At 55.8% G+C, this 56958-nt stretch carries 55 protein-coding genes and 1 pseudogene (1 of these 56 only partly in view); 18 read left to right on the top strand and 38 right to left on the bottom strand.

From position 1 onward, the window contains the following. The 12 genes from hypF to hycA form a co-directional block, all read right to left on the bottom strand. Positions 1-1375, bottom strand: the 5' portion of a protein-coding gene (gene hypF / locus CNE01S_RS02760; RefSeq protein ID WP_061273223.1) for a carbamoyltransferase HypF. The gene continues 884 nt to the left of window position 1, outside the view; the window shows 1375 of its 2259 coding nt (coding positions 1-1375); its start codon is at positions 1373-1375; its stop codon lies off the left edge, out of view. Between the two features lie 137 nt (positions 1376-1512). After that, positions 1513-3663, bottom strand: a complete 2151-nt coding sequence (gene fdhF / locus CNE01S_RS02755; protein WP_061273220.1) for a formate dehydrogenase subunit alpha — start codon at positions 3661-3663, stop codon at positions 1513-1515. A gap of 37 nt (positions 3664-3700) precedes the next feature. Beyond that, on the bottom strand, positions 3701-4246 hold the full coding sequence (gene hydN, locus CNE01S_RS02750; RefSeq protein WP_061273217.1) for an electron transport protein HydN: 546 nt from the start codon (positions 4244-4246) through the stop codon (positions 3701-3703). A 145-nt stretch (positions 4247-4391) separates the two neighbouring features. Beyond that, entirely contained in the window at positions 4392-4871 is a 480-nt protein-coding gene (hycI, locus tag CNE01S_RS02745) for a hydrogenase maturation peptidase HycI (RefSeq protein ID WP_061273213.1), read from the bottom strand. After that, the gene (locus CNE01S_RS02740) at positions 4864-5274 is read right to left on the bottom strand and encodes a formate hydrogenlyase maturation HycH family protein (RefSeq protein ID WP_061273210.1); all 411 of its coding nucleotides are present in this window, start codon (positions 5272-5274) and stop codon (positions 4864-4866) included. The genes hycI and CNE01S_RS02740 overlap by 8 nt, the downstream gene beginning before the upstream one ends. After that, positions 5274-6038 (bottom strand): NADH-quinone oxidoreductase subunit B family protein, encoded by a 765-nt coding sequence (locus CNE01S_RS02735; protein WP_061273207.1) that lies wholly within the window; start codon positions 6036-6038, stop codon positions 5274-5276. The genes CNE01S_RS02740 and CNE01S_RS02735 overlap by 1 nt, the downstream gene beginning before the upstream one ends. Further along, positions 6038-6580: a formate hydrogenlyase complex iron-sulfur subunit gene (locus CNE01S_RS02730; RefSeq protein WP_038477388.1), complete on the bottom strand. Its 543-nt coding sequence runs from the start codon at positions 6578-6580 to the stop codon at positions 6038-6040. Before CNE01S_RS02730 ends, CNE01S_RS02735 begins: the two co-directional genes overlap by 1 nt. A gap of 104 nt (positions 6581-6684) precedes the next feature. Further along, positions 6685-8394 (bottom strand): hydrogenase large subunit, encoded by a 1710-nt coding sequence (locus tag CNE01S_RS02725; protein ID WP_061273204.1) that lies wholly within the window; start codon positions 8392-8394, stop codon positions 6685-6687. A gap of 17 nt (positions 8395-8411) precedes the next feature. After that, complete coding sequence (locus CNE01S_RS02720) at positions 8412-9338, bottom strand: respiratory chain complex I subunit 1 family protein (protein ID WP_061273201.1); 927 nt, start codon at positions 9336-9338, stop codon at positions 8412-8414. Positions 9339-9347: 9 nt separating this feature from the next. Then, the gene (gene hycC, locus CNE01S_RS02715; protein WP_061273198.1) at positions 9348-11156 is read right to left on the bottom strand and encodes a formate hydrogenlyase subunit 3; all 1809 of its coding nucleotides are present in this window, start codon (positions 11154-11156) and stop codon (positions 9348-9350) included. Beyond that, the gene (locus CNE01S_RS02710) at positions 11153-11758 is read right to left on the bottom strand and encodes a 4Fe-4S dicluster domain-containing protein (RefSeq protein WP_061273197.1); all 606 of its coding nucleotides are present in this window, start codon (positions 11756-11758) and stop codon (positions 11153-11155) included. Before CNE01S_RS02710 ends, hycC begins: the two co-directional genes overlap by 4 nt. An 88-nt stretch (positions 11759-11846) precedes the next feature. Beyond that, entirely contained in the window at positions 11847-12302 is a 456-nt protein-coding gene (hycA, locus tag CNE01S_RS02705; RefSeq protein WP_061273194.1) for a formate hydrogenlyase regulator HycA, read from the bottom strand. Positions 12303-12640: 338 nt separating this feature from the next. Between hycA and hypA the strand changes: the two genes are divergently transcribed. The 8 genes from hypA (at position 12641) to CNE01S_RS02665 (ending at position 19943) form a co-directional block, all read left to right on the top strand. Continuing rightward, positions 12641-13003, top strand: coding sequence for a hydrogenase maturation nickel metallochaperone HypA (hypA, locus tag CNE01S_RS02700; protein WP_061273191.1), 363 nt, complete (start codon positions 12641-12643; stop codon positions 13001-13003). Further along, positions 12996-13859: a hydrogenase nickel incorporation protein HypB gene (gene hypB, locus CNE01S_RS02695; protein ID WP_061273188.1), complete on the top strand. Its 864-nt coding sequence runs from the start codon at positions 12996-12998 to the stop codon at positions 13857-13859. Before hypA ends, hypB begins: the two co-directional genes overlap by 8 nt. Beyond that, positions 13850-14110, top strand: a complete 261-nt coding sequence (locus tag CNE01S_RS02690) for a HypC/HybG/HupF family hydrogenase formation chaperone (protein ID WP_038477365.1) — start codon at positions 13850-13852, stop codon at positions 14108-14110. The genes hypB and CNE01S_RS02690 overlap by 10 nt, the downstream gene beginning before the upstream one ends. Further along, entirely contained in the window at positions 14110-15231 is a 1122-nt protein-coding gene (gene hypD, locus CNE01S_RS02685) for a hydrogenase formation protein HypD (RefSeq protein ID WP_061273185.1), read from the top strand. Before CNE01S_RS02690 ends, hypD begins: the two co-directional genes overlap by 1 nt. Next, complete coding sequence (hypE, locus tag CNE01S_RS02680) at positions 15228-16238, top strand: hydrogenase expression/formation protein HypE (RefSeq protein ID WP_061273182.1); 1011 nt, start codon at positions 15228-15230, stop codon at positions 16236-16238. The genes hypD and hypE overlap by 4 nt, the downstream gene beginning before the upstream one ends. A 109-nt stretch (positions 16239-16347) precedes the next feature. Beyond that, complete coding sequence (flhA, locus tag CNE01S_RS02675; RefSeq protein WP_061273179.1) at positions 16348-18432, top strand: formate hydrogenlyase transcriptional activator FlhA; 2085 nt, start codon at positions 16348-16350, stop codon at positions 18430-18432. Positions 18433-18478: 46 nt separating this feature from the next. Further along, a complete protein-coding gene (yajD, locus tag CNE01S_RS02670) occupies positions 18479-18826 on the top strand; it encodes an HNH nuclease YajD (protein WP_061273176.1) in 348 nt (115 codons plus the stop codon). A 148-nt stretch (positions 18827-18974) separates the two neighbouring features. Then, positions 18975-19943, top strand: a complete 969-nt coding sequence (locus CNE01S_RS02665; RefSeq protein WP_061273172.1) for a chemotaxis protein — start codon at positions 18975-18977, stop codon at positions 19941-19943. A gap of 29 nt (positions 19944-19972) precedes the next feature. On the opposite strand, the gene rhaM is transcribed toward CNE01S_RS02665, so the two are convergent. Together rhaM and CNE01S_RS02655 are read right to left on the bottom strand one after the other, a co-directional pair. Next, positions 19973-20287 carry an L-rhamnose mutarotase gene (gene rhaM, locus CNE01S_RS02660; protein WP_061273169.1) on the bottom strand — a complete coding sequence of 105 codons (315 nt, stop codon included), beginning with the start codon at positions 20285-20287 and terminating at the stop codon, positions 19973-19975. Next, positions 20284-20538: pseudogene (locus tag CNE01S_RS02655) on the bottom strand (L-threonine dehydrogenase); the annotation flags it as partial. The pseudogene CNE01S_RS02655 and the gene rhaM, both read right to left, overlap by 4 nt. Positions 20539-20823: 285 nt before the next feature. On the opposite strand from CNE01S_RS02655, the gene sodA reads away from it, so the two are divergent. Continuing rightward, positions 20824-21444 carry a superoxide dismutase [Mn] gene (gene sodA, locus CNE01S_RS02650; RefSeq protein ID WP_038477349.1) on the top strand — a complete coding sequence of 207 codons (621 nt, stop codon included), beginning with the start codon at positions 20824-20826 and terminating at the stop codon, positions 21442-21444. A 73-nt stretch (positions 21445-21517) separates the two neighbouring features. Next, entirely contained in the window at positions 21518-22195 is a 678-nt protein-coding gene (yiiM, locus tag CNE01S_RS02645; protein ID WP_061273163.1) for a 6-hydroxyaminopurine reductase, read from the top strand. 98 nt (positions 22196-22293) lie between these two features. Here the strand turns inward: yiiM and phoU are convergent, their stop codons facing one another. From phoU to asnC, 20 genes are all read right to left on the bottom strand, one after another. Then, positions 22294-23019 (bottom strand): phosphate signaling complex protein PhoU, encoded by a 726-nt coding sequence (gene phoU, locus CNE01S_RS02640; protein WP_008457720.1) that lies wholly within the window; start codon positions 23017-23019, stop codon positions 22294-22296. Between the two features lie 12 nt (positions 23020-23031). Beyond that, positions 23032-23805: a phosphate ABC transporter ATP-binding protein PstB gene (gene pstB / locus CNE01S_RS02635; protein WP_008457722.1), complete on the bottom strand. Its 774-nt coding sequence runs from the start codon at positions 23803-23805 to the stop codon at positions 23032-23034. A gap of 47 nt (positions 23806-23852) precedes the next feature. Continuing rightward, positions 23853-24743, bottom strand: coding sequence for a phosphate ABC transporter permease PstA (gene pstA, locus CNE01S_RS02630; RefSeq protein WP_038477343.1), 891 nt, complete (start codon positions 24741-24743; stop codon positions 23853-23855). Continuing rightward, the gene (gene pstC / locus CNE01S_RS02625; protein ID WP_061273161.1) at positions 24740-25702 is read right to left on the bottom strand and encodes a phosphate ABC transporter permease PstC; all 963 of its coding nucleotides are present in this window, start codon (positions 25700-25702) and stop codon (positions 24740-24742) included. The genes pstA and pstC overlap by 4 nt, the downstream gene beginning before the upstream one ends. A gap of 64 nt (positions 25703-25766) precedes the next feature. Further along, positions 25767-26807 (bottom strand): phosphate ABC transporter substrate-binding protein PstS, encoded by a 1041-nt coding sequence (gene pstS / locus CNE01S_RS02620; protein ID WP_061273157.1) that lies wholly within the window; start codon positions 26805-26807, stop codon positions 25767-25769. Positions 26808-27046: 239 nt separating this feature from the next. Further along, the gene (glmS, locus tag CNE01S_RS02615; protein ID WP_061273154.1) at positions 27047-28876 is read right to left on the bottom strand and encodes a glutamine--fructose-6-phosphate transaminase (isomerizing); all 1830 of its coding nucleotides are present in this window, start codon (positions 28874-28876) and stop codon (positions 27047-27049) included. 370 nt (positions 28877-29246) lie between these two features. After that, the gene (glmU, locus tag CNE01S_RS02610; protein WP_061273151.1) at positions 29247-30617 is read right to left on the bottom strand and encodes a bifunctional UDP-N-acetylglucosamine diphosphorylase/glucosamine-1-phosphate N-acetyltransferase GlmU; all 1371 of its coding nucleotides are present in this window, start codon (positions 30615-30617) and stop codon (positions 29247-29249) included. Between the two features lie 296 nt (positions 30618-30913). Further along, positions 30914-31333 (bottom strand): F0F1 ATP synthase subunit epsilon, encoded by a 420-nt coding sequence (locus CNE01S_RS02605; protein ID WP_008457739.1) that lies wholly within the window; start codon positions 31331-31333, stop codon positions 30914-30916. 19 nt (positions 31334-31352) lie between these two features. Beyond that, positions 31353-32735, bottom strand: coding sequence for a F0F1 ATP synthase subunit beta (gene atpD, locus CNE01S_RS02600; RefSeq protein ID WP_061273148.1), 1383 nt, complete (start codon positions 32733-32735; stop codon positions 31353-31355). A 157-nt stretch (positions 32736-32892) separates the two neighbouring features. After that, positions 32893-33756, bottom strand: coding sequence for a F0F1 ATP synthase subunit gamma (gene atpG / locus CNE01S_RS02595; protein ID WP_045784450.1), 864 nt, complete (start codon positions 33754-33756; stop codon positions 32893-32895). Positions 33757-33807: 51 nt separating this feature from the next. Further along, positions 33808-35349 carry a F0F1 ATP synthase subunit alpha gene (gene atpA / locus CNE01S_RS02590; RefSeq protein ID WP_008457747.1) on the bottom strand — a complete coding sequence of 514 codons (1542 nt, stop codon included), beginning with the start codon at positions 35347-35349 and terminating at the stop codon, positions 33808-33810. Between the two features lie 12 nt (positions 35350-35361). Then, on the bottom strand, positions 35362-35895 hold the full coding sequence (atpH, locus tag CNE01S_RS02585; protein ID WP_061273145.1) for a F0F1 ATP synthase subunit delta: 534 nt from the start codon (positions 35893-35895) through the stop codon (positions 35362-35364). Positions 35896-35909: 14 nt separating this feature from the next. Then, on the bottom strand, positions 35910-36380 hold the full coding sequence (atpF, locus tag CNE01S_RS02580; protein ID WP_061273142.1) for a F0F1 ATP synthase subunit B: 471 nt from the start codon (positions 36378-36380) through the stop codon (positions 35910-35912). 61 nt (positions 36381-36441) lie between these two features. Next, positions 36442-36681, bottom strand: a complete 240-nt coding sequence (gene atpE, locus CNE01S_RS02575) for a F0F1 ATP synthase subunit C (protein ID WP_000429386.1) — start codon at positions 36679-36681, stop codon at positions 36442-36444. Positions 36682-36728: 47 nt separating this feature from the next. After that, on the bottom strand, positions 36729-37547 hold the full coding sequence (gene atpB, locus CNE01S_RS02570) for a F0F1 ATP synthase subunit A (RefSeq protein WP_039299003.1): 819 nt from the start codon (positions 37545-37547) through the stop codon (positions 36729-36731). A gap of 8 nt (positions 37548-37555) precedes the next feature. Beyond that, positions 37556-37936 carry a F0F1 ATP synthase subunit I gene (gene atpI, locus CNE01S_RS02565; protein WP_045784452.1) on the bottom strand — a complete coding sequence of 127 codons (381 nt, stop codon included), beginning with the start codon at positions 37934-37936 and terminating at the stop codon, positions 37556-37558. A gap of 619 nt (positions 37937-38555) precedes the next feature. Beyond that, complete coding sequence (gene rsmG / locus CNE01S_RS02560; protein ID WP_061273132.1) at positions 38556-39179, bottom strand: 16S rRNA (guanine(527)-N(7))-methyltransferase RsmG; 624 nt, start codon at positions 39177-39179, stop codon at positions 38556-38558. A 59-nt stretch (positions 39180-39238) separates the two neighbouring features. Then, a complete protein-coding gene (gene mnmG / locus CNE01S_RS02555; RefSeq protein ID WP_061273129.1) occupies positions 39239-41128 on the bottom strand; it encodes a tRNA uridine-5-carboxymethylaminomethyl(34) synthesis enzyme MnmG in 1890 nt (629 codons plus the stop codon). Between the two features lie 370 nt (positions 41129-41498). Further along, positions 41499-41948, bottom strand: coding sequence for an FMN-binding protein MioC (gene mioC, locus CNE01S_RS02550; RefSeq protein WP_061273126.1), 450 nt, complete (start codon positions 41946-41948; stop codon positions 41499-41501). An 89-nt stretch (positions 41949-42037) separates the two neighbouring features. Next, positions 42038-42496, bottom strand: coding sequence for a transcriptional regulator AsnC (gene asnC, locus CNE01S_RS02545; RefSeq protein ID WP_008457765.1), 459 nt, complete (start codon positions 42494-42496; stop codon positions 42038-42040). Positions 42497-42651: 155 nt separating this feature from the next. Between asnC and asnA the strand changes: the two genes are divergently transcribed. Next, a complete protein-coding gene (asnA, locus tag CNE01S_RS02540) occupies positions 42652-43644 on the top strand; it encodes an aspartate--ammonia ligase (protein WP_061273123.1) in 993 nt (330 codons plus the stop codon). A 3-nt stretch (positions 43645-43647) separates the two neighbouring features. Here asnA and viaA read toward each other — a convergent pair whose 3' ends face one another. Both viaA and ravA read right to left on the bottom strand, forming a co-directional pair. Further along, positions 43648-45099, bottom strand: coding sequence for an ATPase RavA stimulator ViaA (gene viaA / locus CNE01S_RS02535; protein WP_061273120.1), 1452 nt, complete (start codon positions 45097-45099; stop codon positions 43648-43650). Further along, the gene (gene ravA / locus CNE01S_RS02530) at positions 45096-46589 is read right to left on the bottom strand and encodes an ATPase RavA (protein WP_061273118.1); all 1494 of its coding nucleotides are present in this window, start codon (positions 46587-46589) and stop codon (positions 45096-45098) included. Before ravA ends, viaA begins: the two co-directional genes overlap by 4 nt. Positions 46590-46813: 224 nt before the next feature. On the opposite strand from ravA, the gene kup reads away from it, so the two are divergent. The 7 genes from kup to rbsR all read left to right on the top strand — a co-directional run bounded on the left by kup (position 46814) and on the right by rbsR (position 54699). Beyond that, entirely contained in the window at positions 46814-48682 is a 1869-nt protein-coding gene (kup, locus tag CNE01S_RS02525) for a low affinity potassium transporter Kup (RefSeq protein ID WP_061273116.1), read from the top strand. A gap of 201 nt (positions 48683-48883) precedes the next feature. Continuing rightward, positions 48884-49303 (top strand): D-ribose pyranase, encoded by a 420-nt coding sequence (gene rbsD / locus CNE01S_RS02520; protein ID WP_061273114.1) that lies wholly within the window; start codon positions 48884-48886, stop codon positions 49301-49303. A 10-nt stretch (positions 49304-49313) separates the two neighbouring features. After that, on the top strand, positions 49314-50828 hold the full coding sequence (gene rbsA, locus CNE01S_RS02515) for a ribose ABC transporter ATP-binding protein RbsA (RefSeq protein WP_061273112.1): 1515 nt from the start codon (positions 49314-49316) through the stop codon (positions 50826-50828). Beyond that, on the top strand, positions 50825-51790 hold the full coding sequence (rbsC, locus tag CNE01S_RS02510) for a ribose ABC transporter permease (protein WP_061273109.1): 966 nt from the start codon (positions 50825-50827) through the stop codon (positions 51788-51790). Before rbsA ends, rbsC begins: the two co-directional genes overlap by 4 nt. A 27-nt stretch (positions 51791-51817) precedes the next feature. Beyond that, the gene (rbsB, locus tag CNE01S_RS02505; RefSeq protein ID WP_061273107.1) at positions 51818-52705 is read left to right on the top strand and encodes a ribose ABC transporter substrate-binding protein RbsB; all 888 of its coding nucleotides are present in this window, start codon (positions 51818-51820) and stop codon (positions 52703-52705) included. A gap of 68 nt (positions 52706-52773) precedes the next feature. Continuing rightward, complete coding sequence (gene rbsK, locus CNE01S_RS02500; RefSeq protein ID WP_061273101.1) at positions 52774-53703, top strand: ribokinase; 930 nt, start codon at positions 52774-52776, stop codon at positions 53701-53703. A 3-nt stretch (positions 53704-53706) separates the two neighbouring features. Next, positions 53707-54699: a ribose operon transcriptional repressor RbsR gene (gene rbsR, locus CNE01S_RS02495; RefSeq protein WP_061273099.1), complete on the top strand. Its 993-nt coding sequence runs from the start codon at positions 53707-53709 to the stop codon at positions 54697-54699. Here the strand turns inward: rbsR and mdtD are convergent. Continuing rightward, positions 54696-56090 carry a multidrug transporter subunit MdtD gene (mdtD, locus tag CNE01S_RS02490; RefSeq protein ID WP_061273097.1) on the bottom strand — a complete coding sequence of 465 codons (1395 nt, stop codon included), beginning with the start codon at positions 56088-56090 and terminating at the stop codon, positions 54696-54698. The two genes, rbsR and mdtD, sit on opposite strands and share 4 nt — an antisense overlap. Before the next feature lie 30 nt (positions 56091-56120). After that, on the bottom strand, positions 56121-56819 hold the full coding sequence (locus CNE01S_RS02485) for a FadR/GntR family transcriptional regulator (RefSeq protein WP_061273094.1): 699 nt from the start codon (positions 56817-56819) through the stop codon (positions 56121-56123). Between the last annotated feature and the right edge of the window lie 139 nt (positions 56820-56958).

Raw genomic sequence — 56958 nt, 5'->3', positions numbered from 1 at the left:
GGCCCACCTGCGCGCTGCGGTAGCAAGGATGGGCATCGAGCGCGACATGTTCCGCGTCAAAGCCGTAGATCCTGCTCATCAGCGCCAGCGAGCTTCGCCATTGGGCCTCCACGCCCTCCTGAGCCAAATCGCCAAAGTGCTGGCTGAGCACGGCCTGCCCATCGCGAACCAGGCAGAAGGTATTTTTGAGATCGCCCCCCAGCGCCAAAATCGGCGGCAAACCTTTAAAGCCAGCAGGCAAAGGCAGCGCATCCGGTACAAAACCTCGCGCACGGCGCAGCATTTCGCCGCTGGCTCGCATAACCGAGTCGTCCATGCGCTGAAGAATGTCGCGGTTATGCAGCAGAAAACCGTCGGCAATGCCTTCTAAATCCTGAATTGCCTGAGCGTTGTCGATGGCCGGAGGCCTGCCGTTCAGATTCCCGGAGGTCATCACCAGTGGGCCGCCGAAGTCCTGCACCAGCAGGTGCTGAAGGGGATTGGCGGGCAGCAGCACGCCGATTTCATTGCGCCCCGGCGCCACGGCAGCGCTCAGCCCCTGCAGGCAATCACTTCTCACCAGCACCACCGGCGCTGCAGGCGTTGAAAGCAGCGCCCCGGCTTCCTCGGGCAGCCCTTCGATCGTGGCAATCATCACCGCCAGCGGTTTGGCTGGCCGCTGCTTACGCGCCCGGAGGCGTTCAACGGCGGCATCGTTACGGGCATCAACGGCAAGGTGAAAACCGCCGAGGCCTTTCACCGCAACGATTTTGCCCTCGTGCAGCTCGGCAACGGCCTGCGCAAGCGCCTGCTCACCCTCAAGCCGTTGCTCTCCCTGCTGCCAGAAAATTTGCGGCCCGCAGTCCGGGCAGGCTACCGGCTGAGCGTGAAAACGCCTGTCCATCGGGTTGCGATATTCTTCATCGCAAACCTTACAAAGCGGAAACGCCGCCATCACCGTGGACGGGCGGTCATAAGGCATCGCGCGGATGATGGTGAAGCGCGGCCCACAGTGGGTGCAGTTGATAAACGGATAGCGATATCTGCGGTCGGCGGGGTCCTTAAGCTCGCGCAGGCATTCCGGGCAAGTGGCGGCATCCGGCACGATTTGGGTGTCCATCGCGCCGCTGCCGCTGTGGCGAATGCTGAAGTCCGCAGGCAAAACGTCCCAGGTCATGGGCTGCAGCCCCACGCTGTCGATGCGAGCCAGCGGCGGGCAATGTGCGTAAAGCTCGCCCAGAAACGCTTCCGGGCTGGCCGCCAGGCGAACCACAACGCCTTCTCCGTCGTTACAGACGTCACCCACCAGCTTAAAGCGCTGTGCGATTTGCCAGACAAACGGACGGAAGCCAACGCCCTGCACTTTGCCGCGAATGCGGAGTTCAGTTCCCCTCACCCTAACCCTCTCCCCAGAGGGGCGAGGGGACAGATCGAGTTCAACCACAGCTTCTCCCACTTCTGAACGAGGAGAGACATCAGACTCAGATCTTCCCCCTCTCCCTTCCAGGGAGAGGACCGGGGTGAGGGTAAAAATCACGCTTCCACCGCCTCGCGCAGCCGCGCTTTCATGCTGTTGTAGGTCGTTTGCGCATAGTTCTCCGCCCACGCCTGATCCTCAATCGCGCTAACCTTCACCGCGCAATACTTGGTTTCCGGCGTTTTGGAGATCGGGTCGAGATTATCCTGCGTCAGCTCGTTACAGGCGCCAATCCACCACTGATAGGTCATGTAGACGGAGCCTTTGTTGATGCGCTCGCTCACGTCCGCGCGGCTGATAACCTTGCCGCGACGCGAACTTACCCAAACCAGCTGCCGGTCTTTAATACCTAACGCATCCGCATCCAGCGGGTTGATTTGCACAAAGCCGGGTTCATCGGCGAGGGTTTGCAGCGCGGCACAGTTACCGGTCATCGAGCGGCAGGAGTAATGCCCGACTTCACGCACGGTGCAAAGCACCAGCGGGTAGCTGTCGTCGGGAACTTCGGCTGGCGCGCGCCATGCGGCGGCAAACAGCTGGCCTTTGCCGCTCGGCGTGTCAAATTTGCTCCCCTTGTAGAGATACGGCGTGCCGGGATGCTCGAGCGTCGGGCAAGGCCACTGCACGTGCCCCATATCGCCCATTTTTTCGTAGGTCACGCCGTAAAACAGCGGGCACAGTTCGCGCAGCTCATCCCAGATTTGCTGGTTGTTTTCGTAGTGCATCGGATAGCCCATCGCCGTCGAAAGCAGGCTGATGATTTCCCAGTCGCGCTTCACGTTGTACTTCGGCTCAATCGCTTTTTCAAAGCGCTGGAAGCCTCGATCGGCGCAGGTAAAGACGCCGCCGTGCTCGCCCCAGGAGGTCGCCGGCAGCAGCACATCCGCCACTTCGGCGGTTTTGGTCATGAAGATGTCCTGCACCACGACGAAGTCGAGTGCCTCAAACCCTTTGCGCACCAGGCCCAGGTCTGCTTCGGTCTGGAGCGGATCTTCGCCCATGATGTAATAGGCTTTAACCTTGCCCTCGATCGCCAGATGCGGCACTTCGGTAATGCGCACGCCAACTTTGTCATCCATCACCGCAGGGTCGATGCCCCAGGCTTTGGCAAACTTCGCGCGAACCTCGGGATCAACCACATCCTGGTAGCCGGGGAACTGGTTAGGCAGCACGCCCATATCACAGGCGCCCTGCACGTTGTTCTGCCCACGCACCGGCCCAACGCCGACGTTTTCACGGCCCAGGTTACCGGTGAGCAGCGCCAGGCTGGACAGCCCTTTAACCACGTCTACGGCCTGGCCAAACTGGGTCACGCCCATGCCCCACATGATGGTCGCTGAAGGTGCCGCAGCGAAAGTGCGCATCGCCTGGCGAACCTGCTGCGCGGGAATACCGGTCAGGTGCTCGACGTCCTCTGGCGCATAGTCCTTCACGGTTTCACGGTAGGCATCCAGCCCTTCGGCATATTTGGCGACGTACTCTTTGTCGTACAGCTGCTCTTCCAGCAGCACGTAGCCAAAGGCGTTCACCAGCGCCATGTTGCAGCCGTTTTTGATTTGCAGATGCTGGTCGGCAATGCGGGCGGTTTCGATGCGGCGCGGGTCGCAAACGATAATTTTGGCGCCGTTGCTTTTGGCCTTAATCACCCGGCGCGCCACGATAGGATGCGAGTCAGCGCAGTTGTAACCCACCACCAGCAGGCATTTGGAGTTTTCGATATCGCCGATGGAGTTGCTCATCGCCCCGTTACCCAGCGTCGCCTGCAGCCCGGCAACAGATGGGCCGTGGCACACGCGGGCGCAGCAGTCGACGTTGTTGGTGTTCAGCACCGCGCGGGCGAATTTCTGCATCACGAAGTTGGTTTCGTTCCCCGTTCCGCGCGAGGAACCGGTAGTCATAATGGCGCGTGGGCCAAACTGCTCTTTAATCGCCTTCAGGCGCGCAGCGGTGTAGCTAATCGCCTCTTCCCAGCTGACCGGCTGCAGCTTGCCGCCCTTCTCGTAGCGGATCATCGGCTGCGTCAGGCGAGGGGTCAGCAGCTTGGTATCGTTAAGAAAATCCCAGCCGTAGTAGCCTTTCAGGCAGAGTTCGTTTTGGTTAGTCACGCCCCCGGCCGCTTCGGCACGAATGATTTTGTTGTTCTCAACGACCAGTTTCAGTTTGCAGCCTGCGCCACAGTAAGGGCAGACGCTGGTAATTTTTTTCATCAGTAACAGACCTGTTAAAAGTTGAAATGCATAGGGATTAGAAGGTCAGGGCCGCAGGGGCATCTAACGCGGCACGGCGGCGTTTTTCCGCGCTCATTTGTTCCAGCCGGTTGCGGTCAACGCACAGAATGGCGTTGGTCGGGCAGGCTTCCAGGCAGGCCGGGCCAGCCTCGCGGTGGTAGCAAAGGTCACATTTGTTGGCCTCGGCTTTTTCCGCCATCACGTTCAGCCCGGCACCGCTGTTGCGGATCACCGGCCGCACGACGACTTCCATCGCGCCATAAGGGCAGGCGACGACGCAGGTTTTGCAGCCGATGCAGCGTTCCTGCATCACGTGCACAAAGCCCTGGTCCCGGCTGATGGCGCCGTTAGGGCAGACGTTCGCGCAGGGCGCGTCCTCGCACTGGCGGCACATGGTGGCGGTAGAAACATTCACACCTTTGATGACGTGAATGCGTGGCAAGAAGGTTTTTGGGGTCAGCGCCGAGCAGTCCTGGTTCTCCTGGTGGGAGACGACGCAGGCCACCTCACAAGTGCGGCAGCCGATGCATTTGCTCGAATCGGCAATGATGAAGCGGTTCATCATAAACTCCTGCAATAAGTGTGTTATCGCAGGGGCTTATTCACAAACCGTGCCAAAAATTAAAAACCAATAATTTCAATAAATTGAATTAAAATGAGCAATGAAAGAAGATGACATCGACACTAATGACGATGTCATTAGTGACTTACAGGCCTTCTGTTTCTTCCGCCGCCAGCAGCTCATACCCACCAAAACCAGTCCACGTCGCCAGCCGCTGGTAAACCTGCTCCACCGCTGCTTTCACCGCCTCCGTCATTGGATAGTAAAAACCGACGATATCCGGCTGAATACCGAGGAACACCACTTCGCCGACATCCTCTTTAAGCTGATCGACCAGATAATTAAGCGGCATGTTGTGGGTGGTCATCATAAACATCTCGGCGATGTCGTCCGGATCGATAACGCGAATCTCGCCGGGGTTGAGCATCATGTCGGTGGCATCCACAATCAACAGCAGTTCCGGGCGCAGTTCGCGGATGGCGACCACGTCGTTTTCCGGCGCGCTGCCGCCGTCGATCACCACCCAGTCGCCCTGCGGAGAAGCCTGACACTTCTCGGCCAACAGCGGGCCTGCGCCGTCGTCACCCATCATGCTGTTGCCTACGCAAAGCAGTACCTTAGTCATAGCGTCTCCTTACCATCAGGTAGATGGCGGGTTCTTGTTGAATGGCCTGCAGCATGTCGAGGAGCGCCTGGCTCCAGCCCTGCTGTTCTGCCGTTTGCGTTGGCTTAGCCGCATCCAACGCCCGGGCCAGCATCACCACGTGGCTCTGGTCGATAACGATTTCACCGTAGCGCGGCACGCCGTTCATTTTGCGTCGGGCCTCGCCGTCGACCTCCAGCGTGGCTATCCAAGCCTGATAGGCTTCAAGCGGGCAAACCAGGCTCTCTTTCAGGCAGTCGATCACCCCCAAATGGTGGCCAATCGCCAGGCTGTAGTAGACCACCTGCTGGGCGTCAGCCGGGGTGTTGTCGTTCTCGTCGACAAACTTGCGGCTGAGCTGACAGAACACCACCGACTCGCTCATTACACGCGCTCCTGATGAACCAGTTGCTCAAGGTTAGTGACGATTTCCGTCAGGCGTGGGTCGTTTTCCGCGCTCAGCCACTGCTGAACGGCGCCGCCCCCGGTCGTCAGGTTAGTCATGTAGCTGTCGGCAATCTGGCGACCATAGCGGTAGCCCGCCAGGCGGCGAGCAGCGCGGTCAATGCGCACGCGCAGCGGCTGAACCATATCCGGATGGAGGATTTTTGCAGGCTCAACGTCCAGCTCGCTTGCCGGGCGTGCGTGGATTTTCTGTTCCAGCAGGCCAAGCGCCATCGCGAAGCCGTACAGCGTGGCGGCAGGCGTGGGTGGGCAGCCAGGGATGTACACATCGACCGGCACGATTTTATCGGTCCCGCCCCAGACGCAGTAAAGGTCGTGGAAGATCCCGCCGCTGTTTCCGCAGGCGCCGTAGGAGATGCAAATTTTAGGATCGGGCGCCGACTCCCAGGCACGCAGCGCCGGGGAACGCATCGCGCGAGTTACCGCCCCGGTAAACAGCAGAATATCGGCATGACGCGGGGAAGGAACCACTTTGATCCCAAAGCGTTCTGCATCGAACAGCGGCGAAAGCGTAGCAAAAATCTCGATTTCGCAGCCGTTACAGCCACCGCAGTCCACGCGGTAAACGTAGGCAGAGCGTTTGATGTTTTTCAGCAACGACGCCTTCATGCTGGCGATAGATTCGTCCACCGTCATCGGCACCGGAATGCCGTTGTGGTCGCGCGGCCCCAGTAGGTTACTCATTAGCTGGCCTCTCTCATCTGACGGCTAAAGTCGATCCGGTCGGACGACACCAGGCTTTGCTGGCGCTTGCAGTCCGGGCAGGTTTCAAATGCCCCACGGCGGCTTTCCGCGCGGGAATCGCCGTTGTGCTCAAGCAGCGCAATGGCGTAGTCGATCTCTTTTTGCACGGCGAACGGGCGGCCGCACTCGCGGCAGTTGCACAGCGGGAAGCTGGCCTGCTGCAGGAAGTCGGCTTTATTCCATACCGCCAGCTCGTACTGCTGCGAAAGCTTGATGGCGGCAGTCGGGCAAACCTCTTCGCAGCGCCCGCAAAAGATGCAGCGCCCGAGGTTGAAGCTCCACTGCAGTTGCCCGGCGGCCAGGTCAGTCTCAACGCTCAGCGCATTGGACGGGCAGGCGTTAACGCAGGCGGCACAGCCGATGCATTGCTGAGGGTTGTGCTCGGGCTTGCCGCGAAAGTTAGGGTCCACGGCGATGGGCTGGAGCGGATAAGACTCGGTTGCCACGCCGCCCTTGATGGCTTTTTTGATGAAGTTAAACATGCGTTTTCCTTGTTTGCCTGGTCTTGGAACAACCCCTCACCCTAACCCTCTCCCCTAAGGGGAGAGGGCCGGGGTGAGGGTCAGTCACCGAACAGGCATCAAAATCATTTCAGCGGCGAATTGGTGCGCTCAATGCTGTAGCGCTCCAGCTCTTTGTACGGCACCACCTGGCTTTTCTTCTTACGTACGTCCACCACCGTCATGCGGTCGGTGCAGGAGTAGCAAGGGTCAAGGCTGCCGATAATCAGCGGGGCGTCCGACACCGTGTTGCCGCGCAGCATGTAGCGCAGCGTTGGCCAGTTGGCGTAGGTCGCCGCCCGGCAGCGCCAGCGGTAAAGCTTCTGGTTGTCGCCGGTCATGCTCCAGTGGATATCGTCCCCGCGCGGCGCTTCCGAAAAGCCCAGCGCAAAGCGGTTTGGAATGTAGGTAAAACCGTCCACGGCGAGCGGGCCGCCCGGCAGGTTATCCAGCCCGAAATCAATCATGTTTAGCGCGGTGAAGACTTCGTTGATGCGCACTTTCAGGCGGGAAAGCACGTCGCAGCCGTCGAGGCTATGCACTTCCATCGGCAGCAGGCCGTAGCCCACAAACGGATGGTCGGCGCGGGTATCGCGGGCGTGGCCGCTGGCACGCACCATTGGGCCGACGTTGCTGAAGTCACGGGCTATTTGCGGGTCGAGGCGGCCAATGCCCACGGTGCGCTGCTCGATGTTCGGCGTGCTCAGCAGAATATCCACCAGGTCTTTCACCTCCCGGCGCATCTGCTGGGCGAGCTGGCGGGTCTGGATCATGTCGTCTTTCAGCAGGTCACGACGGATGCCGCCGATCAGGTTCAGGCCGTAGGTTTTACGCGCCCCGGTCAGGATCTCCGCCATTTTCATCGACATTTCGCGCACGCGGAAGAACTGCATAAAGCCGGAGTCGAAGCCCACAAAGTGACAGGCCAGGCCGAGGTTCAGCAGGTGGCTGTGAAGGCGCTCAACCTCCAGCAGGATGGCGCGAATCATCTGCGCGCGTTCCGGGACCACAATCCCCATCGCGTTTTCCACTGAGGTGGTATAGGCGGTGCTGTGGGCGAAGCCGCAAATGCCGCACACGCGGTCGGACAGGAAAGTGACTTCGTTATAGCCCATGCGGGTTTCCGCCAGCTTCTCCATGCCGCGGTGGACGTAGAACAGGCGATAATCGGCGTCGATAATGTTTTCGCCATCGACGAACAGGCGGAAGTGGCCCGGTTCGTCAGAAGTGACGTGCAGCGGGCCAATCGGCACCACGTTGTTCTTTTTCGTGCCCAGTTCGTTGATGAACTCGTAGGTCTCTTTGTCGGTGGTCGGCGCCGGGCGCTGGCGGTAATCCATGCTGTCTTTACGCAGTGGATAAAGATCGTCCGGCCAGTCGTCCGGCAGCACCAGGCGGCGTTCATCGGGCAGGCCAACCGGCTGCAGGCCGTACATATCGCGGACTTCGCGTTCGCCCCAAACGGCGGCAGGCACACGAGGCGTGACGGACGGGAACTCCGGTTTGTCGGCATCCACTTCCACACGCACGGTGATCCAGCACTTCACGCCGCTTTCCATCGACAGGACGTAATACACCGCATAGCTGCCGCACAGCTGGCGTTCATCGTTCCCAAACAGCACCGAAAGCCAGCCGCCCTGCTGGTAGTAAAGCCATTCCACCACTTCCGGCAGCATGTTGAGCTTCACGGTGACGGTGATTTGATCTTTCGTCTGCCAGGCTTCGTCGAGCACCGCATTCGGGAATTTCTGATGCAGCGCGGCGAGATACTGTTGACCAATTTTTTCTTCAGACATCGATAAATTCTCTTAAATCACGCCGCCAGCAAGGAGACGAAGGCTAAAAAGGCAAAGCCAAAACCGGCCCAGGTAATGCGCGAGGTTTCCAGCATCCGCAGGCGCGCCATGCTGTTTTCAAACAGCGCGATAATCAGTACGCCCGCCACCAGCTTGACGACGGCCAGCACTACGGCGAGAACAAGTCCGCCCCAGCTAAAGGCGCTCATCTGCCCCCACGGCAGGAACACGCCGACAAACATTTGCAGCACAACCAGCTGCTTGAGGGAAATGCCCCACTTCAGCACCGCAAAACCCGCGCCGCTGTATTCGGACAAAGGCCCTTCCTGCAGCTCCTGTTCGGCTTCGGCGAGGTCAAACGGCAGCTTGCCCATTTCAATGAAGGTCGCGAAAGCGCAGGCGGCGAAGGCCAGCATCAGCGTCAGGGTTTGCGCCACTGGCCAGGCGTGAATAGCCCCGGCGATATTGCTGATGTGGGTGCTGCCTGCAACCTGAGCGGCCACCCACAGGCCCAGCAGCAGAATCGGCTCGACCAGCACGCCGAGCATCGCTTCGCGGCTCGCGCCAATCCCGGTGAACGGGCTGCCGGTGTCTAATCCGGCGATGGCGAAGAAGAAGCGGGCGATGGCGAACAGGTAAATTAAGGTGATCAGGTCACCTAATGACGGCAGCGGCGAGGCAATCGTCACCACCGGCAGCGCGGTGGCGATGGTCAGCATCACGCCCACCATCACGAACGGCATCAGGCGGAAAACCCAGCCGGACGCGGCGGGCGCCACGCTCTGGCGGCCCAGCAGCTTGAACAGATCCCGGTATTCCTGCAGCAAGCCGGGGCCACGGCGGTTATGCAGCCGGGCGCGCGTCACGCGGGTAATGCCGGACAGCAGCGGCGCGGCAAAAAACAGCGCCAGCGCCTGGATCAGGGCAAATAAAAACGTAGTCATATCAGTTCCTCAGGCAACCATCGCCACCAGTAAGACCGCCAGCTCAACCATCGCCAGGCGGCGGAACGTGCCGGACAGGCACTCGCCCTGCCAGCCGGGCATCCATTTCCCAGGGTTCAGGGTGTGGCGCAGCTTAAGCAAAGGCGCAAACGCCGCTTTTACCGGCTGGGCAAAGCCCGTCGCGGTGATCACCATCGCCTGTTCATGGTCGTAGCCGCAGACCCAGGCCGAGCCGCGGGAGCGGTTTGGCAGGCGGTCGCCACGGAAAACGATCATCAAAATAAACGGCAGCAGCGGAGAGGCGACCAGCAGCAGCGTCATCATCGGCTGAGACACGGCGGTATGCGCCGTTTGCAGCGGCAGCGGAACGGCATGCTGAAGCAGCGGCAGCAGCCACGGTGAAGCCACACCGGCCACAACGCAGCACGCGGCCAGTAACGCTACGCTTACGTTCATCAGCCACGGTGCGGAGGTCGCATTTTCTGCTTCTTTGGTTCGCGGCGCGCCCAGGAAGGTGACGCCATACACTTTCGCCATACACATCACCGCCAGCGCGCCGGTAATCGCCAGCCCAACGGCCAGCAGCGGCCCGATAAAGCGGCCGACAAACAGCGGCAGGCTGCCGAGACGGAAGAACGACTGATAGATAACCCATTCCCCGGCAAAGCCGTTCAGCGGCGGCAGCGCGGCCATCGCCATCAGCCCGACCAGCATAGCCAGCGAGATAACCGGCATGCGTTTACCGATCCCGCCCAGCTTCTCGATGTCGCGATGCCCGGTACGGAACCAAACCGCGCCAGCGCCGAGGAACAGCGTGGTTTTAAACAGGCTGTGGTTGAAGAGGTGATAAAGCCCGCCGGTCATGCCCAGCGCCACCAGCACCGGCTCATTCAGCGCGATGCCGATCAGGCCGCAGCCCAGACCCAGCAAAATAATGCCGATGTTTTCAAGGGAGTGATAAGCCAGCAGGCGGTTGATGTTGTGCTCCATCAGCGCGTAAAGCCCGCCGATAAACGCCGTGATCATGCCGACCACCACCACCAGCACACCCCACCACAGCGGCAAAACGTGGCTGATAAGCGAGAAGCACATGATGCCGTACAGGCCAATCTTCAACACCACGGCGGAGAACAGCGCGGCTGCCGGAGCAGAGGCATTCGCATGCGCCTGCGGCACCCAGCCGTGCAGCGGAATAATCCCGGCCAGCAGCCCAAAGCCGAGCAGCGCGAGGATCAGTACTGGGGCTGGCAGCGGCGTGCCGTTGAGTAAATGACGCAGATCGCCATAACCCAGGGTGCCGTAGCGCTGCCACATCAGCCAGCAGGCGATAACCAACAGCACGGTGCCGAGGCGGCCCAGCGCAAACCACAGCTGCCCGGACTTCTGGCAGCCGGTCAGGAAGTAGCCTGCCAGAGAGATGATTTCCGCCATCGCCACCAGCGTGACGAAATTATCGGCCACCAGCGCCGCCACGCTTGCCGCCAGGATTAGGTTAATCAGCAGGCCGTTGGCTTTTATTTCAGCGTGGCGGTGCCAGGCGCAGTTAAACAGGGAGATGAACAGGCCGCTTAGCGCCACGGTGACCAGCCAGACGCCGTTAAAGGCGTTGAGCTGAAGGTGCCAGTGCCAGATTTGCGCGTCGCCGCTGAAGCCCAGCAGCGCCTGAACGCCCGCGACAAGCAAAAGCACGGAGCTGATTGCGCCGCCAACGCCGGCGAAAAAGCCGCTCAGCGGCTTAGAAAATGCCAGAACTCCGGCTAACACGGCGCTAACGACAAACCCCAAAAGCGCCCAGTGAATCAGTAGAAAAGCATTCATTTTCTCGCCTCTGGCTGGGTAAACAGGGTCAGGTCGCCGAGCGACGCACCAAGCGTCAGCTCACGCTTACGTTTGCTGGCCTGGGCGATGTCTTTGTTGTCGATAAGGCGCAGCGCCTTGGTCGGACAGGTGCGAACGCAGGCCGGGCCGCTTTCATCGAAGCTGCACAGGTCACATTTGACCGCGATAGCACGAACGCCAGGCACCCAGTCGAGCAGCGGGCTAACGCGAGCCGGGGCCGGAGGCGCAGGTGGCGCTTTCGGGCTGTTAACGTTGGCGGGAACATGCAGCGGGCGGCTGCCGGAAAATTCAATGGCGCCGAACGGGCAGGCAATGCCGCAAAGTTTGCAGCTTACGCACAGGCTTTCATTCAGTTGCACAGCGCCGTCCACGCGGGTTATCGCGTTGACCGGGCAAACCCCGGCGCAGGGTGCGTCTTCGCAGTGGTGGCACATCTGCGGCGCAGATTCATTCAGGTTGCGCATGACTTTCAGGCGCGGCAGGGACTGCAGGCCGTGCAGGCGGTGCGTCTCGGCGCAGGCCGCTTCGCAGGTATGGCAGCCCATACACAATTTTGAGTCAGCGATTACAAAACGGTTCACCAGTTCTTCCTCAGGTGACAATCGTCATTTTTGACGAAAATATGCCGAAAAGCTGCCGGTTCGACAGTTCTCGACACCCCAGATCTCTTCATGCCACGTCGGACTGCTGAAGCAGCGTCATGGACAGCGGGGTGTTTTGCTGCACGGCCAGATAAAGGCTGTCGTACACCGGGCGGATGAGTTCCAGGTAGTGGTCCAGTACTTTCTCGCGATCGCGATTGCTGACGGTGTTATCAATAAGTCCGTTATCGTCGATAGTCGCCTTGGCAATCAGCACGTTATCGCTGCCGTCGCGCAGTTCAATGCTGTACTCGATGGTGTGGCTGTTAAAGCCTTCGGCGAGATTGATTTGAATGACAAAATGGTCAAACAGGAAGAAGCGCAGGCTTTCGTCCGGGTTGCAGCCCACGGCGTGATGCAGCTTCGCTTTTGATAAGGTGATCCCCTGAATCAGGGTGTTGCCGTACAGATGCCACTGCGAAAGCAGGCGTTGGTGCTTGTCGGCGATGTACTCGGCTTTTTCGCTCAGTTCCCAAATGTTCATGTTTTGTTCACTCTGTTAGTGCTTGTCCCTCCCTAAGGCACGTTTCGTGCCATGTTTTTAATTTATTGTTTTTAAATAATTTTTAGTTAAATCCGTGCTGGGATAATGACGGGTGACGTGTCATTTCGTCATCTTTGACTTTGGGTGACGGGACTTTTTACCCTCACCCTGGCCCTCTCCCTGGAAGGGAGAGGGGATAAAAACAACAAGGCTGGCTAACCCTTCTATTTTTTAAAGAATTCCCCCTCGCCCCTTTGGGGAGAGGGCCGGGGTGAGGGGCAAATAAAAGGCCTGGCACCGTCCTTGCATTACCTGCCCCAGTTAACCCCGGAGGCCCCATGCACGAAATCACCCTTTGCCAGCGCGCAGTCGAACTTATCGAAAGCCACGCCCGCCAGAACAACGCCCGCCGCGTCACCGGCGTCTGGCTGGAAGTCGGCGCCTTCTCGTGCGTGGAAACCAGCGCCCTGGAGTTTTGCTTTGATCTGGTCTGCCGAGGCACGCTGGCGGAAGGCTGCGAGCTTCATGTCCACCAGCAGGAAGCCGAATGCTGGTGCCATGACTGCCAGCAGTTCGTTACGTTGCTGACCCAGCGCGTGAAGTGCTGCCCCAACTGTAACGGCAGCAACCTGCGCATTATGGCGGATGACGGCATGCAGATTAAGCGTCTGGAAATCGATCAGGAGATAGCTCATGTGTAGCACTTGCGGTTGCGGTGAAGGCAACCTGTACATTGAAGGGGACGAGCGTAATCCTCACTCTGGCTTTCGCAGCGCCCCGTTTGCCCCGGCGGCACGCCCGCTGCAGCAGATAACCGGCGTCAAATTTGCCCCAACGGCCGACGAACAGGGTGACCTGCATTACGGCCACGGCGCGGCAGGTACCCACGCGCCGGGCATGACCCAGCGCAAAATGCTGGAGATCGAACTGAATGTGCTCGACAAAAATAACCAGCTCGCCGCCCATAACCGCGACCGCTTTGCCAGCCAGGATCAGCTGGTGCTGAACCTGGTGTCCAGCCCCGGCTCAGGCAAAACCACCCTGCTCACCGAAACGTTAAAACGCCTGAACACTAAAGTGCCGTGCGCGGTTATCGAAGGCGATCAGCAAACGGTAAACGACGCGGCACGCATCCGCGAAACCGGCACGCCAGCCATTCAGGTGAACACCGGTAAGGGCTGCCATCTTGATGCCCAAATGATCCGTGATGCCATGCTGCGCCTGCCGCTCGAGCAGGACGGCGTGCTGTTTATCGAAAACGTCGGCAACCTGGTGTGCCCGGCCAGCTTTGATTTAGGCGAGCGCCACAAGGTTGCGGTGCTGTCGGTCACGGAAGGTGAAGACAAGCCGCTCAAATACCCGCATATGTTCGCCGCCGCCTCATTGATGCTGCTGAACAAAATCGATCTGCTGCCGTACCTGCAGTTCGACGTCAACAAATGCCTGGCCTTTGCCCGCGAGGTCAATCCGGACATCAAAATTATTCTGGTTTCCGCGACTAGTGGCGAAGGAATGGACGAGTGGCTTAGCTGGCTGGAGGCGGAACGATGTGCATAGGCATTCCCGGCCAGATTGTCGAGCGGCTGGCCGACGGCAGCGCGAAAGTGGACGTCTGCGGCGTGCAGCGCGATGTGAATTTAACCCTGGTGGGTGACGCCGCCGTGGGGCAATGGGTGCTGGTTCACGTCGGTTTCGCCATGAGCATTATTGATGAAGCCGAAGCGCGCGACACGCTTGATGCCCTGCAAAATATGTTCGAAGTTGAGCCGGACGTCGGCGCCCTGCTCTACGGCGAGGAGCATCGCTGATGCGCTACGTCGACGAATATCGAGACCCGGAACGCGTGATGCAGCTGATTGAGACGCTGAAAGCACGCGCCCCGCTGCTGGACTACACGGCAGCCCGCCCGCTGCGCATCATGGAGGTTTGCGGCGGCCATACCCACGCTATTTTTAAATTCGGCCTCGACCAACTGCTGCCGGATAACATCGAGTTTATCCACGGCCCAGGCTGCCCAGTTTGCGTGCTGCCGATGGGCAGAATCGACAGCTGCATTGAGATAGCCAGCCGCCCGGAAGTGATTTTCTGCACCTTTGGCGATGCGATGCGCGTGCCGGGGAAAAATGGCTCACTGATGCAGGCCAAGTCGCATGGCGCGGACGTCAGGGTGATTTACTCGCCAATGGACGCGCTGACCCTGGCGCGCCAGAACCCGGATCGCAAAGTGGTGTTCTTCGGCCTCGGCTTTGAAACCACCATGCCCGCTACGGCGATCACCCTGCAGCAGGCAAAATCGCAGGGCATTGATAACTTCTATTTCTTCTGCCAGCACATCACGCTGATCCCGACGCTGCGCAGCCTGCTTTCCCAGCCCGATAACGGCATCGGCGCTTTCCTGGCGCCGGGGCACGTCAGCATGGTGATTGGCACCGAAGCCTATGACTTTATCGCCTCTGAGCACCAGCGGCCGCTGGTCGTCGCCGGTTTTGAGCCGCTCGACCTGCTGCAGGGCGTGCTGATGCTGATGGAGCAAAAAATTCAGCAGCACAGCGTGGTAGAAAACCAGTACCGCCGCGTGGTGCCGGAAGAAGGCAACAGGCTTGCGCAAAAAGCGATAAGCGAAGTGTTTACCGTACGCGGCGAAGCCGAATGGCGTGGCCTGGGCGTTATCAGCGATTCCGGCGTACAACTCACCGAAGCCTACCGCCGGTTTGACGCCGAAGACCATTTCCAGCCCAAACCCCAGCAGGTTTACGACGACCCAAAAGCCCGCTGCGGCGACGTGCTCACCGGCCGCTGCAAGCCGCAGCAATGCCCGCTGTTCGGCAGCGGCTGCAACCCGCAAAACGCCTTCGGCGCGCTGATGGTTTCCTCCGAAGGAGCCTGCGCGGCGTGGTATCAGTACCGTTCTCAGGAGTGTGAAGTATGAAAACCGTTGAGCTTGCCCACGGCAACGGCGGCCAGGCGATGCAGCAGCTGATCGCCAGCCTGTTTATGCAGGCCTTCGATAACCCGTGGCTGGCGGAGCAGGAAGATCAGGCCCGGCTTTCGCTGGCAGAGCTTACCGCCAGCGGCGACCGGCTGGCATTTTCCACCGACAGCTACGTTATTGACCCACTATTTTTCCCCGGCGGCGATATCGGCAAGCTGGCCGTGTGCGGTACGGCGAACGACGTCGCGGTGAGCGGCGCTTCGCCTCGCTGGCTGTCTTGCGGATTTATTCTCGAAGAAGGCTTGCCGTTTGAAACGCTTGAGCGCGTGGTCACCAGCATGGCAAAGGCCGCCCGTGCAGCAAATATCGCCATCGTGACCGGTGACACCAAAGTCGTGCCTCGCGGCGCGGCGGACAAGCTTTTTATCAATACCGCCGGGATCGGCGCTATTCCTGCTGGTATTAACTGGGGCGCGGCTCAGATTACAGCCGGAGATTTGCTTATCGTCAGCGGCACGCTCGGCGATCACGGCGCAACTATTCTCAACCTGCGCGAGAAGCTTGGCCTGGACGGCGACCTACAGAGCGACTGCGCGGTGCTGGCGCCAATGATTGCCCCGCTGCTGCAAATCTCCGGCGTAAAAGCCTTGCGGGATGCCACGCGCGGCGGCGTAAACGCCGTTCTGCATGAGTTTGCAAACGCCAGCGGCTGCGGGATGGAAATCAGCGAAAACAAGCTACCGCTGAACCCGGCGGTGCGCGGCGTTTGCGAGCTGCTTGGGCTGGATGCGTTAAATTTTGCTAATGAAGGCAAGCTGGTTATCGCCGCTTCCCCCGAGTCAGCTCCTGCGGTTCTACACGCTTTGCAGCAGCATCCTTGCGGCGAAAAGGCCGCAGTCATAGGTGAGGTTGTGGAGCGAAAAGGCGTGCGTGTAACGGGGCTTTATGGCGTAAAACGCACGCTCGACCTGCCGCATTTTGAACCCTTACCGCGCATTTGTTGACCTGCACCAGTATGCATTCACGCAACGCTGACTAAACTTAAACAATATTTATATTAATTATATTTTTTAGCCCTGCGCCCGCCGCGGGGCATTTCAATGGAAAGCAAAAATGTCATACACGCCGATGAGCGATCTCGGGCAGCAGGGGTTATTTGATATCACCCGCACGCTGCTCCAGCAGCCCGATCTCAACGAACTCGCCAGCAGCCTGACGCAGCTGGTGAAACAGGGCGCGCTGGCCGATCGCGTTAACATCCTGCTTTACCATCCCCTGCATCAGCGGGTGAGCTTTTATGGCAAGGATAAACACGGCAAGGAACTGCACTACGAAGATGAAATGGCGCTGGCCAACGGCCCGGTGCGCCGCATGCTGTCGCGCCCTGAGGCGCTGATTTGCAGCCAGCAGGAGTTTGATGAAACCTGGCCGCAGATGGCGAGCCTTGATTTGTACGCCCCGTTTGGCCGCTATTGCCTTCTGCCGCTGGCCTCTGAAGGCAAGATTTTCGGCGGCTGCGAGTTTATTCGCGACAGGGCGGATGCCTGGACCGAAAAAGAACTTAACCGACTTTACACCCTGGCGCAGATCGTAGGCCTGGTGACCGAGCAGATCCAAACCCGGCTCAATTCGAGCCACGATCATCAGCTACTGTGCCGCGAACGCGACGACTTTCGCATTCTGGTGGCCGTCACCAACGCGGTGCTGTCGAAGCTGGACCTGGACGAACTGATCAGCGAGATTGCCCGGGAAATTCACTATCACTTCACCATTGATTCCATCAGCATTGTGCTGAAAAGCAGCCGCAAGTCGCGGCTCACGCTCTATTCCACCCACTTTGTTGATGAAGCCTCGCCGATTCACGATCAAAGCGACGTGCTTGAAGAAGGCACTCTTTCAGAACGCGTCTTCAAAAGCGGTGAAATGCTGCTGCTCAACCTTTGTCCTGGCGACAAGCTGGCGCCTTATGAGCGGATGCTGCTGGAGATGTGGGACAACAAACCGCAGACGCTTTGCCTGCTGCCGCTGAAGTTTGGCAATAATATGCTGGGCGTGCTGAAGCTGGCCAAGTGCAGCGAACAGGGCTTTACGCCAGCCAACCTCAAGCTGCTGCGCCAGATTGCCGAACGTATCGCCATCGCGGTGGATAACGCCCTCGCCTACCAGGAAATCAACCGGCTGAAAGAAAACCTGGTGGATGAAAACCTCTACCTCACCGAGCAAATTAATAACGTCGACAGCGATTTTGGCGAAATTATCGGGCGCGGCGAGGCGATGTCTATCGTGCTTAAGCAGGTTGAGATGGTGGCAGGCAGCGACAGCACCGTGCTGATCCTCGGCGAGACCGGCACCGGTAAAGAACTAATTGCCCGGGCGATCCATAACCTGAGCGAGCGTAACAGCCGCCGGATGGTAAAAATCAACTGTGCCGCGATGCCCGCCGGGCTGTTGGAGAGCGACCTGTTCGGCCACGAGCGCGGGGCGTTTACCGGGGCGAATAATCAGCGCATTGGCCGCTTTGAGCTGGCGGACAAAAGCTCGCTGTTCCTCGACGAAGTGGGCGATATGCCGCTAGAGCTACAGCCTAAGCTGCTGCGCGTGCTGCAGGAGCAGGAATTCGAGCGCCTTGGCAGCAATAAGGTTCAGGAAGTGGATGTGCGTCTGATCGCCGCCACCAACCGCAACCTGAAAGAGATGGTGGCCGACCGGGAGTTCCGCAGCGACCTTTACTATCGGCTGAATGTTTTCCCTATCACCCTGCCGCCGCTGCGCGAGCGCCCGGAGGATATCCCGCTGCTGGTGAAATCCTTCACCTTTAAAATCGCCCGCCGCCTGAACCGCAACATCGACAGCATTCCAGCGGAAACGCTGCGCGCCCTGAGCCGCATGGAGTGGCCGGGCAACGTGCGTGAGCTGGAAAACGTGATTGAGCGGGCGGTGCTACTCACCCGGGGCAGCGTGCTGCATCTTTCCCTGCCGGAAATGGATTATCGCCCGCCTGTAGAACGCCATATTTCGCCGTCGGTGGAAGCAGAGAGACATGACGACGAGGATGAATACCAGCGCATCCTGCGCGTGCTGAAAGAGGCTAACGGCGTGGTTGCCGGGCCCCGAGGCGCAGCCCAGCGTTTAGGGCTGAAGCGCACCACGTTACTTTCGCGGATGAAGCGTCTGGGGATTGATAAAGACGCGCTTTAGCCGGAAACTGGGCATAACCCTACATTTTTTGTCTGGAACCTGAATCATGGCGATTATTCCCAAGAACTATACGCGGCTGGAAAGCGGCTACCGCGAAAAGGCACTGAAGCTTTTCCCGTGGGTCTGCGGGCGCTGCTCGCGCGAGTTTGTCTATTCCAATCTGCGCGAGCTGACCGTTCATCATATGGATCACGATCACACCAATAACCCGGAAGATGGCAGCAACTGGGAGCTTTTATGCCTGTATTGCCACGATCATGAACATTCGAAATACACCGAAGCTGACCAGTACGGCTCCAGGGTGATTGCCGGCGAGGATGCGCAAAAAGACGTGGGCGAAGCAACCTATAATCCATTTGCCGATCTAAAAGCGATGCTGAACAAGAAAAAGTAAGCGTCATCCGCTTAGAGGGATATCACGTCCCTCTAAGCGAAATCATTTCGCCTTTTCCCTTCATTTTTTCCAGACGCTGCCGATAACTTAGACAAGCATTCACTCCGTACGGTTGGGTTCTGAGGCCGGGTTATCACTTGAGGTTAAAATGGATAGTTTTCAGAAAGATATCGATGAAAGGGCCAACCTGGCGTTATCCAACAAGTTCGAGCTGCTGCTGTTCCGCTTAGGCACGGGCCAGCATGACAGCAAGTCCGAGCTGTACGGCATCAACGTCTTTAAGCTGCGTGAAATTGTACCCATGCCGAAAATTAACCGCGCCGCAGGCATGGAATCGCCGCTGCTGGGGATGGCCAATATTCGCGACCAGATTATCCCTGTTATCGACCTTCCCGCCGTCACTGGCTGCACGCCGACCACCGGCCTGAATTTATTACTGATCACCGAATATGCCCGCAGCACCCAGGCGTTTGCCGTGGAGTCGGTGGAGAATATTATTCGCCTCGACTGGAGCCAGGTGCACGCCGCCGAAGCCGGGGTCAGCAGCCGCAATATCACCAGCATCGCCAATATTGACGACCCACTGACCGGCAAAGACCTGGCGCTGGTGCTGGACGTAGAGCAGATCCTTTATGACATCATCCCGTCCGGGAGAGATGTGAACATTGCAGCAATTGAAGAGAAAACCTATACCCTGAAACCGGGCGCGGTGGCTATCGTCGCCGAGGACTCCAAAGTTGCGCGTTCAATGCTGGAGCAGGGACTGAAGGGGATGGGTATTCCGGCCATCATGCACGCCACCGGCCTGGAGGCCTGGGAAAAAATCAAAGCTATTGCCGCCGATGCCAAAGCCTCCGGCACGCCGATCACCGATAAAATCGGCCTGGTGCTGACCGATATCGAGATGCCGGAAATGGACGGTTTTACCCTGACCCGCAACATCAAAACCGAGCCTACGCTCAAGCATATCCCGGTGGTGATTCACTCCTCGCTTTCCGGTAGCGCCAACGAAGATCACGTGCGAAAAGTCGGCGCCAACGGCTATGTCGCTAAGTTCGACGTGGCGGAGCTGTCTTCGGTTATCCACAAGGCGCTGGAAGACGCCGCCACCCGCTAAAAAATAAGGCCCGGAAGCGGGCCTTTTCTCTACCTGAGCCAGAACACTTCTTTTAGCGCCTGGCTAACCGGGCTGCCGTCCGGGTTGCCGGGCATAATGTCGCTCATATGCCGCCACCAGCGCCGACAAACTTCGGTGTCAGCAACCGCATTCCAACGCGCTTCGGACTCGATCTCCACCGTGGCAAAAAGCAGGTGACGCTGCTCATCCAGATGGATTGCATAATGATGGGCTCCGTGCTGCTTAAGGACTTCTTCCAGCTCCGGCCAGATGGGCGAGTGGCGGAGCTGATACTCTTCGTGGGCGTCAGGATTAACCTGCATGACAAAGGCTTTCCTGATCATAATGCCTCCAGGTAAAGCTCGCGGATTGCTTTGCGCGAGGCGGTTCTTGGATTACACGGCGCGCACGGGTCGGCCAGCGCCTTGTCCAGCCAGCCTTCAATATCGGCAGGCTCCACGCCAAGCTCACGGAATCCTGATGGAATGCCCACTCTGGCCGACAGCGCACGAATCGCTTCGATGGCCTTGAAACTTGCCTGCTCTTCGCTGATTCCTTGAGTATTTATTCCCATCGCCTGCGCTACGCTGGCAAAATCCAGCGAGAGCCGCCGATGGCGATCACAATTTGCACTCCTCTTGGGCTCTTCTCATGCCGTTACGTCACGACCGGGTAACAATTCGCCGTTACTCTGAAAAAAGGGCTTTTTACCCGCGGCGTTATAGCCGTAAGCCGTGGTTTCATGAAGAAAAGTTATAACCACACGCTAAGTACGGCATTGATAAACATTTTCAATATCATTTAATTAACTATAATGAACCGACTGATTACGCGGCGTTAACAGCACTACAGCCGCTCTACGTTAATGGAGACGATGAATATGAGCTATACACTGCCATCCCTGCCTTACGCTTACGACGCGCTGGAACCGCATTTCGATAAAGAAACCATGGAAATCCACCACAGCAAACACCACCAGGCCTACGTTAACAACGCGAACGCCGCGCTGGAATCCCTGCCTGAGTTTGCCAGCCTGTCTGCTGAAGAGCTGATTACCAAACTGGATCAGCTGCCTGCTGATAAGAAAACCGCGCTGCGTAACAACGCCGGCGGCCACGCTAACCACAGCTTCTTCTGGAAAGGCCTGAAAAAAGGCACCGAGCTGAAAGGTGACCTGAAAGCCGCTATCGAGCGCGATTTCGGCAGCGTTGACGCGTTCAAAGCTGAGTTCGAAAAAGCTGCAGCTACCCGTTTCGGCTCCGGCTGGGCGTGGCTGGTGCTGAAAGGCGACAAACTGGCTGTAGTGTCTACTGCAAACCAGGACAGCCCGCTGATGGGCGAAGCTATCTCCGGCGCTTCCGGCTTCCCGATTGTGGGCCTGGACGTTTGGGAACACGCTTACTACCTGAAATTCCAGAACCGTCGCCCGGACTACGCGAAAGAGTTCTGGAACGTAGTTAACTGGGACGAAGCAGCAGCTCGTTTCGCCGCTAAAAAATAAGGTTGCAATACGACCTTAGAGAAGCGAGCCTGATGGCTCGCTTTTTTTATGTCTATTTCGCAGGGAGTCGCTTATGCATCGCTATCCGCTTCAGGTTTACGTTGGTCAGATCAGTGCTTACGAAGGGAGTCGGCCCAGCGCCATCGCCAAGGTGCAGGTGGACGGCGAACTTCTCCTGACCGAACTTGGGCTGGAGGGAGACGAGCAGGCGGAAAAGGTGATTCACGGCGGGCCGGACAGGGCGCTGTGCCACTATCCGCGCGAGCATTATCAGCACTGGGCGCAAATCTTCCCGGATAAGACGGAGCTGTTTAATGCCCCGGCCTTCGGCGAAAACCTGTCTACGGAAGGGATGACGGAAGAGAACGTCTATATGGGCGATATTTACCGCTGGGGTGAGGCGCTGATTCAGGTAACCCAGCCTCGTTCGCCGTGCTTTAAGCTTAACTACCATTTTGGCGTAGAGGATATGGCGACCCGGATGCAGGAAGCAGGCTACTGCGGCTGGCTTTATCGCGTGGTTTTGGCGGGGAATGTTTCTGCCGATGCGCCGCTGGAGCTGGTATCACGCGTTAGCGACGTGACGGTGGCAGAAGCTATCGCCATTGCCTGGCATATGCCGTTTGATGATTCGCAATATCACCGGCTTTTGTCGGCTGCTGGGCTGTCGGTAAGCTGGAGTAGAACGATGCAGAAGCGTAGGATTTCAGGGAAGATCGAGGATAATTCGCGGCGTTTGTTCGGGAAGTAATTGCCCCTCACCCCAGCCCTCTCCCCAAAGGGGCGAGGGAGAAAAAAATGTGCCGGCCCTCTCCACAAAGGGGAGAGGGCGACAGAGAAGAAGTGCACTTACTCTTTCGGATCTTTACCCGCCAGCAGCTTGTCCAGCTCATCGCCGCCCACGTGACGGAAGTCCTGCCCCTTCACGAAGTAGAAGATGTATTCGCAGATGTTCTGACAACGATCACCGATACGCTCGATAGAGCGGGCGCAGAACAGCGCGGTCAGCACACTTGGAATGGTGCGGGAGTCTTCCATCATGTAGGTCATCAGCTGACGCACGATGCCTTCATATTCCTGGTCAACTTTCTTGTCTTCGCGGTAGATACGTACCGCTTCATCCAGATCCATACGCGCAAAAGCGTCCAGCACGTCGTGCAGCATTTGCACGGTGTGGCGACCCAGCGACTCGAGGCTGACCAGCAGCGGCTGGTGCTGCTGGGAGAATTTCTCCAGCGCGGTGCGGCAGATTTTATCCGCTACGTCACCAATACGTTCCAGCTCGGCGATGGTTTTGATGATGGCCATCACCAGGCGCAGGTCGCTGGCGGTTGGCTGGCGTTTGGCGATGATGCGCACGCAGGCTTCATCGATCGCCACTTCCATCATGTTGACCTTCTGGTCACCGGCGATAACGCGCTTCGCCAGCTCGCTGTCCTGGTTGTGCATCGCAGTAATCGCGTCGGAGAGCTGTTGTTCCACCAGCCCGCCCATCGTCATCACCTGAGTACGGATGTACTCCAGCTCGGCGTTGAACTGGCCAGAAATGTGTTTGTTTAAGTTGAGGTTATCCATCGCGCTCTCCAATCAACCGTAGCGGCCAGTAATGTAATCTTCGGTTTGTTTCTTCGCTGGCGTAGTAAACAGCGTATCGGTTTCGCTGAATTCGATCAGCTCGCCGAGGTACATAAACGCCGTGTGGTCAGAACAACGCGCCGCCTGCTGCATGTTGTGGGTCACGATCACTACGGTATAGTCTTCTTTCAGCTCGGTGATCAGCTCTTCAATACGCCCGGTTGAAATCGGGTCAAGCGCCGAACACGGCTCGTCCAGCAGCAACACTTCCGGGCGAATCGCGATCCCGCGAGCAATGCACAGACGCTGCTGCTGACCACCGGAGAGGCTGTAGCCGCTCTGGTGCAGTTTATCTTTAGTTTCGTTCCACAGTGCGGCTTTGGTCAATGCCCACTGCACGCGCTCATCCATGTCGCTGCGGGACAGCTTTTCAAACAGACGCACGCCAAAAGCGATGTTGTCATAGATGGACATCGGGAACGGCGTCGGCTTCTGGAAGACCATGCCGACTTTGGCACGCAGCAGGGCGATGTCCTGGCTCTGGGTGAGAATATTTTCCCCATCCAGCAGAATTTCGCCTTCTGCACGCTGCTCAGGATAGAGCGAGTACATTTTGTTAAAGGTGCGCAGCAGGGTGGATTTACCACAGCCTGACGGCCCAATGAAGGCGGTAACCTGGTTCTTCGCGATATCCAGATTGATGTTCTTCAGCGCGTGGAACTTACCGTAGTAGAAGTTCAGATCGCGAACCTGGATTTTGCCTGGGGCTAAATCAACCTTACTCATCTGTGTCTTAATCTCCGTCCGGCGCCGCGAGAGCCGCGCCGTAAAATTTAACCGTGTTTACTCTTCGAGAAAATCACGCGCGCCAGAATATTCAGCAGCAGCACGCAGAGGGTAATGATCAGCACCCCTGCCCAGGCCAGCTGTTGCCACTCGGCAAACGGGCTCATAGCAAATTTGAAAATGGTCACCGGCAGGTTGGCGATAGGCTGCATCATGTCCGTGCTCCAAAACTGGTTGGAGAGGGAGGTGAAGAGCAGCGGTGCGGTTTCACCCGCGATACGGGCAATCGCCAGCAGCACGCCGGTGATAATCCCGGAGACGGACGCTTTCAGCGTAATCGCGGAGATCATCTTCCATTTTGGTGTTCCCAGCGCGTAGGCCGCTTCGCGCAGGCTGTCCGGCACCAGTTTCAGCATATTTTCAGTGGTACGAATGACGATAGGTACCTGCAGCAGCGCCAGCGCAATCACGCCCGCCCAGCCGGAGAAGTGTTCCATTTTCGCCACCACGATGGTGTAAACGAACAGGCCGACCACAATCGACGGAGCGGACAGAAGAATGTCGTTAATAAAACGAATCACTTCGGCCAGCGCAGATTTACGGCCGTATTCGGCCAGATAAATCCCGGCCATGATGCCGAGCGGCGTGCCGATAACCGTCGCCCACAGGATAAGCAGGCCGCTGCCCGCCAGGGCATTCGCCAGACCGCCGCCCGCGGTATTTGGCGGAGGCGTCATTTCGGTAAACAGCGCCAGCGACATGCCGTCGATGCCACGGGTCACCGTGGAAAACAGGATCCACACCAGCCAGAACAGACCGAACGCCATTGTCGCCATAGAGAGCGTCAGGGCGATGCGGTTTTTCATGCGGCGACGAGCCTGCATTTTACGGCGCGATTCAGCCAGCGCCGCGCTGCTTTGCATTTCCATCGTGGTCATGAGCGAGCCCCTTCGTTTTTCGCCAGGCGCATAATCATGAACTTAGAGATAGCCAGTACGATAAAGGTAATCACAAACAGGATTAAGCCAAGCTCCATCAGCGCGGCGGTATGCAGGCCGGATTCCGCTTCGGCGAATTCGTTAGCCAGCGCTGAGGTGATGCTGTTGCCTGGCATATACAGCGAAGCGCTGTCGAGCTGGTAGGTGTTACCGATAATAAAGGTCACCGCCATGGTTTCACCTAGCGCGCGGCCAAGGCCAAGCATCACGCCGCCGATCACGCCGTTTTTGGTGAACGGTAGAACGATGCGCCAGATAACTTCCCAGGTGGTGCAGCCGATGCCGTAGGCCGATTCTTTCATCATTACCGGCGTTTGCTCGAAAACATCACGCATTACGGAGGCGATGTACGGGATGATCATAATGGCGAGGATCACACCGGCAGCAAGAATACCGATACCAAACGCAGGGCCAGAGAACAGCGCACCAACGATAGGCACGGCAGAGAGCACGTTGCCTACGGGTTCCTGGAAGTAAGTCGCGAACAGGGGAGCAAAGATAAACAGGCCCCACATGCCGTACACGATACTTGGAATGGCCGCCAGCAGTTCAATGGCGATACCCAGCGGGCGCTTAAGCCAGCCGGGCGCAAGTTCTGTCAGGAACAGGGCGATACCAAAGCTCACCGGCACCGCAATCAGCAGCGCGATAAACGAGGTTACGAGGGTTCCGTAAATCGGCACCAGCGCGCCGAAGATTTCATTAGGGGCATCCCACTCTTTGGACCAGAGGAAGGAGAAGCCAAACTTCTCAATGCTCGGCAGCGAGGAGATAAACAGCGAGATGATAATCCCACCCAGCAGAAATAGCACAATCAGCGCAGCCAGTCTTACTAGCGCACTGAAAATTACATCGCCTTGTTTGCCGGGGGCTTTAAACGTCGGCTTAGTCACAGCCATAGCGTACTCTTCGTGGTTGCTGAATAAACCGGGGTAACATACCTGTTACCCCAGATTTTTGCACTTAGTACAGCGCCTTACCGGAGCTGTCTTTTACATTGGTCTTCCATGCAGCGCGAACTTGCTCAACCACAGAGGCCGGCAGCGTTGCGTAATCCAGGCCGTTAGCTTCTTTCGCGCCAGATTTGTATGCCCAGTCAAAGAACTTCAGCACTTCTGCGCCCTGCTCAGGGTTTTTCTGCTCTTTGTGGACCAGGATGAAGGTGGTGGAGGTGATTGGCCACGCTTCGTCACCTTTCTGGTTGGTCAGATCCTGTGCGAAAGATTTGCTCCAGTCAGCGCCTTTAGCCGCGTTAGCAAAGTTTGCTTCGGTCGGGCTAACCGGCTTACCGTCAGCGGACAGCAGCTTGGTGTAAGTCAGGTTGTTTTGCTTAGCGTAAGCGTATTCAACGTAGCCGATAGAACCTGGCAGACGCTGTACGAAGGCCGCGATGCCGTCGTTACCTTTACCGCCCAGACCGGTTGGCCAGTTAACGGTAGAGCCTGCGCCAATTTTAGATTTCCATTCTTCGTTCACTTTAGACAGGTAGCTGGTGAACACGAAGGAAGTACCGGAGCCGTCAGCACGACGAACAACCGCGATGTTCTGATCCGGCAGTTTGTGGCCAGGGTTCAGTTTAGCAATCGCCGGGTCGTTCCATTTTTTGATGGTGCCCAGGTAGATGTCGCCCAGGGTTTTGCCGTCCAGAACCAGCTCGCCAGACTTGAAGCCAGGCAGGTTAACCGCCAGCACCACGCCGCCGATCACGGTAGGGAACTGGAACAGGCCTTCTTGCTGTAATTTGTCATCCGCCAGAGGGGCGTCAGAAGCGCCGAAGTCAACGGTGTTAGCAATGATTTGCTTTACGCCGCCGGAGGAACCGATACCCTGGTAGTTCACCTTGTTACCAGTTTCTTTCTGGTAGGTATCTGCCCACTTGGCATACACCGGCGCAGGGAAAGTTGCACCAGCGCCAGTCAGGCTTGCAGCTGCAAACGCAGTAGAAGCGCTCAGAGATAAGGTCGCGGCGACAACAGTTGCGACAGTGGTACGCATAACGTTCATAATGTCTCCTGCCAGATGTTCGTAAATTGTTGTTTAATTAAATACAGGGTAGAAAATAGGACAGTTTGGTGACAGTTAAATGTACGAATTATGACGGTTTTATGACAATGCAGACCTGCGATAACACCTAAGCCAAACCCACTCATTATCCAAATAAAAATCAAATAGTTATATTCAACAGGCGTGCAATAAAAAAGCTGCCCGTAGGCAGCTTATTCTTCAACATTTATGACAACAGCTTATTCCACTGTTACCGATTTCGCCAGGTTACGCGGCTGGTCCACGTCGGTGCCTTTGATCAGCGCCACGTGGTAAGACAGCAACTGTAGCGGCACGGTGTAGAAGATAGGCGCAATCACCTCTTCCACATGCGGCATCTCGATGATGTGCATGTTGTCGCTGCTGGTAAAGCCTGCGTCGCGGTCGGCGAAGACATACAGCTGGCCGCCGCGGGCACGAACTTCTTCGATGTTGGATTTCAGTTTTTCCAACAGCTCGTTGTTCGGAGCCACAACGATGACCGGCATGTCCGCGTCGATCAGCGCCAGCGGGCCATGCTTCAGCTCACCGGCCGCATAGGCTTCAGCGTGAATGTAGGAGATCTCTTTCAGCTTCAGCGCGCCTTCCATAGCGATCGGATACTGATCGCCACGGCCAAGGAACAGCGCGTGATGCTTGTCGGAGAAATCTTCCGCCAGCTGCTCAATGCGCTTGTCCTGGGACAGCATCTGCTCGATACGGCTTGGCAGCGCCTGCAGACCATGCACGATATCGTGCTCGATCTGTGCATCGGCACCTTTCAGGCGGCTCAGCTTCGCCACCAGCATCAGCAAAACGGTGAGCTGAGTGGTGAACGCTTTGGTTGAAGCTACGCCGATTTCGGTTCCGGCATTGGTCATCAGCGCCAGGTCGGATTCGCGCACCAGAGAAGAGCCAGCCACGTTACAAATCGCCAGTGAACCAAGATAGCCCAGCTCTTTGGAGAGGCGCAGCGCCGCCAGGGTGTCCGCCGTTTCGCCAGACTGGGAAAGGGTGATCATCAGGCTGTTGCGACGAACAGCAGATTTGCGGTAGCGGAATTCAGAGGCGATTTCGACATCGCAAGGCACGCCGGCCAGCGATTCAAACCAGTAACGGGAAACCATACCTGAGTTATAGGAGGTGCCGCAGGCTACGATTTGAATATGCTCGACCTGAGAGAGCATTTCATTGGCTTTTGGCCCCAGCTCCGTCAGATCCACTTCGCCGTGGCTGATACGCCCGGCAAGGGTGTTTTTGATGGCGTTCGGCTGCTCGTAGATCTCTTTCTGCATGTAGTGACGATAAATGCCTTTGTCACCAGCGTCATACTGCAGATTAGATTCGATGTCCGGGCGCTTAACCTGCTCGCCTTTGGTATCAAAAACAGTGACCGCGCGGCGAGTCACTTCGGCGATATCGCCCTCTTCAAGGAAGATGAAGCGACGGGTTACCGGCAGCAATGCCAGCTGGTCAGAAGCGATGAAGTTTTCACCCATGCCCAGACCGATAACCATCGGGCTACCGGAACGTGCGGCCAGCAGAACATCCGGGTTACGGATGTCCATAATAACGGTGCCGTAAGCGCCGCGAAGCTGTGGGATAGCACGAAGTACCGCTTCACGCAGCGTGCCACCTTGCTCAAGCTCCCAGTGCACCAGGTGAGCAATAACTTCGGTGTCCGTCTGGGAGACAAACGTGTAGCCACGAGACTGCAGCGCTTCACGCAGCGGCTCGTGGTTTTCGATGATACCGTTGTGTACGACCACAATGTGGTCGGAGACATGTGGGTGAGCATTAATTTCTGAAGGTTCGCCGTGCGTTGCCCAGCGAGTGTGAGCGATACCGGTGCCACCATGCAGAGCGGTTTCTTGCGCCGCTTCTGCCAGCTTCTGTACTTTACCCAGACGACGCAAGCGGGTCATCTGACCTTTGTCGTCCACAACCGCCAGACCCGCAGAGTCGTACCCGCGGTATTCCAGACGACGTAGTCCTTCAAGAAGGATTTCAGCGATATCACGTTGCGCTACTGCGCCAACAATTCCACACATAATTTTTAAGTCCTGATAATGGCGTTAGCCATGTGTTGTCGCTGACCTGTGTATTACCCGTCGTCTTTCGCACTGTAGATGCGTTGTCTGCGCTTGCGCACCCCGGTCACTTACTTGATGTAAGCTCCCGGGGATTAACAAGCTTGCTGCCTTTCCACAGCACGAAATCCATAGGGTATTAATCCGGTATTTCCGGAGCCCCGAGCCTTGTAGAGAGTGGGGTTATTTTTATGGTTACTGCCTTTGGGGGGAGGATTATGTTATCCCCTCACCCCGGCCCTCTCCCCAAAGGGGCGAGGGAGAAAAACACCGCACCGAATGATCCTCTCTCCCCTGTGGGGAGAGGGTTAAGGTGAGGGGTATAAATCCGTTATTTTTTCTTCACCGGGCGCTGCCAGCCCTGAATGTGTTTTTGTTTTACGCGACTGATCACCAATTCATTTTCAGCCACGTCTCGGGTGACGGTCGTCCCGGCACCAATCGTAACGCCACTCGCCACGGTAACCGGCGCCACCAACTGAGTATCAGAACCCACAAACACGTCATCACCAATAATGGTTTTATGTTTGTTCGCGCCATCGTAGTTACAGGTAATTGTGCCCGCACCGATGTTCACGTTATCACCAATTTCGGCATCACCGAGGTAGCTCAGATGGCCAGCTTTCGAGCCTTTACCCAGGCGAGCTTTCTTCATCTCGACGAAGTTGCCAACGTGAGCCCCTTCGGCCAGTTCAGCCCCAGGACGCAGGCGGGCAAATGGCCCGATGGTGCAGGCGGCTTCAAGCGTCGCATCTTCGATAACCGTATACGGGCTGATTTCGCAGTCATCACCGATGACCGCGTTTTTAATCACGCAGCCAGTCCCGATCTTCACGCGGTTGCCCAGCGTTACGCGGCCTTCCACAATGACATTAGTATCGATTTCAACATCGCGCCCGTGCGTTAATTCACCGCGCAGATCGAAACGAGCCGGATCGCGCAGCATGACGCCAGCCAGCAGCAGCTTATCGGCCTGTTCCGTTTGGTAGACACGTTCCAGACGAGAGAGCTGCAGGCGGTTGTTCACGCCCTCGACTTCACTCAGGCGATCCGGATGAACGGCGGCGATTTCGCGCCCTTCCCCGTGGGCCAGGGCAATAATGTCCGTGATGTAGAACTCGCCCTGGGCGTTGTTGTTATCCAGCTTACCAAGCCAGCGCTTCAGATCTGCGCCATTAGCCACCAGAATCCCGGTGTTGATTTCGTTGATTTTACGCTGCTCTTCGCTGGCGTCTTTATGCTCAACGATGCCAACGACCTTGCCATTTTCCCGCGCAATGCGGCCATAGCCGGTAGGGTCGTCAAGTTTAACGGTCAGCAGGCCGATACCGCCCTGCGGTTTGGCTTCACGCAGGCGCTGCAAAGTCTCCACCGAGATCAGCGGTACATCGCCGTACAGCATCAGAATATCTTCGTCATCGGCAAAGAACGGGGCCGCCATCTGCATGGCATGGCCGGTTCCCAGCTGCTCAGCCTGCAGCACCCAGTTAAGCGTGCCGTCATTCAGGGTTTGCTTTAGCAGGTCGCCGCCGTGGCCATAAACCAGGTTCACCCGCTGAGCGCCTAATTTATTAGCGGCGTCAATGACATGCTGAACCATTGGCTTCCCAGCCAGCGTGTGCAGCACCTTTGGAAGATCTGAATACATGCGGGTTCCTTTGCCGGCGGCAAGGATAACCACGCTCATTGCGCTGTTTGACATACGTGTCCTGAATCTGTTTAGTGTGTGAAGTAAAGCGATTTAGCCTTGAAAATTCTACATATTTTGCACCAAAAAATACGCTGCTGCTAATTTCACCGCCTTTACATTTCTAGCGTCTTTTATAGCAGTAATTACGGTAGAATCCATGAAAATTAAGGCCAAAAGACGGGCTAAATTCCCTGAGTAAGGCGCTATCTAGCTGGTTTTATGGTTATTTTGAGCATGGAATAAAGCTGGGGAATAAAAAAATGCCAGTCAGGTTTCCCGGACTGGCATTTGTCTTTTCAAGCAGGTAGTTACATCGCTTTTTTGGTTAACTCGATAACGCGCAGTTTGGCGATCGCTTTAGCCAGTTCAGCAGAAGCCTGAGCGTAATCCACGTCACCGTGGGAGCTGTGCATGTGCTCTTCAGCTTTGCGTTTCGCTTCCAGGGCACGCGCTTCGTCGAGATCCTGACCGCGAATCGCGGTGTCAGCCAGAACGGTTACGTTACCCGGCTGAACTTCCAGAACACCGCCGGACAGGTAGATAAACTCTTCATGTCCGTGCTGTTTAACGATGCGAATCATACCAGGCTTAATGGCGGTGAGCAGCGGGGCGTGACCAGGGTAGATACCCAGCTCACCTTCGCTACCCGTTACCTGGATCTTCTCGACCAGACCGGAGAACATTTGCTGCTCCGCGCTGACGACGTCCAGGTGGTAAGTCATAGCCATGTCACCCTCCGATTAGGCGTTAAAGTTTTTTCGCTTTCTCAACGGCTTCGTCGATGGAGCCAACCATGTAGAACGCCTGCTCTGGCAGATGGTCGTATTCGCCGTCCATGATGCCTTTAAAGCCACGGATGGTATCTTTCAGCGAAACGTATTTGCCTGGAGAACCGGTAAAGACTTCTGCTACGAAGAATGGCTGAGACAGGAAGCGCTGGATCTTACGCGCACGAGCTACAACCAGTTTGTCTTCTTCGGACAGTTCGTCCATACCCAGAATCGCGATGATGTCTTTCAGTTCCTGGTAACGCTGCAGGATAGACTGAACGCCACGCGCGGTGTCGTAGTGCTCCTGGCCAACAACCAGTGGATCCAGCTGACGGCTGGTGGAGTCCAGCGGGTCAACGGCCGGGTAAATACCCAGAGATGCGATCTGACGGCTCAGCGTAACGGTTGAGTCCAGGTGCGCAAAGGTGGTCGCCGGAGACGGGTCAGTCAAGTCATCCGCAGGAACGTAAACGGCCTGTACGGAGGTGATAGAACCGGTCTTGGTGGAGGTAATACGCTCCTGAAGAACACCCATCTCTTCTGCCAGAGTTGGCTGATAACCTACCGCAGAAGGCATACGACCCAGCAGTGCAGATACTTCGGTACCGGCCAGGGTATAACGGTAGATGTTATCAACGAACAGCAAAACGTCGCGGCCTTCGTCACGGAATTTTTCCGCGATGGTCAGACCGGTCAGCGCTACGCGCAGACGGTTACCTGGTGGCTCGTTCATCTGGCCGTAAACCAGTGCTACTTTATCCAGAACGTTGGAGTCGGTCATTTCGTGGTAGAAGTCGTTACCCTCACGAGTACGCTCACCCACGCCCGCAAACACGGAATAACCGGAGTGCTCGATCGCAATGTTACGGATCAGCTCCATCATGTTTACGGTTTTACCTACGCCCGCACCACCGAACAGACCTACTTTACCGCCCTTAGCGAACGGACAAATCAGGTCGATAACTTTGATGCCGGTTTCCAGCAATTCCTGAGAGCTGGACAGCTCTTCGTAGGAAGGTGCTGCGCGGTGAATCGCCCAACGGTCTTCTTCGCCGATGTCGCCTTTCATGTCGATCGGCTGACCCAGCACGTTCATGATACGGCCAAGGGTCGCTTTACCTACCGGGACTTCGATCGGGTGCTCGAGGTCTGTTACTACCAGACCACGACGCAGACCGTCGGAAGAACCCATTGCGATGGTACGCACGATACCGCCGCCGAGCTGCTGCTGAACTTCCAGCACCAGCTTCTCATTGTTGTTCTGTACCTCAAGCGCGTCATAAACGCGCGGTACGCCGTCCTGAGGGAACTCGACGTCCACCACGGCGCCGATTACCTGGACAATCTTTCCAGTAGCCATCTTGAATCCTCTACGTAATTCGTTTACCCGTCATATTTCAACTTGCAGATGCGTTGACTGCCTTCCCTCACCTCAGTCACTTACTTAAGTAAGCGCTTGAGGATTCGCTCAGTTGCCGCCTTTCTGCAAACCGAACTATTTAGGGTAATAACCTGGTTTAAACCGCGGACGCGCCACCGACGATTTCGGTAAGTTCCTGAGTAATGCTGGCCTGACGAGCTTTGTTGTATACCAACCGCAGCTCTTTAATCAGGCTGCCGCCGTTATCGGTTGCGGCTTTCATCGCCACCATACGTGCGGCCTGCTCGCTGGCCAGGTTTTCTACGACGCCCTGATAAACCTGAGACTCGACATAACGACGCAGCAGGGTGTCCAGCAGCGCTTTCGGGTCTGGTTCGTACAGGTAGTCCCAGGATTTACGCTTCAGCTCCTCATCTTCTGATGCCGGTAACGGCAGCAGCTGAGTGATGGTCGGAACCTGAGACATGGTGTTAACAAATTTGTTGCTGACAACGTACAGCTTGTCCAGACGACCTTCGTCGTAGGCTTGCAGCATCACTTTCACCGGGCCGATCAGTTCGGACAGGGAAGGGGTATCTCCCATGCCGGTAACCTGAGCAACCACGTTGCCGCCAACGGAGTTGAAGAAAGAAACGCCTTTCGAGCCGATCATCGCGAGTTCGCTCTGAACGCCCTTATCGGACCACTCTTTCATATCCGCCAGCACTTTTTTGAACAGGTTAATGTTCAAACCGCCGCACAAACCACGATCGGTCGACACCACCAGGTAGCCCACGCGCTTAACGTCGCGTTCTTCCAGGTATGGGTGCTTATATTCCAGATTACCGTTAGCAAGGTGACCAATCACTTTGCGCATGGTATCTGCATAAGGACGGCTGGCCGCCATGCGATCCTGCGATTTACGCATTTTGGAAGCGGCGACCATCTCCATCGCTTTGGTGATCTTCTGCGTGTTCTGGACGCTTGCGATCTTACTACGTATCTCTTTTGCGCCGGCCATGAGCTTCTCCTCAATGCCTCGCGGCCTGCCCTAAGACAAGCCGCTAAGACGTTACCAGGACTGGGTTGCTTTAAAGGAGTCGAGGATGCCTTTCAGCTTGCCTTCGATCTCGTCGTTATAGCCACCGGTCTGGTTAATTTCTTGCATCAGCGGAGCGTGATCACGGTCAGCGTAAGCCAGCAGAGCGGCTTCGAAGCTACCGATTTTCGCCAGTTCCACGTCTTCGAGGTAACCGCGTTCAGCCGCGAACAGTACCAGGCCCTGCTGTGCAACAGACATTGGGGCATACTGTTTCTGTTTCAGCAGCTCGGTCACTTTCTGACCGTGGCTCAGCTGTTTGCGGGTTGCTTCGTCCAGATCGGATGCGAACTGAGAGAACGCAGCCAGTTCACGATACTGTGCCAGCGCGGTACGGATACCACCGGACAGTTTCTTGATGATCTTGGTCTGAGCAGCACCACCAACACGAGAGACCGAAATACCTGGGTTAACCGCCGGACGAATACCGGAGTTAAACAGGTTGGTTTCCAGGAAGATCTGACCATCGGTAATCGAAATTACGTTGGTTGGAACGAACGCAGAAACGTCACCCGCCTGGGTTTCGATGATCGGCAGAGCGGTCAGGGAGCCGGTTTTACCTTTAACTTCACCTTTGGTGAAAGCTTCCACGTATTCCGCGTTAACGCGGGATGCGCGCTCCAGCAGACGGGAGTGGAGGTAGAACACGTCGCCTGGGAAGGCTTCACGACCTGGTGGACGACGAAGCAGCAGGGAAACCTGACGATAAGCAACAGCCTGTTTGGACAGGTCATCGTATACGATCAGCGCATCTTCACCGCGGTCACGGAAGTATTCGCCCATTGCGCAACCGGCATATGGCGCCAGGTATTGCAGTGCAGCGGATTCAGATGCAGTGGCCACAACAACGATAGTGTTGGACAGTGCACCGTGCTCTTCCAGTTTACGAACCACGTTAGAAATGGTGGACGCTTTCTGGCCGATAGCCACGTACACACATTTGATGCCGGAGTCACGCTGGTTGATGATGGCATCGATTGCCATCGCGGTTTTACCGGTCTGACGGTCACCGATGATCAGCTCACGCTGGCCACGGCCGATTGGAATCATCGCATCGACGGATTTATAACCGGTCTGAACCGGCTGATCGACGGACTGACGTTCGATTACGCCCGGTGCGATAACTTCGATTGGCGAGAAGCCATCGTTATCAACCGGACCTTTACCGTCGATTGGCGCACCCAGGGTGTTCACCACGCGGCCCAGCAGGCCACGGCCGACCGGCACTTCCAGAATACGGCCCGTACACTTAACTTTCATGCCTTCGGCAAGGTCAGCGTATGGACCCATAACTACAGCACCTACGGAGTCGCGCTCCAGGTTCAGTGCGATAGCGTAACGGTTTCCCGGCAGGGAAATCATCTCACCCTGCATACAATCGGCCAGGCCGTGAACGCGGATAATACCGTCACTTACAGAAACAATTGTACCTTCGTTATGAGCTTCGCTCACAACATTGAACTGAGCAATGCGCTGCTTGATCAGTTCGCTGATTTCGGTGGAATTCAGTTGCATGCTCCAGTCCCCTTAAGACTGCAAGACGTCTGCAAGGCGTTCAAGACGGCCGCGTACGCTACCATCAATGACCATATCACCCGACTGGATGATAACGCCCGCCATAACAGACTTATCGATTTTGCAATTCAGCTTAACTTTGCGTGACAGACGTTTTTCCATTGCGGTCGTAATGTTCGCGAGTTGCTCATTACTCAGCTCAGCAGCAGAAGTTACCTGAACCTCTGCAATCGCTTCACTGAGCGCGCGTAAATGCGCAAACTGCTCGAGAACATCCGGGAGCGCTTTTAAACGACCGTTATCAGCCATCACCTTAATCAGGTTCTGGCCGTTGGCGTCCAGCTGCTCGCCGCAAATGGCGATGAACGAATCTGCGAGCGTCTCGGGTGCCAATGCACCGGAAAGTAGCTCTTCCATTTGTTCGTTTTTCGTTACCTCGGCAGCAAACGCCAGCATGTTCTGCCAGCGGTCTACGCTCTGGTGTTCGACGGCAAAGTCAAAAGCTGCTTTGGCGTAGGGGCGAGCTACAGTAACAAATTCAGACATCAGCCCCTCCCTCCTTACAGTTCAGCGACCAGTTTATCGACGATGTCGCTGTTAGCAGCTTCATCTACGGAACGTTCGATTATCTTCTCGGCACCGGCAATAGCCAGCAGAGCGACCTGCTTACGCAGCTCTTCACGAGCGCGTTTACGCTCAGCGTCGATTTCTGCCTGAGCCTGTCCAACGATTTTATTACGTTCCTGCTCTGCCTCAGTTTTCGCTTCATCAAGGATCTGGGCACGGCGTTTGTTCGCCTGCTCAATGATCACCTGAGCTTCCGCTTTGGCTTTTTTCAGCTGGTCGGTCGCGTTGGCCTGTGCAAGGTCAAGGTCCTTTTGAGCACGTTCCGCAGAAGCAAGACCGTCAGCAATTTCTTTTTGACGTTTCTCGATGGCTGCCATTAATGGCGGCCATACGTACTTCATGCAAAACATTACAAACAGGACAAACGCGATGGCCTGGCCGAGGATTGTTGCGTTAATGTTCACAGCACAATGCCTCTTTGTTAGTTAACGTTCTGATATTACTAGATGACTCAAACATCGCTCACTAGGCGACGGCGAACATCACGTACAGACCCAGACCAACAGCGATCATTGGGATTGCATCCACCAGACCCATTACGATAAAGAACTGAGTACGCAGCAGTGGAATCAGATCTGGTTGGCGTGCAGCGCCTTCCAGGAATTTGCCCCCGAGGATGCCGATACCGATCGCAGCACCGATTGCCGCCAGACCCATCATCACAGCGGCAGCCATGTACAGCAGATCCATATTCAGGTTTTCCATGACAGTCTCCAAGTTTGTTTCAGTTAAACGCAGTAGTGGTAAGTAAATTAATGTTCTTCAGACGCCATCGACAGATAGACGATCGTCAGAACCATGAAGATGAAGGCTTGCAGCGTAATAATCAGGATGTGGAAAATGGCCCACGGCACATTCAGAATCCACTGTGACCACCACGGCAACAGACCTGCAATCAGAATGAAAATCAGCTCACCGGCATACATGTTGCCGAACAGTCGCAGACCCAGTGATACAGGTTTGGACAGCAGGCTTACCCCTTCAAGGATTAAGTTGACAGGAATAAATGCCCAGTGATTGAACGGCTGCAGCGTCAGCTCTTTCGTGAAGCCGCCAATGCCTTTCATTTTGATGCTGTAGAACAGAATGAGGATAAACACGCCCAGCGCCATAGAGAGGGTGATATTCACGTCCGCAGACGGCACCACGCGCAGGGCTGGCAGGCCAAAGATGTGCTCACCAATGTATGGCAGCAGATCGATAGGCAGCAGATCCATCAAGTTCATCAGGAAGACCCAGACGAAAATCGTCAGGGCGAGTGGAGCGATAACCTTGCTTTTGCCATGGTACATGTCTTTCACGCTGCCATGCACAAAGCCAATAATCAGCTCTACAAAAGTCTGGAATTTACCCGGGACACCGCTGGTTGCGGTTTTCGCCACTTTACGGAACAACACCAGGAACACCAGACCCAGAAATACTGAGAAGAACATGGAGTCGATGTTGAGCGTCCAGAAGGTAGCCGGGGGGTTATGCGGATCCACCAGCGAGAAAGTACGCAGGTCCAACTGAAGGTTATTCAGGTGGTGACCTATATACTCCTGCGGTGTAGAGATTTCTCCTGCAGACATGATGCCTCTTACCCTTTGTTGTTAATTACAGCTGGTGCGAGTATCTGCACAACCAGCACCGAAACCCACGTCACTATTAGCGGCAATACCACCGCCTTAAAGTACGCCAGCGCCACCACTAAAATGATGAAGGTCGCAATCACCTTTAGCACTTCGCCGAGAGCGAATGTCCAGGCCACACGGCCTTTAGCGGGTGTATGCGCCTGATGGCGCCAGGCAAAAATCATAAACAGCACGTTTGGCAGCCAAACTGCCAGGCCTCCACCGAGAGCGGAAGCGCCCCAAGAAGGAGCTTTAAGGCAAAACAGCAATCCAATTGCGACTACAGCCAGAAGTTGGATGAACAAAAGCTTGCGGGCTACGTTCTTACTCAAGAGCGACACAGACATGACGTTTCCTAACTCCTGCTACCTATGAGGTATGTCGCGTGTCGTATAAAACTGTCTTTGCGACGCTGAGTCAAGCCTCAAAAAGCGAGCAAATTATACGGTGCGGCCCAGTGATTTCAAACAATAAGTAGCGAAAAGGTGAACAAATGTTTAATTAATTTTCCGCAGAGCCATTTTCTGACTTTTGGGGAATCGCATCGGCTTCCTCAAAAAGTGCAAATAAGTCGAAATCCCCGACAGCAAAGCGTGCACACGATCACAAATTAAACATCTTATCGCCAGGCATTATTTTGCAGCCTAAGAAAGCACAAATTACATATGATTGATAATTAAGCTGATTAATGCGCACTCTGTTTAAAACAACTTGAAACGCTATAAAAACCTTTCATTGACATTCCAGTTAAACTTTTAACATTCGAAAGGGACCATTTTTCGGCGTAATTTTAGCCGGATGATATTTTCAAATAAAATTATTACCCTGGTAATTAATCGTCTTGAGGTTAAAAGCAGGATAAATCCGAGTTAAAGATTGGTTAAATGTAACCAGGCATTTCATCGGTAACCCTCTCATTTTTTAACCTCAGTGAAACATTCCAATCGCGCCGTTTTTTGATAAATATTAAGTTTTGTTTGCCTTAATCAGCACCAAATGCCTCTCCCCTTCCAGGGCTGGCACGCTGAGTTTGACGATATTTTCCACTGTGAATCCGGCCGGCAGTTCAGTCATCTCTTCATCCGGGCGTACTCCCTTCAGCGCATAAAATCGCCCGTGTTCCCCCGGCAGATGATGGCACCAGTTCACCATGTCGCTTAGCGAGGCAAAAGCACGGCTGACCACGCCGTCAAACGGTGGCTCCGCCGGGAAATCCTCCACACGGCTTTGGACCGGGGTGATGTTCTCAAGCTTCAGTTCATGCTGCACCTGGCGCAGGAACCGGACGCGCTTGCCGAGACTGTCCAGCAGGGTGAAATGCGAATCAGGACGCACGATTGCCAGCGGAATGCCAGGCAAACCAGGGCCCGTACCGACATCAATAAACCGGCTCCCCTGCAAATGCGGTTCGACCACAATACTGTCCAGAATATGGCGCACCAGCATTTCATCAGGATTACGCACCGAAGTGAGATTGTACGCTTTGTTCCATTTGTCGAGCAGCGAGACGTAGCCCACCAGTTGCTGCTGCTGATGTTCTGGCAAGGTGATGCCGGCATCTTTCAGCAGGCGAGATAATTTAGTCAGCACGTCGTAAACCTATCAAAAAAAGAGGCCAGGATTGCCTGGCCTGTTGTCGTCTATTATTTTCAGGCGCTGCGTCGCAGCAGCCCTTGTTTCTTAAGCCAGACAAGCAAAATCGAGATTGCCGCAGGAGTAATTCCCGAAATACGGGATGCCTGACCAATGGAAACCGGTTTGTGATCGTTAAGCTTGGCGATCACCTCGTTAGACAGCCCGCTCACTTGGCTATAGTCGAGCGTTGCAGGCAGCACAGTATTCTCATTGCGCTGCTGTTTTTCAATCTCATCCTGCTGGCGAGCGATGTAGCCTTCGTACTTAACCTGGATCTCAACCTGCTCGGCAGCCTGAGGATCTTCCAGACCTGGCGCGAAAGTCGACAGCTGCATCATCGAAGCATAGGTCATTTCCGGACGGCGCAGCAGATCTTCGCCGTTAGCTTCTTTCGAAAGCGGCGCGCTAAGCTGAGCATTCACTTCTGCCACTTGCTCAGAATGCGGGTGCAGCCAGATGTCTTTCAGGCGCTGGCGTTCACGCTCGATCATCTCAAGCTTCTCGTTGAAGCGAGCCCAGCGAGCATCGTCTACCAGTCCCAGTTCACGACCTGCCGCGGTCAAACGCAGATCGGCGTTGTCTTCACGCAGCATCAGGCGGTATTCAGCCCGAGAGGTAAACATGCGGTACGGTTCTTTGGTCCCCAGCGTACACAGGTCATCCACCAGCACGCCAAGATATGCCTGGTCGCGACGTGGTGCCCAGCCCTCTTTCTCCGCAGAGAAGCGGGCGGCGTTCAGACCGGCAAGCAGGCCTTGAGCTGCAGCTTCTTCGTAACCGGTGGTGCCGTTAATCTGGCCAGCAAAGAACAGTCCCTGAATAAACTTACTTTCCAGCGTCGGCTTCAGATCGCGTGGATCGAAGAAGTCGTACTCAATAGCGTAGCCAGGACGAACGATCTTCGCATTCTCCATCCCCTTCATAGAGCGGACGATCTGCATCTGAACGTCAAACGGCAGGCTGGTGGAGATCCCGTTAGGGTAAATCTCATTGCTGGTCAGCCCTTCAGGCTCAAGGAATATTTGGTGCGCGTTACGATCGGCAAAACGCATCACTTTGTCTTCGATAGACGGGCAGTAACGAGGGCCAATGCCTTCGATAATCCCGGCATACATTGGGCTACGGTCGAGGTTATTACGAATGACCTCGTGGGTCTGCTCATTGGTATGCGTGATGTAGCAAGGTACCTGCTCCGGATGCTGGTTCACGTTCCCCATGAACGAGAAGACAGGCATTGGGTTATCCCCATGCTGTGGAGCAAGTACGCTAAAATCTATGGTGCGGGCGTCAATACGCGGAGGCGTGCCTGTTTTCAGGCGGCTCACGCGCAGAGGCAGTTCACGTAAGCGACGTGACAGCGGGATCGACGGAGGATCGCCAGCACGACCGCCGCTGTAGTTATCCAGCCCGATGTGGATCTTCCCATCGAGGAAGGTGCCTACGGTAAGCACAACCGCTTTTGCACGGAATTTAAGGCCCATCTGGGTCACTGCGCCAACGACACGATCGTTCTCAACGATAAGATCTTCAACCGCCTGCTGGAAAATCATCAGGTTGGGTTGGTTCTCCAGCGCGGTGCGCACGGCCTGGCGGTAAAGCACGCGGTCTGCCTGCGCACGAGTGGCGCGGACTGCCGGGCCTTTACTGGCGTTTAGTATCCTAAACTGAATACCTGCATGATCGATCGCGGTTGCCATCAGGCCACCGAGGGCATCCACTTCCTTAACCAAATGTCCCTTGCCAATACCGCCGATAGCCGGGTTACAGGACATTTGCCCCAGCGTGTCGATATTGTGTGTCAGAAGCAGGGTCTGCTGACCCATACGAGCTGCGGCCATTGCCGCCTCTGTGCCTGCATGACCCCCGCCGATGATGATGACGTCAAAAGGATCTGGATAAAACATGGTAACTGCCTCGGTTTCGCGAATGAGGGTTTGTGACTTCCCGGGCTGGGGATTCTACTCAACTTTAGTCTTTCGAGAAAGCATCGGGATCTTCGGTAATTAAAAGAAGATCTTTTTTATTTAAAGATCTCTTTATTATGATCTCTTATTAGGATCGACCACCCCTGTGGATAAGCCATTTATCCATTTTAGGATCAACAACCTGGAAAGGATCGTTTGCTGTGTACTACCAGTGATCCCAGACCGTATAAGCTGGGATCAGAATTGAGGTTTATGCACAACTCAAAAAGTGAACAGCAGTTGTTATTGGGATAACTACCGCTTAATCCAAGCTTTTAACCAGAGTTATCCACATCTGATCGTGCAATCTTTACACTTCAGGGAGTAAATTAATCCATGAACCGACCCAAATCTCGGCCGGATCCTCAGGAATGTCGTGATCGAGGATGTTAATTTTGAGCAAGGATCCTAAGCGGGTCGCCCCACATTCGGTCAGAAGCAGGTCGATCTTCTCTATTGCACCGCAAAACGTGTCGTATTCACGGCTGCCGATCCCGATCGCACCATAGCTTACGTCGCTGAGATCCGGACGCTGTTCATTTATAGCGTCATAGAAAGGCTGCAGGTTGTCTGGCAGATCGCCAGCACCATGGGTGGAAGAGACCACCAGCCAGATACCGCTGGTTTTCAGATCCTCTAAAAGAGGGCCATGCAGCATTTCAGCGCCATGCCCTGCTTCTTCAAGCTTCTCTGCCAGGTGTTCTGCTACATATTCGGCACTACCGAGCGTACTGCCACTAATCAGAGTGATATCAGCCATTGTATCCCGCCTTTTCAAATCGTCGCGTATTGTACGCTGTGAAAGAGCGGGGATCTACCTGTGGATAATATGGGTATTAAAATTAGGGCTCAGGGCCGGATAGTACGCATGATCGGGTTCTGCAGCGAGATCAGCGTTTCAGTGGATTGAATTTCATCGATTGTTTGGATCTTGTTGATAAGTACCTGCTGGAGGGCATCAATGGATCGACACATCACTTTTATAAAGATGCTGTAGTGGCCGGTGGTGTAGTAGGCTTCGGTCACTTCATCCAGGTTTTCCAGCTTGGTCAGGGCGGATGGATAATCTTTGGCGCTTTTCAGAATAATGCCAATAAAGCAGCAGACGTCATAGCCAAGCTGCTTCGGGCTGATATCGATGCGTGCACCGGTAATGATTCCCGCTTGCTTCATCTTCTCTACGCGAACGTGAATAGTGCCCGGGCTGACGCCAAACTGCTTGGCCAGTTCCGCATAGGCGGTGCGCGCATTCGCCATTAATGCTTCAAGTATCCCGCGATCGAGATTGTCGATTTGATAATTATCCATCACTTTTTCCTATGATAAATGCCGATTCTCTATTTTTTATAGCCTTAAATTCGTCGATTAAAAAGAGGCTGGCCTTTTTTATTGTTGATTATTGAATACGGTGGCGTTTCTGTTGCTTAATCGATGGCAGAAACAACACAACAAAGAGAAAAGCCATGAAAACCGCCTGGATTGCTAAACAACGTCAGATCAGTTTTGTGAAAACCCATTTCTCCCGTCAGCTGGAAGAGAAGCTTGGCCTGATTGAAGTCCAGGCACCGATCCTCAGCCGCGTGGGCGATGGTACACAGGACAACCTTTCTGGCAGCGAGAAAGCAGTGCAGGTAAAGGTGAAAACCTTGCCGCAGGCGCAGTTTGAAGTGGTGCATTCGCTGGCCAAATGGAAAAGAAAAACGCTAGGCCAGCATGACTTCAGCGCGGGCGAAGGGCTTTACACGCACATGAAAGCCCTTCGCCCCGATGAAGACCGTTTATCCCCTATTCACTCGGTCTATGTTGACCAGTGGGACTGGGAACGCGTGATGGGCGATGGCGAACGCCACACCGGCACGCTAAAACAAACCGTAGAGAGCATCTGGGCGGCAATTAAGGCTACTGAGGCTGAAGTGAGTGAACGCTTCGGTCTGGCGGCCTTGCTGCCGGAGAAAATCCATTTTGTTCACAGCGAAACGCTGCTGCAGCGCTTCCCTGGCCTGGATGCCAAAGGCCGCGAACGCGCTATTGCTAAAGAACTCGGCGCCGTCTTCTTGATCGGTATCGGGGGCAAACTATCGGACGGGAAACGTCACGACGTTCGCGCCCCAGACTATGATGACTGGTCAACGGGCGGGGAAGCTGGCCTGTCGGGATTGAACGGCGATATCCTGGTCTGGAACCCGGTGTTGGAAGATGCCCTGGAGCTTTCTTCTATGGGGATCCGCGTGGATGCCGAAACCCTGAAGCGTCAGTTGGCGATCACCGGAGATGAAGACAGGCTTCAGTTGGAGTGGCACCAGTCGCTGGTGAAAGGCGAAATGCCGCAAACCATCGGCGGCGGTATCGGCCAGTCCCGTTTAACGATGTTGCTGCTTCAACTGCCGCATATCGGCCAGGTTCAGTGCGGCGTCTGGTCGCCAGAAGTGCAGGCTAAGGTGAGTGACCTGCTGTAAGCTTTAGCGCCGCCAGCGACGCAGCAGGCGGCTTCTCATCCCGGTGTCAAAGCGCCAGATATGGTCAAAAATGCGCATGATGCCGGGCTTTCCGTGCCCTGACATAGCGACAGCGTGAAAACGGTTCTGGTACTGCCGCTGCAGCGCTTTCACGCTGCTGACGACATCGTCCGGCAGCCGCTGGGCGATAAAGTCCGAGATCACCACCGCATCGGCATCGTGCCAGTCTCCGGTCTGCATTTTTTCCAGGATCGAGCGGAAACAGCTGGCCAGATCCGTCCCGCCGCTGAAATGCTGGCTTAAAAAACGGATCGCCTGATCGATCCCGTCCCGCCCGCTGACCTCATAGCGCACCACTTCGCTGGAAAACAGCATAATAAAGCAGCGTCTGTTATCGGCGAGGGCAATGCGCATCAGCGCCAGGCAAAAAGCTTTGGCGCATTGCTCGTTGAACCCGCCCATTGAGCCGGAAGTGTCCACGCAGACAATAAATGGTCCGCGAGGCTGCTCGTCAAGGTCCTGATGAGCGACCGGACGTTCGATGACTTTTTCACGCCACGAGTCACCGTGCAGACGGTAAGTGAGCAGTTGCTTCTCCACCAGCCTGCGGTAGAACTCAAACTCCAGCTCGGTAATGCCCAGGGTTGCCAGCTCTGGCGGCAACAGACGCAGGATATCGTCGCTGCGCTGCAGGCCGTCCACCTGTTCGGGCACGGTAGCCGGCTCCCGGACCAGCATACGCCAGGGCTCGGTTGGGGAATCTTTACGCGGCACGGATTTAGCCTCGCGAGAGCGCCCCAGCTGCTCGGCAAGCTGCATCAGTTCCGGCTGGCCGGTGAGAAACTCACCGTATTGCACAATCAGCTGATAGTCCCCGCGCTTGAGCGTGCCGCCGCTCATATCCCACAGTTTACCGGCAGCTTTGTCGTTCTCCGCCAGGGCAGGATCCAGCTGCCCGCTAAGCGCCAGCCGTTCCTGAATCTCCGCCAGCAGCTTGTCGCGCTCGTCTTCTAACAGCTGTTGGTTAAGCGATGTGGCCTGTACAACCAGGCTTAGCCGCCAGCGCTGCAGAAACAGCGTATGCTGCGCTGGCGTGAAATGTGGATTATCGGCCACCAGCGTTTTGGCCTGTTCATAGAACGGCGAGCCGAGTTTGTGCAGCAGCTGGATAATTTCCGGCAGCCGCATGATAAGTTGCCCGGTGGTAAGTAACTGGCTCTGCTGGTAGCAAAGGACTTCCTGCGCCAGCTCATCCGGAACGTGCCCGTCCTTCAGGCGGCCTTTTAGCTGGTCTCGCCAGCGAGGTAAGTCTTCACTAACGGCTTTTTTCAAACGCGGGAATTTTTCGAAAAACACCGCCAGCTGCGGGGCAGCCAGCAGGGTAATAATAATCTCTTCTATCAGTTCACCTTCACCAATAGCCAGGATCATATCCAGCGTTTCAACGCTTATCATTGCCGGGCCTGTTTCAGCTGCGCCGCGACGTCCTGCAGGCTGGCTTCAATTTTTCCCAGCCAGTCGCTTTCAATAAACAGACATTTTTGCTGATCGTTAAAGCGTTCGTGCTGCTGGTGAAGCGCGGCGTCGAGATCGTCAAACTGCTTTTTGATCTCGTCAGGCACGCCTTGTTGCTGGTGCCCCGGCAGCGCAAGCCGCGTGGCCTGGAGGCTGACGTCGCGAATCGTCAGGTGCTGGCTGTTGTCCACTTCGAGGTTAAGCAACTGCGCAAAGCCAATCCCGTTCAGCTTACCGCGGATCTCGCCTCCTTTATTAAGCCACTGCGCCAGCGCTTCGCGCGCCAGAGTGATGTGAATCACTTCGATATCGTGCAGCTTCAGCGGCTTTTGCAGTAAAAGCGTCAGCGTTTCGCCGGTTATCTCATCCGGCAGCTGATACTGCGGTTTGCGGCTGAACATGCCGGTCTGCTTGAGCACGGTAAACGCATCCCGGTCGCTGCTTTGCTGCTGGAGCTGAAGGCGGCGCTGTACGATGGCGCTGAGTTTGCTGAGAATAGCCTGCTGCTGCCACGCGTGCCCGGTCATCAAAACTTCAATCTGCTGCTGCATCAAATTCATCGTCGCCGTGTCGTGCCACAGGCAGTCTTTCAGCAGGATAAGATCGATAGGTGCCACGGTATCGCGGCCGTTAAAGAAGGCGCTGGCCTGCAGCAGGCGAATGGCTTTTTTCCAGCGGCGATCAGACACATAAGGCGCGCCCGGCGTGGCCTCAAGTAGCTGTCTCAGCGTGAAGATAAGTTCAAAAACGTCGTCCGGCAGCGCGATGCCGCCAATTTGCTGCTGCCAGCTGAAATATTCTTCATCGGTAACCTGCAGGCTTTCGCTAACGGGATTAAAATTCTCGTCGTGCTGGCTGATGAGCATCGAACGGAAATTGGCTTTATCCTGCACTTTGTCGAGCCACAGGCGAATCAGCATACGGTCATACAGCGCTTCCAGGCTGCTGTCCGCTTCGGGTAATTCGTTGGAGGCGGCCATCAGCAGGCGCATGGGGATTTTTTCTTCACTGGCGCCGTTGCGGAAACGGCGTTCGTTAATGGCGGTCAGCAGGGTGTTTAAAATTGCCGGGCCGGCTTTCCAGATCTCATCCAGAAACACGATTTCGGCTTCCGGCAGGTAGCCGGCGGTCAGGCGCTCGTAGCGGCCTTCATCTTTCAGCGCCTGAATAGAAAGCGGGCCAAAAACTTCTTCTGGCGTTGAGAAGCGAGTCATTAGATATTCAAAGGCGCGCGCTTCGCGAAAAGCAAATTTCAGGCGGCGGGCGATCAGGCTTTTTGCAATGCCTGGCGGGCCAAGTAAAAAGACGCTTTCGCCGCTCAGTGCCGCCAGCAAGCAGAGACGAACGGCGTGCTGACGTTCAAAAAGTCCCTTTTCCAGCGCCTGGCTGAGACGAGAAATTCTTTCAGCCAGCAAATGTGATTGAGCCATAATTAGCTTTGCATCCTTACGCGGTTAACCCTGTGGAGAAACGCGAGTATAGCGTTTATTTTTAGCCAGTTAATGTGCTGATTATGCCGCATGCAGCGTTTGAGCTGGGATAATTCAAATGCATTTAGGAGTACGATTTACACAATTATCGTGCATACTGTGCGCCGTTTTGTGGGCCAAGGGACTAAGCACACGTTTTCGGGATTCCAACAAAAGATTAGTCTATGAGCGCTGATAATAAACAATCGTTGCCGGCCGTTACGCTGGCTGCTATCGGGGTTGTGTACGGTGATATAGGTACCAGCCCGCTTTATACCCTTCGTGAATGTCTGTCCGGGCAGTTTGGGTTTGGCGTTGAACGCGACGCCGTGTTTGGTTTTTTGTCGTTAATTTTTTGGCTGTTGGTACTGGTCGTCTCCATCAAATACCTCACCTTCGTGATGCGTGCGGATAACGCCGGGGAAGGCGGGATCTTAACGCTGATGTCTCTGGCTGGACGCAATACGACGGCGCGAATGACCTCGGTGCTGGTGATCATGGGGTTGATTGGCGGCAGCTTCTTCTACGGCGAGGTGGTTATCACGCCGGCGATATCGGTGATGTCGGCCATAGAAGGCCTGGAGATAGCCGCGCCACAGCTGGACCAATACATCGTCCCTCTCTCTATTATTGTTCTGACGCTGCTGTTTATGATTCAGAAGCACGGCACCGGGATGGTGGGCAAGCTGTTTGCTCCGGTGATGCTGCTGTGGTTCCTGACGCTCGCTGTCCTGGGCGCGCGTAGTATTATCGGCAACCCGGAAGTCCTGCAGGCGCTTAACCCTGCCTGGGCGGTGAATTTCTTCGTGCAATATAAAGCCGTGTCGTTCGTTGCTCTGGGGGCGGTTGTGCTGGCCATAACCGGCGTTGAAGCGCTGTATGCCGATATGGGGCACTTCGGTAAGCTCCCAATTCGCATCGCATGGTTTATTGCGGTTCTGCCTTCATTAGTTCTTAACTATTTTGGCCAGGGTGCCCTGCTGTTAAAGAACCCGGAAGCGATTAAAAACCCGTTCTTCCTGCTGGCACCTGACTGGGCGCTGATCCCGCTGCTGATTCTGGCGACGCTGGCCACTGTTATCGCCTCTCAGGCCGTTATTTCCGGCGTCTTCTCGCTTACGCGTCAGGCGGTTCGCCTGGGGTATCTCTCGCCAATGCGTATCATCCACACCTCGGAAATGGAGTCCGGGCAGATTTACATTCCAGCGATTAACTGGATCCTGTATATCGCCGTGGTGATCGTCATCGTTAGCTTCGAACATTCCAGTAACCTGGCGGCGGCATACGGGATTGCAGTAACCGGCACGATGGTGCTGACCTCGATCCTCTGCTGTACCGTGGCGCGCAAAAACTGGCACTGGAATAAAATTGCCGTGCTCCTGATGTGCGTGGGCTTCCTGTTTATCGACGTGCCGCTGTTCTCTGCTAACCTCGAGAAAATCGTCTCCGGTGGCTGGCTACCGCTCACGCTGGGCCTTGTCATGTTTACCATTATGACAACCTGGAAGAGCGAGCGCTTCCGCCTGCTGCGCCGCATGCATGAGCACGGTAACTCACTGGAAGCGATGATTGCGTCCCTTGAGAAGTCTCCACCGGTTCGCGTCCCGGGTACCGCGGTTTATATGTCCCGCGCGTTGAACGTGATCCCGTTCGCGATGCTGCATAACCTCAAGCACAACAAAGTGCTGCACGAGAGAGTCGTGCTGCTGACGCTGCGCACCGAAGATGCTCCGTACGTTCACAACGTTAAGCGCGTTTCTATCGAGCAGTTGTCGCCAACCTTCTGGCGGGTGGTGGCAAGCTACGGCTGGCGTGAAACGCCAAATGTGGAAGAAATTTTCCACCGCTGTGGCCTGGAGGGTTTGAGCTGCCGGATGATGGAAACGTCGTTCTTCATGTCGCACGAGTCGCTGATTATCGGCAAGCGTCCTTGGTATCTCCGCCTGCGTGGCAAGCTGTTCCTCGCCCTGCAGCGAAACGCTCTGCGAGCGCCTGACCAGTTTGAGATCCCGCCGAACAGGGTTATCGAGCTGGGCACCCAGGTCGAGATTTAAGTTAGATACCTGATGCCCTCACCCCGACCCTCTCCCACAGGAGAGGGTGCAAACACTAAAAACGGTACTCAGGTACCGTTTTGCGTTTATTAGCGAAACGTTTCGATGTTGATCACACTTCTTTAACCTGGTGGTTGTTTAACCGCCATCTCCTTTTCTACACTCTTCATTAGCGAAACGTTTCGCTAGTGGAGCAGGAAAATGAAGAAAGGTACCGTTCTTAACGCTGATATTTCGGCCGTTATCTCCCGCCTTGGGCACACCGATACGCTGGTGATTGCCGATGCCGGGCTGCCAATTCCGCGCAATACTCAGCGCATCGATCTGGCATTAACTCACGGCGTTCCGGGCTTTATGCAGGTCGTGGACGTGGTAACTCAGGAAATGCAGGTTGAGGCGGCAATCATTGCTTCTGAAATCAAACAACATAATTCCGGGCTTCACGAAACGTTGCTCAACCATATTGAGCAACTGCAAAAACACCAGGGAAAAACCATAGCTATTCGTTACATCAGTCATGAGCAGTTCAAGCAGCACACCGCGGATGCACATGCGGTTATTCGCAGCGGGGAGTGTTCCCCGTATGCGAATATCATTCTCTGTGCTGGCGTAACCTTCTGAGGAGGCCAGTATGGAACCTTTACTGCAGCTTAAAGGGATCGATAAATCGTTCCCCGGGGTGAAAGCCCTCTCTGGCGCAGCGTTGAACGTCTACCCGGGCCGCGCCATGGCGCTGGTGGGTGAAAACGGCGCCGGTAAATCCACGATGATGAAAGTCCTGACCGGGATCTACACCAAAGATGCCGGTTCGCTGCTGTGGCTCGGGAAAGAAACGGCTTTTAGCGGGCCGAAAGCTTCCCAGGAAGCCGGCATCGGGATTATTCACCAGGAACTTAACCTCATCCCGCAGCTTAGCATTGCGGAAAACATCTTCCTTGGCCGCGAGTTTGTCGGGCTTTTTGGCAAAATTGACTGGAAGAAGATGTACCGCGAAGCCGATAAGCTGCTGGCGAAGCTGAATTTACGCTACACCAGCGAACGCCTGGTAGGCGAGCTGTCGATTGGCGATCAGCAAATGGTCGAGATAGCCAAGGTGCTGAGCTTCGAGTCAAAAGTCATCGTCATGGATGAGCCGACCGATGCGCTGACCGACACCGAAACCGAGTCGCTGTTCCGCGTTATCCGTGAACTGAAGGCTCAGGGCTGCGGCATCGTTTATATCTCCCACCGCATGAAAGAGATCTTTGAAGTCTGCGACGACGTGACCGTTCTGCGCGACGGGCAGTTTATCGCTGAACGTGAAGTTTCCGCGCTCACCGAAGACTCGCTCATCGAAATGATGGTTGGCCGCAAGCTTGAAGATCAGTATCCGCATCTGGACAAACAGCCGGGCGACATTCGTCTGCGGGTCGATAACGTGTCCGGCCCCGGCGTGAAAGAGGTTTCTTTCACGCTGCGCAAAGGTGAAATCCTCGGCGTGGCCGGTCTGATGGGCGCCGGACGTACCGAGCTCATGAAGGTGCTGTATGGCGCGCTGCCGAGAACCGGCGGTTATGTGGCGCTGGATGGCCGCGAAGTGGTGACTCGCTCTCCGCAGGACGGGCTGGCAAACGGCATCGTTTATATCTCCGAAGACCGTAAGCGTGATGGCCTGGTTCTGGGCATGTCGGTGAAAGAGAACATGTCGCTGACCGCGCTGCGCTATTTCAGCCGCGACGTTGGCAGCCTGAAGCATAAAGATGAGCAGCAGGCGGTGCAGGACTTTATTCGCCTGTTTAACGTCAAAACGCCTTCTATGGAGCAGCCGATTGGCCTGCTTTCCGGTGGTAACCAGCAGAAAGTCGCCATTGCGCGTGGCCTGATGACTCGCCCGAAAGTGCTGATCCTCGATGAGCCAACGCGCGGCGTTGACGTTGGGGCGAAAAAAGAAATTTATCAGTTAATTAACCAGTTCAAAGCCGAAGGGTTGAGCATCATTCTGGTGTCGTCCGAGATGCCGGAAGTGCTGGGCATGAGCGACCGCATCATGGTTATCCACGAAGGGCGACTGAGCGGTGAATTCTCCCGTGAAGAAGCCACCCAAGAGGCGCTGATGGCCGCGGCCGTTGGTAAGCTTAATCGAGTGAATCAGGAGTTAGATAAATGAGTACCCAGACCGTGTCCACCCGTCGCTGGTTCACCAAAGCGTGGCTGTTGGAGCAAAAATCGCTGATCGCTCTGCTGGTGCTGATTGCGATTGTCTCGGCCCTGAGCCCGAATTTCTTTACCGTGAATAACCTGTTCAATATCCTGCAGCAAACCTCGGTTAACGCCATTATGGCAGTGGGGATGACGCTGGTCATTCTGACTTCCGGGATCGACCTGTCCGTCGGTTCTCTTCTGGCGCTGACCGGGGCGGTGGCGGCCTCGATTGTAGGATTCGAGGTGAATGCGCTGGTGGCTGTAGCCGCTGCGTTGGCTCTCGGGGCCGCAATTGGTGCCGTAACGGGCGTCATTGTGGCGAAAGGACGGGTTCAGGCCTTTATCGCCACGCTGGTGATGATGCTGCTGCTGCGCGGGGTGACGCTGGTTTACACCAATGGCAGCCCGATGAATACCGGCTTCTCGGACAATGCAGACCTGTTTGGCTGGTTCGGTATTGGCCGTCCGCTGGGGATCCCAACGCCGGTCTGGATTATGGCTGTTGTCTTCCTGGCCGCATGGTACATGCTGCACCATACCCGCCTGGGGCGTTATATCTATGCGCTCGGCGGCAACGAAGCGGCGACGCGCCTGTCCGGGATTAGCGTCAACAAAGTGAAAATCATCGTCTACTCTCTGTGTGGTCTGCTGGCGTCGCTCGCCGGGATTATCGAAGTAGCGCGTCTTTCCTCTGCGCAGCCAACGGCGGGTGCGGGATACGAACTGGATGCTATCGCGGCGGTTGTGCTGGGCGGTACCAGCCTGGCGGGCGGCAAAGGCCGGATTGTCGGCACGCTGATCGGGGCATTGATCCTCGGCTTCCTGAACAACGGTCTGAATTTATTAGGTGTTTCTTCTTATTACCAGATGATCGTCAAAGCGGTGGTTATTTTGCTGGCGGTGCTGGTGGACAATAAAAAGCAGTAAAACCATAACCCTACAGGACATCTGACTATGAACATGAAAAAACTGGCTACCCTGGTTTCCGCTGTCGCCCTGAGCGCCACCGTAAGCGCAAACGCCATGGCAAAAGACACCATCGCGCTGGTAGTGTCTACCCTGAACAACCCGTTCTTCGTGTCGCTGAAAGATGGCGCGCAGAAAGAAGCCGACAAGCTGGGCTACAACCTGGTGGTGCTGGATTCACAAAACAACCCGGCAAAAGAGCTGGCCAACGTGCAGGACTTAACCGTTCGTGGCACCAAGCTTATGCTGATTAACCCAACCGATTCCGATGCGGTGGGCAATGCCGTTAAAATGGCAAATCAGGCTAAAATTCCGGTGATTACCCTCGACCGTATCGCAAACCAGGGCACTGTGGTGAGCCACATTGCTTCTGATAACGTTGCTGGTGGCAAAATGGCCGGTGATTTCATTGCTAAGAAACTGGGCGACGGCGCGAAAGTCATTGAACTGCAGGGGATTGCAGGCGCTTCCGCTGCCCGTGAACGTGGTGAAGGTTTCAAGCAGGCCGTTGCCGCACATAAATTTGATGTACTGGCGAGCCAGCCGGCTGACTTTGACCGCACTAAAGGTCTGAACGTCATGCAGAACCTGCTGACCGCGCATCCTAACGTTCAGGCTGTATTTGCTCAGAACGATGAAATGGCACTGGGTGCCCTGCGTGCGCTGCAAACCGCGGGTAAATCCGATGTGTTGGTCGTCGGTTTCGACGGTACGGCTGACGGCGTGAAAGCTGTTGAAGGCGGCAAGCTGGGCGCGACTGTTGCCCAGATGGCTGACCAGATCGGCGTTATCGGCGTGGAAACCGCCGATAAAGTGCTGAAAGGCGAGAAAGTGGATGCAAAAATCCCGGTTGATTTGAAGCTGATCACCAAATAAGAATCAAAGAAAAGCAGGGCAACGCGCCACTCAGACATGAGTGGCGCACTCAAACTGGATATCAAGATATGAAAAGCACAGGCAAACTCGTCGTTCTTGGCAGCATTAACGCTGACCATATCCTCAACCTCGAACATTTCCCAACGCCAGGCGAAACCGTTACCGGGCAGGGCTATCAGGTGGCGTTCGGCGGTAAAGGTGCGAACCAGGCCGTGGCGGCTGGGCGCAGCGGGGCTGACATTGCGTTTATTGCCTGTGTGGGCGATGACGATACCGGTGGCCGCGTTTGTAAGCAGCTTGCCAGTGATAATATCGATACCTCGCCAATCAGCACCATTAAAGACGAAGCGACCGGTGTAGCGCTTATTTTTGTCAACGGCGCAGGTGAAAACGTGATTGGTATTCACTCTGGCGCTAACGCGGCTTTGACCCCCGTGCTGGTTGAAGCGGAACAGCAGAAAATCGCCGAAGCTTCTGCTTTATTAATGCAGCTGGAATCTCCGCTCGAAAGCGTGCTGGCGGCGGCGAAAATTGCCCATCAGCACCAGACCAAAGTTATTCTTAACCCGGCCCCGGCCTGTGAACTCTCCGATGAGCTTCTGGCGCTGCTGGATATGATCACCCCGAACGAAACAGAGGCGGAAAAGCTGACCGGCGTGCGCGTTGAGAGCGACGAAGATGCTGCCAAAGCCGCTGAAGTGCTTCATGGGAAGGGGATCAACACGGTAATTATCACCCTCGGCAGCCGTGGCGTATGGCTCAGCGAAAATGGCAGCGGCAAACGCGTGCCGGGCTTTAAGGTCAAAGCCGTCGATACTATTGCTGCCGGCGACACCTTTAACGGCGCGCTGGTTACCGCGTTGCTGGAAGATAAGCCGATGCAGGACGCCGTGCGATTTGCTCACGCTGCCGCCGCAATTGCCGTGACGCGTAAAGGCGCTCAGCCTTCCGTGCCGTGGCGCCAGGAAATTGATGAGTTCCTGCAGCAGCAGAGGTAAGCCATGGCTACCATGAAAGACGTCGCCCGCCTGGCGGGCGTTTCTACTTCTACCGTTTCGCACGTCATTAATAATGACCGCTTCGTGAGCGATGCTATTCGCCAGAAGGTAGAGGAAGCGGTTAAGACTCTGAATTATGCCCCTTCAGCGCTGGCGCGCAGCCTCAAGCTAAATCAAACCCATACCATCGGCATGCTGATCACGGCGAGTAGTAACCCCTTCTATTCTGAACTGGTTCGCGGCGTTGAACGCAGCTGCTTTGAGCGCGGCTATAGCCTAGTGCTGTGCAATACCGAAGGCGATGAGCATCGCATGAACCGAAATCTGGAAACGCTGCTGCAAAAGCGCGTCGATGGATTATTGCTGCTGTGCACCGAAACACATCAGCCTTCGCCGGAGATTATCAATCGCTACCCGACGATCCCTACCGTAATGATGGACTGGGCTCCGTTTGAGGGGCAGAGCGATGTGATTCAGGATAACTCACTGCTTGGCGGGGAAATGGCCACGCAGCACCTTATCGACAATGGCTATACCCGCATTGCCTGCATTGCCGGGCCGCAGGACAAAACGCCGGCCAGGCTGCGCCTTGAAGGCTACCGTAAAGCCATGGATCGGGCCGGGCTGGCTATCCTCCCGGGCTATGAAATTATCGGTGACTTTGAGTTTCAGGGCGGGTTTAGCGCCATGAGCGAGCTGCTCACGCTGGAGGAAAGGCCAGATGCAGTATTTATGGGCAATGACGCGATGGCCGTGGGTGCTTACCATGCTTTGTATCAGGCTGGTCTTAGCGTGCCGCAGGATATGGCGGTGATTGGCTACGATGATATTGAACTTGCACGTTATATGACGCCGCCGCTGACGACCATTCATCAGCCTAAAGATGAGCTCGGAGAACTGGCGGTGGATGTGCTGATCCACCGGATGGGGCAACCCGATCTGGCGCAGCAGCGTTTACTGCTGACGCCAGAGCTGGTGGAGCGAAGCTCCGTTTAAGGTTTGTGACGTTCTTTAATTAAGTTGCGCCCGTCTTTGGGGCGCAACAGCAGAAATACTGCCGAAGAGACTAGCGTTATCGCACCCATCGTCAGCAGGGTGTAATGGAACTGTTCGATGGTGTTGACGCTCTCTACACCTTCCCATGCACGCAACACTGCCGCGCTTACCGCAACCCCAAGGCTGATTGACAGCTGCTGCGTCACCGCTAATACGCTGTTGCCGCTGCTGGCGTTCTCATCCGTAAGGTCAGCAAGAGTAATCGTGTTCATGGCCGTAAACTGCGTCGACATCGCCATCCCTAATATAAAGAGGGGAAGGATCAGCAGCCAGACTTCCATTCCCGGTGACTGTAGCGAGAACTGGGCAATAAGCAGGCCGATGACGAGGGTGATACCGACCAGAGTTTTACGATAGCCCAGCCAGCGCAGCACCTGAGTCACCGTCGATTTGGCGAGTAACGAACCCACTGCCGTAGGTGCCATCATGCAGCCAGCCAGCAGTGCTGAATAACCAAAACCGACCTGCAGCATGAGCGGCATTAAAAAGGGCACGCAGCCGGTACCGAGGCGTGAGGCTATATTGCCGACGATACCAACGGAGAAGGTGCGCGTCTTAAAGAGAGGCAGGGGAATAAGCGGCGTCGGAACGCGGCGAGCATGCCAGACATACGTCAGCAGCAGTAAAATACCGCCCAGGATAACCAACATTCCTATATAGCTGGCAACAATCCGTTCGCCAAATAATTCAACTCCGCTGGAGATCAGCACCAGCCCCGCACCAAAGAGCAGGAAGCCGCTCATATCAAACCCGCGCTTCGGCGTGGTGAAATTGGGCATGTATTTACGGGCATACAGCAGACCCAGAATGCCAATCGGGATATTGATTAAAAATATCCAGTGCCAGCTTGCCCAGGTCACCAGCACGCCGCCGAGCAGCGGGCCAATAATGGGGCCGACCAGTCCAGGCATGGTGACAAAGTTGAGCACCGGGAGTAATTCGCTGCGCGGATAAGCCCGAAGCAGCGCCAGGCGGGCCACCGGCATCATCATTGCCCCGCCAATTCCCTGAATCACGCGGAAGATGACCAACTGAGTTAGCGACCCGGACATGGCGCAGGCGAAGGAGCCGAGGGTAAACAAGCTAACCGCCAGCATAAATACGCGACGTGTGCCGAAGCGGTCGGCTAACCAACCGCTTACCGGGATAAGCATTGCGACAGTTAAGGTGTAGCTAATAATGGCGGCCTGCATAGCCAACGGTGAGCGATTCAGGCTATGGGCTATTGCCGGGAGCGCGGTGTTAAGAATGGTGGCATCCAGCGCCTGCATAAAGAAAGCCATCGCGGCTATCCATGGCAGGCCGGCCATGCTGCGTGCTGTTTTCGTCATTATTATCCTGAAGGTTAAGTGCGCCTTAGACTACCGATGAGCGACGGGTTCCTTTAATAGCGCCAGGCAGGCATGAAAGGCGGCCTGCTCCTCTCCCTGAGTAATGGCATCCACAATCGCCTGATGCAAATCGAGCTTAATGACTTCGTTATCGGTAATCGCGGTGAAGTAATTGTAATAAATAGACCTGAATAAGTTCGCGAAAGATGTCATGAAAGGGTTACCACTCATTTCATAGATGAGCTCGTGGTAGGCCATATCCACTTCAATCCACCGCTGCCGGTCAAAGGTCTTCTGGAGTTCCGTCATTTGCGCCATTAACTGAGCCAGCCTGGTACGCTGCTGCTCATTGCTATTAATAGCGGCTAACGCGCAGGCCTGTGGCTCCAGGCTATTACGCATAATCAAAAACTCTTCGACTACATGGCTGAAATTATCTTTGGTCATCCACCAGGCTATCAGCTCCTTATCCAGGAAGTTCCAGTGGCTGCGGGGCATGACGCGAGTGCCAATTCTGGGACGAGGTAACAGCATGCCTTTAGCCGCTAGCGTCTTTACGGCCTCACGAACGGCCGTCCGGCTGACGCCAAAGATATCACTCAGTTCCATCTCGCCAGGAAGAATGCTGCCTGCGGCATATTCGCCCTTAAGAATTCGCTGAGCTAATTTCTCTGCCAGCACATAAGAAAGGTTTTTTTGAGCGGCGAGTTGTTGAGTGGATAAAGACATGACGCAATTCCTTTAGCTGTATTTCTTACCTTAGTATGCCACCGGCAGTGATTTTGCGGTGATTTATGCAGCAAATATCCCTGATTTGCTGGCTTTCTGCGCGCCGTTGGTGAAAAAGAATGCGGTCAGAAAGTTTTTT

This window comes from Cedecea neteri NBRC 105707 = ATCC 33855 (genome assembly GCF_001571265.1).
Classification (GTDB): domain Bacteria; phylum Pseudomonadota; class Gammaproteobacteria; order Enterobacterales; family Enterobacteriaceae; genus Cedecea; species Cedecea neteri.
Note: the sequence above shows the minus strand (reverse complement) of the source record. Positions and strands in the feature narration are given on the sequence as shown.

Excerpts from the sequence above, each read along its gene's own strand:
- fdhF (WP_061273220.1), bottom strand. The coding sequence starts at position 3,663 with ATGAAAAAAATTACCAGCGTCTGCCCTTACTGTGGCGCAGGCTGCAAA.
- hydN (WP_061273217.1), bottom strand. The coding sequence starts at position 4,246 with ATGAACCGCTTCATCATTGCCGATTCGAGCAAATGCATCGGCTGCCGC.
- hycI (WP_061273213.1), bottom strand. The coding sequence starts at position 4,871 with ATGACTAAGGTACTGCTTTGCGTAGGCAACAGCATGATGGGTGACGAC.
- CNE01S_RS02740 (WP_061273210.1), bottom strand. The coding sequence starts at position 5,274 with ATGAGCGAGTCGGTGGTGTTCTGTCAGCTCAGCCGCAAGTTTGTCGAC.
- CNE01S_RS02735 (WP_061273207.1), bottom strand. The coding sequence starts at position 6,038 with ATGAGTAACCTACTGGGGCCGCGCGACCACAACGGCATTCCGGTGCCG.
- CNE01S_RS02730 (WP_038477388.1), bottom strand. The coding sequence starts at position 6,580 with ATGTTTAACTTCATCAAAAAAGCCATCAAGGGCGGCGTGGCAACCGAG.
- CNE01S_RS02725 (WP_061273204.1), bottom strand. The coding sequence starts at position 8,394 with ATGTCTGAAGAAAAAATTGGTCAACAGTATCTCGCCGCGCTGCATCAG.
- CNE01S_RS02720 (WP_061273201.1), bottom strand. The coding sequence starts at position 9,338 with ATGACTACGTTTTTATTTGCCCTGATCCAGGCGCTGGCGCTGTTTTTT.
- hycC (WP_061273198.1), bottom strand. The coding sequence starts at position 11,156 with ATGAATGCTTTTCTACTGATTCACTGGGCGCTTTTGGGGTTTGTCGTT.
- hycA (WP_061273194.1), bottom strand. The coding sequence starts at position 12,302 with ATGAACATTTGGGAACTGAGCGAAAAAGCCGAGTACATCGCCGACAAG.
- hypA (WP_061273191.1), top strand. The coding sequence starts at position 12,641 with ATGCACGAAATCACCCTTTGCCAGCGCGCAGTCGAACTTATCGAAAGC.
- hypB (WP_061273188.1), top strand. The coding sequence starts at position 12,996 with ATGTGTAGCACTTGCGGTTGCGGTGAAGGCAACCTGTACATTGAAGGG.
- CNE01S_RS02690 (WP_038477365.1), top strand. The coding sequence starts at position 13,850 with ATGTGCATAGGCATTCCCGGCCAGATTGTCGAGCGGCTGGCCGACGGC.
- hypD (WP_061273185.1), top strand. The coding sequence starts at position 14,110 with ATGCGCTACGTCGACGAATATCGAGACCCGGAACGCGTGATGCAGCTG.
- hypE (WP_061273182.1), top strand. The coding sequence starts at position 15,228 with ATGAAAACCGTTGAGCTTGCCCACGGCAACGGCGGCCAGGCGATGCAG.
- flhA (WP_061273179.1), top strand. The coding sequence starts at position 16,348 with ATGTCATACACGCCGATGAGCGATCTCGGGCAGCAGGGGTTATTTGAT.
- yajD (WP_061273176.1), top strand. The coding sequence starts at position 18,479 with ATGGCGATTATTCCCAAGAACTATACGCGGCTGGAAAGCGGCTACCGC.
- CNE01S_RS02665 (WP_061273172.1), top strand. The coding sequence starts at position 18,975 with ATGGATAGTTTTCAGAAAGATATCGATGAAAGGGCCAACCTGGCGTTA.
- rhaM (WP_061273169.1), bottom strand. The coding sequence starts at position 20,287 with ATGATCAGGAAAGCCTTTGTCATGCAGGTTAATCCTGACGCCCACGAA.
- sodA (WP_038477349.1), top strand. The coding sequence starts at position 20,824 with ATGAGCTATACACTGCCATCCCTGCCTTACGCTTACGACGCGCTGGAA.
- yiiM (WP_061273163.1), top strand. The coding sequence starts at position 21,518 with ATGCATCGCTATCCGCTTCAGGTTTACGTTGGTCAGATCAGTGCTTAC.
- phoU (WP_008457720.1), bottom strand. The coding sequence starts at position 23,019 with ATGGATAACCTCAACTTAAACAAACACATTTCTGGCCAGTTCAACGCC.
- pstB (WP_008457722.1), bottom strand. The coding sequence starts at position 23,805 with ATGAGTAAGGTTGATTTAGCCCCAGGCAAAATCCAGGTTCGCGATCTG.
- pstA (WP_038477343.1), bottom strand. The coding sequence starts at position 24,743 with ATGACCACGATGGAAATGCAAAGCAGCGCGGCGCTGGCTGAATCGCGC.
- pstC (WP_061273161.1), bottom strand. The coding sequence starts at position 25,702 with ATGGCTGTGACTAAGCCGACGTTTAAAGCCCCCGGCAAACAAGGCGAT.
- pstS (WP_061273157.1), bottom strand. The coding sequence starts at position 26,807 with ATGAACGTTATGCGTACCACTGTCGCAACTGTTGTCGCCGCGACCTTA.
- glmS (WP_061273154.1), bottom strand. The coding sequence starts at position 28,876 with ATGTGTGGAATTGTTGGCGCAGTAGCGCAACGTGATATCGCTGAAATC.
- glmU (WP_061273151.1), bottom strand. The coding sequence starts at position 30,617 with ATGTCAAACAGCGCAATGAGCGTGGTTATCCTTGCCGCCGGCAAAGGA.
- CNE01S_RS02605 (WP_008457739.1), bottom strand. The coding sequence starts at position 31,333 with ATGGCTATGACTTACCACCTGGACGTCGTCAGCGCGGAGCAGCAAATG.
- atpD (WP_061273148.1), bottom strand. The coding sequence starts at position 32,735 with ATGGCTACTGGAAAGATTGTCCAGGTAATCGGCGCCGTGGTGGACGTC.
- atpG (WP_045784450.1), bottom strand. The coding sequence starts at position 33,756 with ATGGCCGGCGCAAAAGAGATACGTAGTAAGATCGCAAGCGTCCAGAAC.
- atpA (WP_008457747.1), bottom strand. The coding sequence starts at position 35,349 with ATGCAACTGAATTCCACCGAAATCAGCGAACTGATCAAGCAGCGCATT.
- atpH (WP_061273145.1), bottom strand. The coding sequence starts at position 35,895 with ATGTCTGAATTTGTTACTGTAGCTCGCCCCTACGCCAAAGCAGCTTTT.
- atpE (WP_000429386.1), bottom strand. The coding sequence starts at position 36,681 with ATGGAAAACCTGAATATGGATCTGCTGTACATGGCTGCCGCTGTGATG.
- atpB (WP_039299003.1), bottom strand. The coding sequence starts at position 37,547 with ATGTCTGCAGGAGAAATCTCTACACCGCAGGAGTATATAGGTCACCAC.
- atpI (WP_045784452.1), bottom strand. The coding sequence starts at position 37,936 with ATGTCTGTGTCGCTCTTGAGTAAGAACGTAGCCCGCAAGCTTTTGTTC.
- mnmG (WP_061273129.1), bottom strand. The coding sequence starts at position 41,128 with ATGTTTTATCCAGATCCTTTTGACGTCATCATCATCGGCGGGGGTCAT.
- mioC (WP_061273126.1), bottom strand. The coding sequence starts at position 41,948 with ATGGCTGATATCACTCTGATTAGTGGCAGTACGCTCGGTAGTGCCGAA.
- asnC (WP_008457765.1), bottom strand. The coding sequence starts at position 42,496 with ATGGATAATTATCAAATCGACAATCTCGATCGCGGGATACTTGAAGCA.
- asnA (WP_061273123.1), top strand. The coding sequence starts at position 42,652 with ATGAAAACCGCCTGGATTGCTAAACAACGTCAGATCAGTTTTGTGAAA.
- viaA (WP_061273120.1), bottom strand. The coding sequence starts at position 45,099 with ATGATAAGCGTTGAAACGCTGGATATGATCCTGGCTATTGGTGAAGGT.
- ravA (WP_061273118.1), bottom strand. The coding sequence starts at position 46,589 with ATGGCTCAATCACATTTGCTGGCTGAAAGAATTTCTCGTCTCAGCCAG.
- kup (WP_061273116.1), top strand. The coding sequence starts at position 46,814 with ATGAGCGCTGATAATAAACAATCGTTGCCGGCCGTTACGCTGGCTGCT.
- rbsD (WP_061273114.1), top strand. The coding sequence starts at position 48,884 with ATGAAGAAAGGTACCGTTCTTAACGCTGATATTTCGGCCGTTATCTCC.
- rbsA (WP_061273112.1), top strand. The coding sequence starts at position 49,314 with ATGGAACCTTTACTGCAGCTTAAAGGGATCGATAAATCGTTCCCCGGG.
- rbsC (WP_061273109.1), top strand. The coding sequence starts at position 50,825 with ATGAGTACCCAGACCGTGTCCACCCGTCGCTGGTTCACCAAAGCGTGG.
- rbsB (WP_061273107.1), top strand. The coding sequence starts at position 51,818 with ATGAACATGAAAAAACTGGCTACCCTGGTTTCCGCTGTCGCCCTGAGC.
- rbsK (WP_061273101.1), top strand. The coding sequence starts at position 52,774 with ATGAAAAGCACAGGCAAACTCGTCGTTCTTGGCAGCATTAACGCTGAC.
- rbsR (WP_061273099.1), top strand. The coding sequence starts at position 53,707 with ATGGCTACCATGAAAGACGTCGCCCGCCTGGCGGGCGTTTCTACTTCT.
- mdtD (WP_061273097.1), bottom strand. The coding sequence starts at position 56,090 with ATGACGAAAACAGCACGCAGCATGGCCGGCCTGCCATGGATAGCCGCG.
- CNE01S_RS02485 (WP_061273094.1), bottom strand. The coding sequence starts at position 56,819 with ATGTCTTTATCCACTCAACAACTCGCCGCTCAAAAAAACCTTTCTTAT.